The following is a 57033-nucleotide window of genomic DNA, read 5'->3' as shown; positions in this document are numbered from 1 at the left end:
CGAAGTGGCTGCCAGTGGCGAGGGCATCTTGGGGCAGAACCTAGCAAGTTTTATCGTCCTTGAAAGACTTAACGGCGGGCTATTACGCAAGCTCCATGCCTTGACATAGCCCGCATAGCCGCAAACATGGCGCGCATTTGCCGATCGACTCAAACAGGTAGTCCTGAAAGATGCGTTTCCCTCTTCTACTCCCGCTATTTATCTCTCTTGCTCCTCTTTCCGCCGCCGCCGGGACACCCTGTACCGACCTTATCGAGGGCAGTGCCGTCATCCAGCATGCGGACGGCTTCGCTATCTCCGACCTGCATGACGGCTGTGCCGTTGCGAACGGAATTTTCAAATCCGGCAGCAGAATGGGATGGACCTTCGAGCATGCGGAATTCAAGGGAGATGGGCTAACCGATTTCCTCAAGGCCATCGCCAGCAAGCCCGAACACTTGCCGACCTGGGGACTGTTCTCGGTCGAGGGCGTGCGTTTCACGCCGATGCTAGACAATGCCATGGCGAATTACATCACGACGGTCCAGCAGTGGCCGATGGACATGTCGGGCTCCTTCCGTTTCGATCCCAAGGACGGCTATCTGGACATTCAGGAGCTGGAGCTTACCAATCTGCGCCTCGGCAAGGCCTCGCTTTCGGCCGAGTTGAGCCTGCCGAAAGATGCCGGTATGCCGGCTTTAATGCAGGATGGATCGGTTGGCCTTACCCATTTGCGCTTCCGGCTCGACAATCAGGGACTGTTCGAGGGCATGGCCGTACCGTCGCTCGCGGCATTCCTCCAGCAGATGGCTGGCTCCGACGATCCCGCCCAGGGAATCAACCAATTGCGCGATTCGACTGTCGCAGCGCTGCAGGCGCTGCCCGAAGGCCGGATTGATGCTGAATCGAAGGAAGCCCTGCTCCGCTTCGTGAAGGATCTGCCGCATCCGACCGGTTTCTTCACGCTCGATCTTGCCCTCGATCAGCCGCTGAAGATCAGCGCACCCGACTTCGATAGCGCGCAATTGGCACAATCCGCGCTGGCAAACGCCAGGATCTCGGTCAGCTACAAGGCCCGCTGATATGGTCTAAAGATGCCTTCAGGGATCAGTCCGAGACTGCCGACAGACCGCGCCGGCGATCGCAGGCGCGGTTCGGCTCGATATCAACCGAGGAAAGTGCGGATTTCAGCAGCGATCTCGGCCGCATGGGTCTCCAGAGCGAAATGGCCGGTGTCGAGCATTTTGACGATCGCCTCGGGAATGTCACGGCGATAGGCCTCAGCGCCCGGCGGCAGGAAAAAGGGATCGTGCTTGCCCCAAATCGCCAGCAACCGCGGCTTGTGGGTTCTGAAATAGGCCTGGAATGTGGGATAAAGCGCCACATTGCTCTTATAGTCACCGAAGAGATCGAGCTGCACTTTCTCCGCACCAAGGCGCGCCAGATAAAAACTGTCGAGCGAATAGCCGTCCGGAGAGACCTTCGAGGCGTCTGGGACACCATGCGTGTACTGCCACGCCGTCGCATCCGGCTGCAGGAATGCCTTCAGAGCATTGCGGTTTTCCTCGGAGGCGTCACGCCAATAGGCTTGGATCGGATTCCAGCCTTCGCTCAAACCCTCCTCATAGGCATTGCCATTCTGGGAGATGATCGCCGTGATCCGCTCCGGGTGTTTCACGGCCAGCCGGAAACCGGTCGGCGCACCATAGTCGAAGACATATATGGCATAGCGATCGAAACCGACGACTTCCGTGAAGCGGTCGATCGTCTCGGCGATGCTATCGAACGTGTTGCGGCCCTTCGGCGCATCGGATTGCCCGAAGCCCGGAAGATCCGGCGCGATGATGTGGTAGCGATCGGCGAGCGGCGGGATGAGATCGCGGAACATGTGGCTGGAAGTTGGGAAGCCGTGCAGCAGCAGCAGTTTGGCCGCGCCCGGAGAGCCCGCCTCGCGATAGAAGACTTTGACGCCGTCGACATTGACGGTGCGATAGCTGATATGAGTCATGATAAGTCCTTTCATAACCTTCATAATCGATCTTATTAGGTTACTTATCTGGAATGCTGATGGCAGAGGCGGCATCCCGGATGATGGCGATGATGGCGGCCGGCGCCGTAACCATCGGCATATGATCGGCCAGGACCGAGCGCTGCTGCGCCCTCATGCGTGCCGCCATGAACCGCTGGTTTTCGACCCCGATCATCCGGTCTTCCTCGGCGATCAGGAACCAGGTGGGACGATCCGTCCAAAGCGGGCGGCCGACGGGGACGGTGATGCATGCTGGCGAGATCGGCCGCTGCGCGGCCACCAAGACTGCCAGTTCATCGGCCTTCGCGTTCTGGGCAAAGGCCGTGGCAAACGCATCCTGCGGGAGGTAGATCAACCCGTGGCTGTCGGGCGCCAGCTTCGGCGCCCGCGGATGCGGCGCGCCCCGATAGAAGACATCGGCAACCGTCTCGCCTTCACCCGGCGCAAGCGCTGCGACATAGACAACAGCCTTAACCTTTTCGCCGGAGACAGCGGCAATCACCGCGCCGGCATAGGCGTGGCCAACCAGGATCACCGGTCCCATCGTCCGTTCCAGGGCTCGCTCGAGCGCGGCGACATCATCGGCAAATGACGTCAACGGCAGTGGTGCGGCCGTCACTGAAAAGCCATCAGCCGCAAGCGGCGCAATTACTTTTGCCCAGCCGGAGCCATCCGCCCAGGCGCCATGGACAAGAACAATATCTGCATTTTGCGACGACATCAGCTTTCTCCCTGCGGCTCGAAGCTAGTAACCTTTTAAATTGCTTCAATAGGGTTACGCTCGATATACATAACTTGTCAAGAGCCTTTTGGCAGGTTACGTAGACGCTATGTTTTCGAGCGGCCTTTCGGTAACCCTGACGGCCGGAACAGGAGTAGTCGATGGACAATCATTCGCCCGCTATCTTTGTCGGCGACACGCTGGGCCTGGATTTCCTTAATTCGGTTGCAACGCCTGCGGATGTGCCGATCGACTGGGTCGACGATGGAGAGGGTCTGCTTGCCTGGCTGGAACAGGCGCGCCTGGTACCGCCGGAGACGCTCGCAGCCATTCGCGAGCAGGCCCTGCCTGGCGAGCTCGACAAGGTCGCCGATCAGGCACGAAGCCTGCGCGAATGGTTCAGAACCTTCGTATTTGCCCACAAGGGACAGCCGCTGACGGCAGAGGCCTTGAGCGATCTGGAACCGCTGAACCGCCTGCTGGAACGCGATGAAGTTTTTAGCCGGATCGTCGTAGATAAGCCGGGCGAAAGCGGCAAATTCAGCTTTCAGCCCATGCGGAAATGGCGCTCGCCGGAAGCACTGCTATTGCCCATCGGCGAAGCGCTGGGGCGCTTTGTCTGCACGGAGGACTTCTCCGATGTGAAGGCCTGCGAAGGCCACGGATGTACCTTGCTTTTCATTGACCACACGCGCGGCCGCCGCAGACGTTGGTGCAGCATGGCGATGTGCGGCAATCGCGCCAAGCAGGCAGCCCATCGGCACCGACTCAAGCAGAGCTGATGCCATCCAGGTTCAGACCGGATCTTCTCGGTGGAGATCGTGGATGGCCACTGCTTCATCGCTGAAGGGCGGCAGCAGCCATTCGGAGTGGCGCAGCGTTCGCTTGGTATCCTCCAACCCCATGTCCCAATGCTCGCGCATCGAGGTGCCGGAAAACTCGTAGTCCTTGGCGTGGCCTTCGTAGTTCTTGTGCTGATAGATCAGATGGACGATGTTGACGACGCCGGCATCGGAATAGTCGGCGATCAGCTCTTCCTCTTCCGGCGTCAGCTGATCCTTCGGAACACGCTTCAGCGCGCTCAGAAGCTTCATCTTCAGCCCGTGGATACGCTTGAAATTGTCGGTGTTCTGCCGCGTGCGGCTCGAATACATGATGTCCTTGTGGCGCGACAGCACATCCGGCATGCTGCGCGGCAGGACGCCGCGCGCGCTGAAGAGATCCACTTGAAACACCAGCGAGCTGCGGTCCTCTTCCTGATCGAGCAGATATTGCAGCGGCGTGTTGGAGACGATGCCGCCGTCCCAATAATATTCGCCTTCAATACGGATGGACGGCAAGGCAGGCGGCAACGCACCGCTTGCCATGATATGCTCGGGGCCGATGCGGATATTGTCGGTGTCGAAATAGACGAAGTTGCCGGTACGGACGTTGACGGCGCCGACGCTGAAACGCTTTTTGCCGTCATTCAGCACGTCGAAATCGATCAGCATCTCCAGCGTCTTCTTCAGCTCCGAGGAATCGTAGAAGCTGGTCGCCCCTTCGGCACCCGGCAGCTCGAACCAGGGATTGGGAAAGCGCGGCTTGAAAAAGCCGGGCTGGCCCATCGTCATGGTCATCCAGGAGCTGGTACGGTTGCGGATATCGCGGAAGACGTCGCCTTCCGGTGTAAAGGCCCAGATCTTGCGGCCGGAAATGATCTGCCAGAATTGCTCGAGGCGCTGCAGCCGCCGTCCGGGCTCGTTGCCGGCGATGATGGCGGCATTGACCGCGCCGATCGAGACGCCCGAAAGCCAGGTCGGCTCACATCCCGCTTCGGCAAGCGCCTCGTAGACACCGGCCTGATAGGCGCCGAGCGCACCGCCGCCCTGGAATACCAGGGCGACACGATCATATTGAGCGGCAATTTCAGGGATAGTCGGGGCCGCGGCCTTGGTGTTTCGTTCGAGCACGATCCGTCTCCAGCATGAAATGAAATAAGGTTTCGGTTATCTGCGCTCGGCAAGATAATCGTGAACGACTTCGCCGAGGCCGAGCGTCAGATCGGCAGTGAAATGAACGGCGGAAACCACTTCGAGAACGGGCAGCCGCGCGACATCGGCCATGACATGCGGACGAAGATCAAGGGCCGCAGGCGAGGTCCAGGCTTCCTTGATGGTGATATCGGTCAGGTAATAGCGCACCAGCTCGCAAATACGCGGGGTGGCATCGACATGCGGTATGATCTTGATCAGGAAATTGGGCTCCGAAAGAGCGGCCAGAAGAGGTCCCTGGTCGACCGGCCTGTGCTTGTATCCCATAGTGCCCGTGGCGCAGAGGACGCTGCCGTAATGCAGCGTGCCGACGATGACCTCGCCCTCGTTGACGATCTTCGGATTGGCAAGTTTCTTCGGAAAGCCCCAAATCTCGCGGCCGCCGGTGATCGGCGCATCGTCGTCGAGATACATGGAGTGGACATAGCCGCCCTTTTGTCCGCGATAGGTAACCGGGATGACCTGTCCGGTCTCGGTATAATCGCCGAAGCCGGTGGAATCGGGCATGCGGATGAATTCGTATTTCACCAGCGGCTCGTCGATTTCGAGCGGGGCCGGCACGACCGCCTCAAGGGCTTCGCGCGTCGTGCGGTAGGTAATGATGATATATTCGCGATCGAAGAACCGATAGGGTCCCGGAGGATAGGAAGGACTGGTCAGCGGCATCGCATATGCATGCTTGAGAATGTCTTCGACCTTCATCGTATATTCCGTCGTTGGAGGAAATCGCCGGGCATCGGAGCGAAAACTTGCACGGTTGCATGACAGTGAAGTGTCAGGTGCAGAAGGGTTGCGGCGAAAGGCGACACCGCACTGTTATCAAAGCGACATACGAGGCTGGCAGTGTGCGCCCATCTTGGGCATTTTCCATTTGCTCAACCACGTCACAGAGATTGCGGGAGTTGCATCATGGGTTCGTTGACTTCGAAGAATGCGCTGGTCACCGGTTCGACGAGCGGTATCGGGCTTGCGATTGCTCGCGCCTTTGCCGCCGAAGGCGCGAACGTCACGATCAACGGCCTCGGCGATGCAGATGCGATCGAAAAGGAGCGTGCCGCCATCGAGGCCGATTTCGGCGTGAAGTGCCGCTATTCCGGCGCCAACATGATGAATGGCGAGGAAGTTACGGCCATGGTGCGTGAAGCCGAGGAAGCCTTCGGCAGCCTCGATATTCTCGTCAACAATGCCGGCATCCAGTTCGTGGCGCCGATCGAGGAATTCCCCGATGACAAATGGGAGGCGATCATCCGCATCAACCTGCTTGCTGCCTTCTACGCCATCAAAGCCGCGATCCCCGGCATGAAGGCCCGCAAATGGGGCCGGATCATCAACACGTCCTCGGCGCACGCACTGGTCGCTTCGCCGTTCAAGTCGGCCTATGTCTCGGCCAAGCACGGCATTACCGGTCTTACCAAGACCATCGCTCTCGAAGCTGCCCGCGATGGCGTGACCGTCAATTCCATCGCGCCCGGCTACGTCTGGACGCCGCTTGTCGAAAAGCAGATCCCCGAGACCATGAAGGCCCGCAATATGACGGAAGAGCAAGTCAAGCACGATGTGCTGCTGGCCGCCCAGCCGACGAAGGAATTCGTGACCGTCGATGAAGTCGCAGCCATCGCCGTCTTCCTGTGCGGCGACGCCGCCAAGCAGATTACCGGCACGACGCTTTCCGTCGATGGCGGCTGGACCGCCGAATAATACCAAAGCCATAGCCGGCACATGCTTGAGCGGCGCGCCGGCTTTCTGCGGCCACACCGCGGCAGCATCAACATGAGAACAGAGCAGGAGGCGCATAATGACCGAAGAAAACCAGGACCCGCTCAGCCGCATCAAGGATGAGATCGTCGACAGCTTCGACGAAGAGCTGGAGATGCAGCTTGAAGAGGACCGTCTAGACGAGCTGGTTGCCGAAGGTCTGATCAGCGAAGGCGAAGCGACGCTCGACCGCAGGGTCTATTTCCGCGAACTCTTCCGTCTTCAGCATGAACTCGTACGCCTGCAGGACTGGGTGCAGTACAAGAAGCTCAAGGTCGTCGTGCTGTTCGAAGGCCGCGATTCCGCCGGCAAGGGCGGCGCCATCAAGCGCGTCACCCAGCGTCTCAATCCGCGCATCTGCCGCGTCGTCGCGCTGCCGGCACCGACCGAGCGCGAGAAGCACCAGTGGTATTTTCAGCGCTACGCCGCCCATCTGCCGACGGCAGGCGAAATGGTGCTGTTCGACCGCAGCTGGTATAACCGCGCCGGCGTCGAGCGCGTCATGGGCTTCTGCTCGCCGGAGGAGCTGGAAGAGTTCTTCCGTTCGGTGCCGGATTTCGAGCGCATGCTGGTTCGCTCCGGCATCATTCTCCTCAAATACTGGTTCTCGATCACCGACGAGGAACAGGAATTCCGTTTCAACATGCGCATTCAGGACCCGCTGAAGCAGTGGAAGCTTTCGCCGATGGACCTGCAGAGCCGCGTGCACTGGGAGGAATATACCAAGGCCAAGGAAGAGATGCTCGAGCGCACCCATATTCCGGAAGCGCCGTGGTGGGTCGTCCATGCCGTCGACAAGAAGAGGGCACGCCTCAACTGCATCGCGCATCTGCTGACGCAGATCCCTTACGAGGCAGTTCCGAAGTCGGAAATCATCCTGCCGGAGCGCATGCGCAACGCCGACTATCATCGCACACCGGTGCCGCCGGAAATGTACGTGCCGGAAATCTACTGACGATATCGACTAGACGGGCTCGCCTCAGCGAGCCCGACATCCGCCAAAGACTATAGCGAGCGGCACCGCAACTGATGATATGATGCGAATCTGAAATTCGTGTCATCGGCTGAGGAGATCGTCATGACTGCGCCGCATCCGTCGAAAACGCATATCGGCAACCACCCCCTCCATCCCGAAACCCAGATGCTGAATTACGGCTACGACCCGGAACTTTCCGAGGGCGCGGTCAAGCCGCCTGTTTTCCTGACCTCCACCTTCGTCTTCAAATCGGCCGAAGACGGGCGCGATTTCTTCAATTACATATCCGGCCGCACCGATCCACCTACAGGCACAGGCGTCGGCCTCGTCTATTCGCGCTTCAACCATCCCAATAGCGAAATCGTCGAGGATCGCCTGGCCGTCTATGAGCGAACCGAAAGTGGTGCACTTTTTTCCTCCGGCATGTCGGCGATCGCGACCACCCTTCTCACTTTCGTCCGCCCGGGCGATGCGATCCTGCATTCCCAGCCGCTTTATGGCGGCACGGAAACGCTCGTCGCCAAGACATTCCTCAATCTCGGCGTCTCGGCCGTGGGCTTCGCCGACGGGGTCAATGAAGACTCGGTGGAGGCAGCCGCCGACGAGGCCATGGCCAAAGGCCGAGTCTCCATCATTCTCGTGGAAACGCCGGCCAACCCGACGAACAGCCTGGTCGACATCGCCATGATCCGCCGCGTTGCCGATGAAATCGGCAAGAAGCAGGGACACACTCCGATCGTCGCCTGCGACAACACGCTGCTCGGTCCGGTCTTTCAGCGGCCGATCGAGCATGGGGCCGATATCTCACTCTATTCGCTGACCAAATATGTCGGCGGCCATTCCGATCTGATCGCGGGTGCGGCTCTCGGCTCCAAGACCGTCATCAAGCAGGTGAAGGCGCTGCGCGGAGCGATCGGCACCCAGCTCGATCCGCATTCCTGCTGGATGCTCGGCCGTTCGCTGGAAACGCTGCAGATTCGCATGGAGCGGGCAAACAGCAACGCCCGGGCCGTGGCCGATTTCCTGCGGGATCATCCGAAGGTCGAGCAGATCCATTACCTGTCCTATGCAGACCCTTCTTCGGCGACCGGCCGCACCTTCGCCGCCCAGTGCAGCGGCGCGGGCTCCACCTTCTCCTTCGATATCAAGGGCGGCCAGCCGGCATCGTTCAAGTTCCTGAATGCGCTGCAGATCTTCAAGCTCGCCGTCAGCCTCGGCGGTACGGAATCGCTGGCCTCTCATCCGGCAACAACCACACATTCCGGCGTTCCCGTGGATGTGCGCCACCGTATCGGCGTGCTGGAATCGACAATCCGCCTGTCGATCGGGATCGAGCATCCCGATGATCTGATCGCCGATCTCGCCGCCGCCCTTGAAGCCGCATCCTGAAGCCTATGCGACCCAGCAGGTCGAGAGCGGGATGAATCAGCTGCGAACGTTCAGAAGGTTCGCATCCGTGCAAGACGCGAAGCGCCGCCGCGAATATGAGGTGCGTCAACGCGACTTGAGCTGGGCAATCGACAGCATGAGATCGGCGCTCATGCCGATGCCGGTGCCGCGGGTCAGAATAGCCGATGCCGGCGAGCTCGTGCCCGCGCCGTTTGCCGCATCATAAACGGCGGAAAAGCGCTTCAGCAGGTGGTTCACCTTGCTGGCGTCATGCAGATCCTTGATGGGAAAGAGTTTTTCCAGCATCTTCGCCTGGCGGGTCACGTCCATGTTGGACATGGATGCGGGCAGCGAATAGGTCGTCTTGATAACGTTGTAGAGTGCCGGATCCGACATGATGTCATAGACGGAATTGACCTGCGGCGCCTTCCGCTGAAAATAGAGCGCAAGGCGAACACCGTCATTGGAAGCGCCCTGCTGCGTTTCCAAGGTCTGATGAAGATAGAGGTCATTGGTGGCAAGACGCGCACCTTTATTCTGACCCGCTTCGATCTTGGCTGTGGTCAGATTTCCCTTGGTATCGAAGTTGAAGACGTTCACCATCGCCTTGAACTTCTCGCCTGCCGTCGTGTTCAAAAAGCCCTTGGCATCCTCTGGATCGGCCGTGAAGGCTTTCTTCAAGGTGTTCTTGTCGATCGTCTTCGGGTCGATATTGTTTGCAACGAGAATGAAATCCGTCAGCTTCTTGTCTGCCAGGAGCTCGTCGACCGTTTTGACCTTGGCGATCGACTTGCTGAATTCGGTAGCCGCATCTTTCGCATCCTTGACCGCCTTATTGCGCATGTCACCCGTCAAGCCGAAGGTCTTCGACTTCGAGTAGGCGGAGATGAAGCTGTTGATCGAGGTCTGCGACAGCGCCGTAACGGGCTCGTGGAGGTGGCCCTTGCTGTCGAAATTGAATGCTTTGGCAAGCTCGATGAAGCGCTCGTCCTTTAAGGATCCGACATAGCTCTTGCTGTCATAGGGATCGCTTTCGAGAATCTTGCGTAGTTGATCCCTGGAAACCTCGTTCTTCTCGATCCCGAAGGCACGAAGCGCCATCTCCTCCACGGTCGGAAGGTTCTTGCTCTTTGTGTCGTTGGCGGCAAAGAAATCCTCGATCGTCTTTATCTTGCCGACCGCGGTCTTGTAGTGCTTCTCGGCATCGCCGAACAGAGCCTGTTTGGCGTCCTTGGCCCGGGTCAGATACTTCGTGGAAATATCGTCGATGGCCTGAGCCGGCTGCGCGGGTTGGCCGGCCGGCAATGTTCCGTCGGATGCGAAATTGAAATGGGAGACCATATCCGCCATCCCTGTCAAGGCAGCATAGCCGGGATTGGTGAAGGCAAGATTGAACTGGACCGGGGTGAGCTTTGTTTCAAGCCCGAATGCCACCTTTACATAGGAGAACAGCCTGTTGTCTCCGGTGATATCGTTGAGCGACGTCACCTTCGTGATTGCCTGGCGATAATAATCGTCGTTGCTGGTGGCCGCCTCCGGTGTCAGCAGATTTGGAACCATGCTGTCATATCGCGAAATCATGGCCTCCTTCTGCCCGGCCGTTTGCGCCGTTGCCGCGGAAAGCGTCCCGTCGGCATTGAAATTGAACTGGGATGCGATCAGCCTATAGGTCGTCTGCGTCACGGCCGAACGGAAATTGCTCGCCGTATTGACGAAGCTGTTCGGATCGCTGACATCGCTGGTCAGAACCGATTTCAGGAACGTCTTCGATATATTGTCCGGATTGAGCCCGTGAGCCCGGAGGATATAATCGCTCAGCCTGCTGCTGTTGACGATATCGTCGGCATTCGAGACCTTGTCGATCGCGGCATCATAGAACTTGCTCTCCTTCTTCGCCAATGCCGTTTCATTGGCGAAAGATTGCTCATAAAGCCCGATCGTATCGCTTTTCTGAGCATCGCTCTGAGCGGATTGATTTTTGGACTTGGCACCGAAATTGAAGGCTGCAGCAAACTGCCGGTAGCGGTTGTCGGTCAGCTTGTTGGCGAAGCTGTGAGTGTCGCTGAGGTCGCTCGTCAGAACCTTTTTCATGAAGGCTTTGGCATAGGTCATATCTTCCAGACCATAGGCCTTCATCGCATAGCTGAAGAGCTTGTAGTCGCTCAGGAACTCATCGATATTCTTAACTTTGCCGATATGCGTATCGTAATAATGCTGGTCGCTCTTGACGGTCGCCTGCTTGGCGACACGCGCAAGTGTAGATGCCATGTCCTTTGTTGCGGTCACATAGCCGAGATACGTCGAAATCATAGATCGCCCCCACAGCGCATTTCACCGGTATTCGCCCCGCACGCTTTATCGCAACCAGACCTTGCGTGAAACTAAACCACCGATAAACGGGTCATTCCCGCGCAACTTCACGTAGATCGGCCGGCCGGAAGAGATTGTCGGGCTGATGCCGGCATTTACGGCCAGAGCGATGCCGTGGCGAGCTGGATATCGGCATGCTTCGCCACGGCACGAATTGACGCATTGCGCATGCAAAGGGGCTGGCCTAAGACTGCAAACCTTATCCGCGGGATGCGGATGGCGGGGAGAAGGATGCGGAAGACGATTTCGCGGACATGGCAGTGGGGGGCGCGCATCCTTTGCGCCGTGGCGCTGCTGCTTGTCGGCTTCGCCCATCAGCCGATCATGGCCACCCCGGACGAGATATCTCCGATCGAGCTTGCCCAATACCGGCTGCCCGATGGATCGCTGCCCATCCTCTGTATCACTTACAAGGATGCCGACGGCAAGATGCATGGAAAAGCCTATGCGCCTGCATGCGAGGCATGCCGGATCGCTTCAGCTGCGCTCCTGCCCACGCCTCCGACCGAGATTTGCGAACGCCTCGCCTCCCCGCGCGGAGAGACCATTGGCGCGAGACCGGAAGCCTTCCACCGGCAGCTTTATCCACCGAACACCGGCCCAAGAGCGCCACCCGTCCCCGACATCGTTGGCTGAACCGGTGTTGCGGCTTTGCCGCAGCACCTGCAATCAACGGCCGCCGTCAAGCGCGACCTATAGGTCGCAACATCTGAGGATTGGTGCTTTCCGCCGCCGAACTTCGCCGGGCAAGGCGGACCGATTGGCCTAGCTGGCCATGTGAAGCAGGTGCATTCCCGGCGACAAGCAATCGCCGCCCCCTCCTCGGATCGACCGCTTGCGGCAGCCTGCCGATCTTCGGAGGATTTCATGTCTACCTATACCGCTGCAGAGCCTGCGGGCGCAGCAACCCATAATATCTCGCTCTACCGCGCGATCTGGCGCTGGCATTTTTTCGCCGGCCTTCTCGTCGCTCCCTTCATGCTCAACCTGGCGATCACCGGATCGCTGTATCTGTTCAAAGATCAGATTGCCGACACTTTCTATTCGCATCGCTACCTCGTGGCCGCGACGGGGACGATGCAGCCGCCGCAGCGGATCGTCGATGCCGCACTCGCAGCCTTTCCCGGCGCCCGCGCGACCTCCTATCACGAGCCGTCGGCGCCCAACCGCTCAGCCTGGGTAACCGTATCCAAGGACGGCAAATCGACCATCGTCTACGTCAATCCTTACGATCGCAGTATCCTGGGATCTGTCGACTCGAAGCAGGAATTCGGCTGGGTGGTCAAGCGCATCCACAGCCTCGAATATTTTGGGACATGGAGCAACCGCGCCGTCGAGATTGTCGCTGGCTTTGCTCTCGTCCTCGTGGTGACCGGCATCTATCTGTGGTGGCCGCGTCAGCAGAACGGCGGTGTGCTCACCGTTCGCGGCACCCCATCGCGGCGCGTTTTCTGGCGCGATCTGCATGCGGTGACGGGAGCATTTGCCGGCCTTCTCATTTTCTTTCTGGCCTTCAGCGGCATGCCGTGGTCCGGCTACTGGGGTGCCAACGTCAATGCCTGGCTGACCGCACATAATCTTGGAACGCCGGCAGCCGTCTGGGATGATGTCCCGAAATCGACCAAGGTCACACAGGATGTCGTCAGCCGCGCCGGCTGGGTGGTTGAGAATGCACCGGTTCCGCTATCCGATATTGCCGCGGCGCAATCGGCAAAGCCGATCGGTGTCAATAAGGCCGTCGACATCATGCATAGCTTGGGCATGGTCGCGGGCTCCGATCTTGCGATCCCGCCCGATGACACCGGCGTCTACACGGCAAGCCACTATTTCGGCGATCTCGGCAAGGAGAGAACCGTCCATATCGACCAATATTCAGGAAAGCCGCTGGTCGACGTTTCCTACGATCAGTATCCGGCGCTCGGCAAGGCGATCGAATGGGGAATCAATGTCCACCAGGGGCAGGAGTGGGGCCTCTTCAACCAGCTTCTGATGCTGGCCGCGTGCTTTGCCATCGTCCTTTGCTGCGCAACGGCCGCGATCATGTGGTGGAAGCGCCGGCCATCGGGCCGACTCGGCGTGCCGCCGATGCCGCCGCAAAGATCCGTCTATGTTGGCCTATGGCTCATCGCCGTCATTTTCGGCGCGGCCTTTCCGCTGACGGGAGCCGCCATCGTCGTAATGCTGCTCTTGGATCAGCTCGTGGTTCGCTTCGTGCCACCACTCCGGCGCTTCTTCTCCTGACGAGGCGAGACCCTTTCCCTGGATGGCCGGAAGACCATCCGAACCTGTAGTTTCACCGTAGCGCCGCGAACGTTTCGGAGGCCGCCCGCGATCGCGCCGGCGGCCTTGGCTTTCCAAAACTCTTTCTGGTGTTGGCGAAGCAGCAAGCAGCGAAAAACGGTTGCAGCGCCGAGACGTGAGGTGCCGAAGCCGGCTACCTATTCATATCCTCGATCACCCAGCGGAAAAATAGAATTACAAGCGCAGCAAATAGTAATAACTGTACAAACTTGGGTAGATCAAGCATATCATAGCTCTCTAAATTATCGCTGCCTCATGCAGACAGATTACGATATCTCCAAATATATTAATTATCTTCCATTTTGATGCGGCGACAATTATACTCAACACATCGTTAATTTAGTTAATACATACGATATTCATGCAGTTGAATTGACGCAGCATAAAGTATTCGCCACATCAAGATGACCGTGCTGCCATACTCGGAGCGAGCACGCTGGGCAATCCTATTGCAAACTCCATCGTGCGCATAGCGGCGCTTCAGTGCACCGGCGTGCGGCTTTTCTTGCGTCCGTTGAACAGATGAATGAACGTGATGCCTTGCTCCAGCAGGAGTTCGGCCGCCTTCAGATCATGCGGGCCGAGATCGGACGAACAGCCGCGCAGATTGCCTGCCAGGAACAGCGAGTTGGTGGCGGCAAGCACGTCGCCGTCCTCTTCGGCCTCCGCGGCGGTGGCTTGCAGTACATCCGCGACAGCCGCCATAAGGTCGGCACGCTCTTGCAAATTCATTTCATCAAGACTCTTCGTGATGCCATTCATGATGCCTCCTTGGCGCGCACGACCGTTCACGACGTCGGTCGAGATCGGCGCTGCTCGCAACTTGGAAATGATTTGAAATGCGGTTGGTAAGTAAAATATGGCAATGAAAACCGAAACCAACAAGACATGTCTTCCATGCTGGAAACGCATGGCATCGCAGTTGGTTCACCATACGCGATATGGCAACCTCGGTACGCGCGGGATCCGACCCGAAGTCCCGCCTATTCTCACGGAGCTACAGAGCCACGCTATTCTGTCATGATCCGGATGGAGTCTTCCCTGCGAGACGTAAGCCGGCTCTTCCAGAATCGAAAGTCCGAGGGCGAGCGATCGCCCCCGGACGCAAGACATTCCATTGCAAATGCTCAGCGCGGACGGCGTATCGCTCGCAATTTGCCACTTCCGCCGCCGCCGGCGTAAAAGCGATCCTTGCCATCGGATTCAAGGCCGGAGACGCCGGTGCCCTCAGGCATTTCCAGCCGCACAAGCACCTCTCCCGTCACCGGATCGACGCGGCGTACATCACTTTCGTCGCCCTCCCAGGTGCCGTGCCACAACTCGCCATCGACCCATGTGACGCCGGTGACGATACGGTTGGATTCGATGGTCCGCCTGACGGCACCGGTCTCGGGGTCGATCTCATAGATCTTGCGGCCGCGATGCTGCCCGACCCACAGGCTGCCGTCGCTCCAGGCAAGACCTGAATCGCCGCCGTTGCCCGGTGCAGGAATGGTGGAAAGTATCTTGCCGGTTCCCGGATCGACTTTATGGATCTGATCCTCGGCGATCTGATAGAGGTAACGGCCGTCAAAAGCGGTGCCAGCATGTGAAGCGACGTCGATCGTGCGCACCTGCGCGCCGCTCTCCGGATTGAGAGCATGCAGCTTTTCGCCGGAAGCGAACCAGACGTGCTCCCCGTCGAAGGTGACGCCGTTCACGCGCGGTGCGTTCTCGAAGGGACCGTATTCGCGAATGATTTCCGCTTGCGACTTTTTCATATTTCCATCCTCCGGTCGGGACCAGTTGAGTGTCGATGATACGAAAGCTTAGTCGCTCGGCAGCGGTCCGGGGAGTAACAATGCTGTCGGGAAGCCGACGACGGGCGGCATCATCCAGCGGCGTGCCCGGCCGTTGCCGACGCTTTGCACCATGCCTTCCGCTGCAAGTGCGTCAAGCGCGCGCTGCACCGTGCGCGCACTCGTTGCGAGCGCAATCGACAAAGCAGAGCTCGACCAGGATTCGCCATCCGCGAGCAGGGCAAGTACAGAGGCATTTTCGACCTCGACGGGCGGTGCCAGCACCACTATATCGCGCTTTGCACGCGGCGTCAGCGCAAAGCCGTGTGTCGTCGCGCCGATCTCGGCGAGCGGCTCTAACGCTGCGCGAAGCCTCCCGATCTCGACCCTGAGCCTTGCTCTATGAGAGTCGTCGGCGTGACGGGCGCGGAACGCACGGGAGAGCAGCTGCGCGCGCGACGCGTCGCCGGGAGACGCCTCGGCGAGCACACGCGCCAAGGCGAAGAGCACCGGCCGGCTCGCAAGCGATATGATGTCTCCGCCACTGCGCACGACGTTGCGGAAGGCATCTACGACCAGTGTCCCGGACGCCAGCAGGGCCTCGACCTCATCAAGCGACAGCAAGCTTTCGCCTCCCCGCGCGATCAGAAGCGCGGCCGGTACATCGAGAATGTGTGCCGCATCGCGCACCTCGATTGCAAGCGCCGGAATACCGGCCTTGCCGGCCGCCTCCGCCGCGCGCGTCAGGGCGGCGCGTGCCGGTTTGACGCGCAGGCGGCGAATGGCAATGCCGGCAACCGCCAGCTCATGGCTTGCCCTTGCAGCGGGCGGCAAGGCCGATGGGTCAAGTTTGGCCAACAGCCTTTCAGCCTCGTCCAGGCGGCCGACGAGCAGCAGGCGGCGTATCTGCAGATTGCGGGCGTGAGCAGCATTGATGCGGTCGCCATGTTTTTCGAGAACGGCCCGCGCCGTCTCGAGCGCCTTTTCCGGCCAGCCGAGGTCCCGCGAGACAAGCGCGATCTCCGCCTCGGCGACCGTACAGCGAGCACGGGCGACAGCCTCTCGCGAGCTAAAAGCGCGCGCGGCATTTCTCAACAGCATCTTGGCGCGGACAAGGTCCCCGAGCTGGGCCATGGCAATACCGCGAAGCGCCAGCGCCGGCCCATCGTCTCGGAGCGCCACGCGCTTCAGCGCCCCCAGGGCGTCGCCAGCGGCTAGTGCCTGGGCGGCTGCGACAATCAGCGAGTCCATCGAAATCCCGTCACACTTGTAACTCCCACCCCGTGGAGCTTCAGCCGTAAGTTATTGCACATCGGCAGGCAAGACGCAGCGCCGACAGGAACAGAGTCGCTGACAAGAGGAGATCAATCATGACGATGCATGTGACTGGAACACGCAAAGAATGGCTTTCGGCACGGCTTTCCCTGCTCGAGCAGGAAAAGGAGCTGACACGCCGCAGCGACGAGATCGCCGCCCGCCGTCAGGAACTGCCCTGGGTGAAAGTAGAAAAGGATTATCGCCTCGAGACCGATCAGGGTGTCGTTCCGCTCGCGGGGCTCTTCAAGGGGCGCTCGCAGCTTCTCGTCTATCATTTCATGTTCGGGCCGGATTACACCGCCGGCTGCCCATCCTGCTCATCGATCGCAGACGGCTTCAACGGCATCGCGGTGCATCTGGAAAATCACGATGTCGCCTTCTCGGCCATTTCCCGCGCACCGCTCGAAAAGCTGCAGGAATTCAAGCGGCGAATGGGCTGGACCTTCGACTGGGCCTCTTCGGAAAGCAGCGATTTCAACCATGATTTCAATGTCTGGTTCACGCCGGAGGAACAGCGCGGCGGCGGCATCGAATATAATTACCGTCGTGAGCCGCCGATGCCGAACGCTCAGGCGGGCAAGACGATACAGCAATGGGAGCTGCGCGGCAGCGAAGGCCCGGTTGAACTGATGGCGTCAATGACGGGGACGGACGTGGCGACCTATACGCGCGACCGGCCTGGCGTCAGCGCCTTCGCCATGCAGGATGGCGACATCTATCACACCTACTCGTCCTATGCCCGCGGGCTCGATGGTCTTTGGGGCATGTATCAATGGCTCGACCGCGCCCCGTTCGGCCGCAACGAGACCGGCGTTTGGTGGAAGCACCACGATCGGTACGGGGCAAACTGATGTCCGCCTCGTCCGAAATCAATAAAGGGGCCGGCGGGCATGCCGCCGCTCCTGCCCTGCCCGCCATCGCCAGCCGGTGGCTGGCATTGGCGGCAGCGCCGAGCTTTGCCTTCATGGCAATGCTGTCAGCCTATGGTGCGGGCGGGGATATGATCTGCTCGGCGCAAGACAGTTCGATGATCAGCGGGATGGTCCCGATGTATCTGCTCATGAGTCTTTTCCACTGCGGCCCTTGGCTGAGGATGCTTGCAAAGGAAGGACATGGCGCTCGTGTGCCGAGCTAAGGTTCGGCCACGCTAGGTGAGGTTCTTGAGATAGAGCGAAAGCAGCTGGGTCTGGGAGGAAATGCCGAGCTTGCGGTAGACATTACGGCGATGGACCTTCACCGTACCCGTCGAAATATTGAGCTTCAGGCCGATCGATTCCGATGAGTGCCCCTGCAAGACGAGTTCGACGATAGCAGTCTCACGGCTTGTCAGATTAAGGTCACGCCAGACGGTTTCGCCTGGCGGGACAGTCTCGGCCTCACCCTTCCTGCGCCGGCTCCTGTCGCCGGCGGCCAATTGCGCATCGAAGCGCGAGGCGAGGCCGGACCAGTAATGCCGCACCATGCTTGCGACGAGCGGCTCGACGCTCTTCAACATCATGAACTCCGCGGGAGGAAAAGCGCCGGTCTTCTCGCGCCGCATCAATGAGAGGACGATGGTGACGTCCTCGTCGGCATTGACGAAGAAGCCGATTTCCTCCGCAAGCCCGGTCTGCACATAATAGGTCCGGTAATACTCGCTGGAAAAGAAGCGGTCGGGCGCCAGCTCCCTCATCCTGAGCACGCCTTCGCGGCGTTCGCGCGCCGTGTGGTAGAATGGATCGAGCAGATAAGGGCCGGCCTGGTAGAGCGTGACGAAGACGATATGCTCCTCTCGATCGAAGGTACTGTAGAGATCGATCGGCCGTTCCTTGCCGCGATAGGCGAAAACGACGACGTAATCGAACCGCACCAGCGCCGCCATCATCTGACGGAACGTCTCTCCGAATTCGGAATCCGTCATCGCCGATCGGCCGATCGTGGCGTCGAAGGCAGCAAAAAGCCCTTCAAGGTCGGTGCTCATATGACGGGTTCCCTCTGCCGCCTCACGTAATCGAGCGCAGCCCCTATATACACCTTCCACGAAGCTATTAGCACGGAAATACCTCTTTCGGGGTATATACCTTCCAAGAAGCTCGGGCTTACTCTTTCCTTAACGACGGTGGCAATAAGGCAGATCAAAGACTGCCGACCAACCGCAGGGAACAGACGTGGCATCCGCTTCAACGAACGACATCGAATTCCGTTCGGTCACAAAGAGCTATGGCGCAGTGACCGCCGTAACGGACATCAATCTCAATGTGCCCAAGGGCGCATTTTTGGCGCTTCTCGGCCCTTCCGGCTGCGGCAAGACGACGTGCCTGCGCATGATCGGCGGCTTCGAACAGCCGAGCGAAGGCACCGTGCTGATCGACGGGCGTGAGATGAACGGCGTTCCGGCCTACCGGCGTCCGGTCAATATGGTGTTCCAGCACTATGCGCTGTTTCCGCATTTCAACGTCGCGCAGAATGTCGCCTATGGGTTGAAGCAGATGCGGCCCAGGATCGCTGCCGCCGAGATCGACCGCCGCGTTGCCGAAGCGCTCGAGATGGTCCGCCTCGACGGTTTCGCCAAACGGCGCATCCATGAAATGTCGGGCGGGCAACAGCAGCGCGTGGCACTTGCGCGCGCCATCGTCAACCGTCCCTCCGTGCTCCTGCTCGACGAGCCGCTTGCTGCCCTCGACAAGAAGCTGCGCTCGGCCATGCAGATCGAGCTTCAGACGCTGCAGCGCGAACTCGGCATCACCTTCGTTCTCGTCACCCACGACCAGGAGGAAGCGCTGTCGATGGCCGACATCGTCTGTGTCATGAGCGCCGGCCGCATCCGCCAGCTCGGCACACCTCAGGAGGTTTATGACCGCCCGGCCGATCTCTTTGTCGCCGATTTCGTCGGCAAGACGAACCGCATAGAGGCGACGATGGAAGCCGACGGTGAAACGCTTCGCCTTGCAGACGGCTCGGCACTTTCGGCCGGTAAGCGGCTGGCACCGGGAGCGGCGATCGCGGCCCTGCGTCCGGAGGCGATCCGTCTCAGCCGCGACATGGCGGCATCAGGCATGTCCTTCAAGGGTACGGTGACCCATCGCATCTTCCTGGGTTCGTCGGCCGAATACGCGGTCACCGTTCCAGGACTGGGCGATTTCCTGATCACGTCCGATCGCCGCAGCGTGAGCGAGAGCGATCTCGTAGGTCCGGGCGAACCGGTCTTCCTCGGCTTCGACCCCAAGGCCTTACATGTCTTTCCAGCATCGAATGCATAAACCAAAACAAGGGAACAGCATCATGAGCAAGGATTATAAGGACAATCTTCCGATTTCAGCCGAAGGCTTCATGGACGAATTCATGCGCCTGAAGCGCGGTTCCGTCAGCCGCCGTCACTTCCTCGGCGTCACCGGCCTCGGCCTTGCGACGGCGGTGCTGTCGCGCGTCCCGGGCGCGCTTTCGACACCGGCCTACGCCGCCGGCGAACTCGGCACGCAGATGTCGATCGCCACCTGGCCAAACTATCACGATCCGCAGACCTTCGAGAACTTCAAGGCGGCAACCGGCGTCGCCGTCGAGGTCAATGTCTTCGGCTCGAACGAGGAAATGCTCGCAAAGCTCCAGGCCGGCGCCTCCGGCTGGTCGCTCTTCGTGCCGACCAACTACACGATCTCGACCCATCACAAGCTCGGCCTCATCCAGGAACTCGACCTTTCCAAGATCCCGAACTTCAGCCAGGCGACCGAGAGCCCGCGCTTCACCAAGGAAGGGCAGATCGACGGCAAGACCTATGCCGTGCCGAAGAACTGGGGCACGACCGGCTTCTCGGTCAACACCAAGAAGATCAAGACGAAGCTTTCGAGCTGGAAGGATTTCTTCGAGATCGCGCAGACCGAGGCCGACGGCCGCGCCATGGTGCACGACTACCAGCTGACGACCATTGGCAGCGCACTGGTTTCCCTCGGCTATGATTTCAACTCGATCAAGCCCGAAGAACTCGCCAAGGCCGAGGAACTGCTGATCAAGGTCAAGCCGCATCTCTTCGCCATCAACTCCGACTATCAGCCGTCCATGCGTTCGACCGACGCCTGGCTGACGATGTGCTGGACGAATGACGGCGCGCAGCTCAACCGCGACATGCCGGAGCTTGCCTATGTGCTCGGCATGGACGGCGGCGAGATCTGGACTGACTATTATGCGATCCCCAAGGACGCCCCGAACAAGGCGGCCGGCTACGCGCTCCTCAACTATCTCATGGATCCGAAGAATGCGGTGAAGGAGCATATCGCCAACGGCGCGCCGACGACCGACAGCCGCGTCATCGCGCTGCTGCCGAAGGAGATCACGTCGAACAAGATCGTCTATCCGGACGAGGCAGCGCTGACACCCCTGGAATTCGGTGCAGCCGTCACGCTCACCGATCCGAGCCGTGCCGAACTGATGGCCCGCTTCAAGTCGGCCTGATTGCCTCGCTCAGCTCCGGTCCCTCCGTCGTGGCGGCAAGGGACCGGCCCCCATTCCGAATGACGGATAAAGAACCTTTCGATGCCCCTTAATCCCGCCACCAAACGGCGCCTCGTCACCGCTGCCCTTGTCGGCCCGGCAAGCATCTGGCTGTTCGTCTTCCTGGTGCTGCCCTTCATCGCCATCATCGTCTTTGCCTTCGGCGAGCGTGCTCCGGAGGGCGGCTATCAGGCAGCCTTCACCTTCGCGCAATTCGCCAATCTCGGCTCACGCTCGGCTGCCTTCATCAATACGCTGATCCTTGCGCCGATCGGCGCGGCTGCCTGCCTGCTCGTTGCCTATCCGGTCGCCTATTATCTCGCCGTCAAGGCCAGCCCGCAGCGCCGTCTGCTGCTCGTCTCGCTTGTCGTCGTACCCTTTTGGACCAGCCTGCTGGTGCGCACATACGCCTGGATGTATCTGCTCGGCGCGCGCGGCATTCCGCATCTGCTGGAATTCTTCGGCATCGAGAACGTCAGGCTCATCAACACGCCAGGCGCCGTGCTGCTCGGCATCGTTTATGGCTACCTGCCACTGATGATCATGCCGATCTATGTCAGCTTGGAAAAGCTCGACCGCCGCCTCCTTGAGGCTTCTGCCGATCTCGGCGCCAGGCCCTTCTCGACCTTCATTTCCATTACGCTGCCGCTGTCCTTGCCAGGGGTCATGACCGGCGTCGCCCTGGTGACGATCCTGCTGCTTGGGGAATATCTGATCCCGCAGCTGCTCGGCGGCGGCAAGGTCTTCTTCATCGGCAATGCGCTCGTCGATCTCTTCCTGCAGTCGCGCAACTGGCCGTTCGGATCGGCGATCGCGGTGACGCTCGTTGCCGTCGTCGTCATCGTGCTTCTGGTTGCCATGCGGATTGCATGGCGCGTTGCAGGCACCCGCCAGGTGGATCTCGTCTGATGCGCGCGCTCGTTACTTTCGTCTATCTGTTCCTTTATACGCCGATCGCGCTCGTCGTGCTGTTCTCCTTCAACGCAGGCCGCAATGCCAGCGAGTTCACCGGCTTTTCGACACAATGGTACGGACGGGCGCTGTCCAACACCTTCCTCATGGAAGCGCTGCAGAACAGCCTCATCATCGCCTTTACCAGCGCGGCACTTGCCGCAATCTTCGGCACGATGGCAGCAATTGGCCTGGAACGGCTCGGTCCTCGCACCCGCGCCATCTTTGACGGGCTGTTTGCAGCTGCGATCGTCGTGCCGGGGGTCGTCATTGGAATTGCGACGCTGGTGGCACTGGTCGAGGTCTTCGGCATCATAAATCCGCTGATCGCAGCCGTCTGGCCCGGCGACCAGCCGCCGAAATTCGCACTTGGCTACGGCTCGATCATTGCGGCGCACGGCCTCTTTACCATGGCTCTGGTGACGATGATCGTGAAGGCGCGCATTGCGAGCCTCGGCCGCGATATCGTCGAAGCGTCAAGCGATCTCTACGCCACGCCATGGACGACGTTCCGCCAGATCGTCCTGCCGCAGATCATGGCGTCGATCCTCGCCGGCTTTTTGCTCGCCTTCACCTTCTCCTTCGATGATTTCATCATCGCCTTCTTCGTCGCGGGATCGAATACGACGCTGCCTATCTATGTCTTCGCTTCCATCCGCCGCGGCGTCACGCCGGAGATCAATGCGATCGCGACGATGGTGCTGATTGCATCGCTCGTCCTCATTCTCATCGCGCGCTTCCTGATGCGCGAAAAGACAACGACAAACTGACCAGGGAAAAATCATGATACTCAAGGATCGGGTCGCAATCGTCACCGGAGCCGGCTCCGGCATCGGCCGCGCCGGCGCGCTCATCATGGCGCTCGAAGGCGCACATGTGATCGTCGCCGATATCGATTTGGAAAATGCGCGGGAAACCGTGCGTCAGATCGGCGAGGCTGGCGGCAGAGCCGAAAGCCTCATTGTCGACGTGCTGGACGACCAGGCGCTCAAGGCCGGCATCGCAGCAATCGCAGCGCAGCATGGCCGCATCGACATTCTGCACAATCATGCGGGCGCACAGGTCGCAGGCAATCTGGAAGAGGTCGCTGTCTCCGGTTTCGATGCATCCTGGAACTTGAACGTCCGCGCGCATTTCATGGCCACGCGCCTCGTCATGCCGATCATGAAGAAGGCCGGCAAAGGCGTCATTCTCAACACCTCTTCATCGTCGGGCGTGCTCTACGACCGCGAGATGATCGCATACACCACCTCCAAGCATGCCGTCATCGCCATGACCCGGCAGATGGCCGGCGACTACGCCCGCTTCGGCATCCGCGTCAACGCGCTCTGCCCCGGCTGGGTCGATACCCCATTCAACGCACCTTTCATTGCACAGATGGGCGGACGCAGCGCCATCGAAGCCTATATCGCCGAAAAGGTGCCACTCGGACGGTGGGCCGACGTCTCGGAAATCGCCGAGCCGATCCTCTTTCTCGTTTCCGACCGCTCTTCCTACATGACAGGACAGATCCTCGTCGTCGATGGCGGCGAGACGGTCGTCTAATTGCGAGATCGCTCGAGATCGAGGGTATCCGCGCGATCACAGTCGATATTCTTACGGCAGCGAGAGCTATTTCCGCTAAAAACGTTGCGGCGAGAAGGGCGCCAGATCGATCGTCGGCCTTTGTCCCGTCAGCAGGTCGGCAACCAGGCGCGCCGTGCCCGCCGACTGGGTCAGGCCGAGGTGACCGTGGCCGAAGGCATAGATCACATCCGGCGTGCCCCTGGCCCGGCCGATAGCGGGCAGGCTGTCCGGCAGCGACGGCCGGAAGCCCATCCACTGCACCCCGCCCTCCGGTTTGAGACCGGTCAAGAAAGTGCGGGCCTTCTGCAGCATGGCCTGGGAGCGGCGAAAATTCGCAGGCAACTCCAATCCGCCCAGCTCCACCGCACCGCCGACGCGGATGCCGGTGGAAAGTTTGCTGACGACGAAGCCATGACCACCGAAGGTTATCTGCGTGCGCAGATCGAAGGCGTCAGCCGGAAGCGTCGTATTATAACCGCGTTCCGTTTCAAGCGGGATGCGCTCGCCGAGCGTCTTCGCGATCCGATGCGAGAAGGCGCCGGCTGCCAGAACGACCTTGCCGGCCTGACGCAGCTTTCCATCCGCCGCCGCCACCTCGACACCCGCCGGGATCGCGCGGAGTGCGGAGATATCAGCCGTCTCGATGACGCCGCCGCGACCACGAAAATGCTCGGCCAGCGCCAGCGTATAAAGTTTGGGATCGGCGATGGAATACCAGCCGGGCGTGAAGGTGCCGCGTATGAAGCGCGACGCCAGTCCCGGCTGGATCGCTGCCATCTCCTCGGCTTTCAGGTGCTGAAATTCGATGCCGTGATCGCGGCGCGCGTCCCAGCCGGGCAGCGAAGCGCTGAATTCCGCCTCGCTTTCATAGACCTGGAGATTGCCCTCCTTACGCAGCATCGAGAGCGTATCGGTGGCAGCAAGGAAAGGCTCCAGTTCCGCCTTGGACAGATCCATGAGGCTTGTCTGGGCCGCGACGGCATGGGCGACGCGCGACGGCTGGCAGGCGCGCCAGAACCGGAACATCCAGGGCGCGATCTGCAGCGCATAGGCGGGCGGCACCGAGAGCGGCCCAAGCGGATCAAGGAGCCATTTCGGAGCCTTCTTCAGAATGCCGGGAGAGGCAAGCGGCAGGATATCCGTGAAAGCGAAAGCGCCGGCATTGCCGGCGGACGCACCCGCTGCCGGTCCCTCTCGATCGAGGACCACAACACGCAAGCCGCGCGATTGAGTTGCAATCGCAGCGGAAAGGCCGATTACTCCGGCCCCGATGACGATAACGTCCGGTCTTGCCATCAACGCACGCTCACAAGAAATTTCTGGGCGTCGGAACGCACCGGCTTGCCGCTCTCGACCATTATGCCCTGATGGGAATAGACGGCTGGACCCAAAACACTGGGAGCGAATGCCATTTCGTCAGTCACGCAAATCATGGTCATCTTCTCCCCGCCAGCGTCCTCATCCTGTCAAGGACCCTGCAGCCCGAGGACGATGCTTATCTACATGTCGATCCTCTGTATACGTTTTGTATTTACAATTTTCACCTTTATGATGCAAGCAAGCGAAACATGGGAGAATTCAGATGAGCGACGCAATCACGCTGACATCGGACGCACTGCAGGACCGCGTCGTGGCGATCCTTTCGAAGGCAGGTTTCAATGCGCAGCAGGGGGCCGCGATCGCGCGCGTCATCGTTGCCGGAGAGCGTGATGCCTGTAAATCCCATGGCATCTATCGCATCGAAGGCATATTGCGCGCCGTCAAGGCCGGCAAAGCACGGCCGGATGCGGTGCCGGTACTGGAGCAACAAGGCGATGGCTCTGCAATCGTGCGGGTGGACGCCAAGAGCGGCTTTTCCAATGCCGCCTTCGAACTCGGCGTACCCGTGCTTGCCGAGCGGGCTCGCCGCTTCGGCATTGCCGCGCTTGCGATCAACGACTGCACCCATTTCGCCGCCCTCTGGCCTGAGGTGGAGGCTCTGACGGATCGCGGTCTTGCCGCCTTCGCCATGTGCCCGAGCTATTCCACGGTGGCGCCGGCCGGCGGCACCGCGCCGCTGCTCGGGACGAACCCCCTGGCCTTCGGCTGGCCGCGCCTCGACGGCCCGCCTTATGTCTTCGACTTCGCGACTTCGGTGGCCGCCCGCGGCGAGATCGAACTGCATCGCCGCGCCGGCACCCCGCTGCCCGAGGGCTGGGCCATAGACGCCGATGGCCAGCCGACCACGGATCCGGAAGCAGCGCTCGCCGGTGCAATGCTGCCGTTCGGAGGCCACAAGGGATCGGCGATCGGCACGATGATCGAACTTCTGGCCGGCATCATGATCGGCGATTTCACCAGCCGAGAGGCGCTCGATCATCTCGGGACGACGGCATTTGCGCCTCGGCATGGCGAACTCATCGTCGCCTTCTCGCCGGAGGCTTTCGCAGCCGGCCGGCCCGGGAATCCGCTTGTGCGTGCCGAGGCGCTGTTCGAAGCGATCGCCGGTCAAGGCGCCCGCCTGCCTTCGCAGCGCCGCTTTGCCGCCCGTGCTCGCGCGGAAAAGGACGGCATCCAGCTGACATCAGAGGAAATCGGCCAGCTCGACCGCCTGCTGGAACTCGGTCTCGACGCCGTGGCCTGAATGGGGTCCGGTCAAGGCCGTGAACGATATAGCAAAGGAGGCCCTCACGGGCCTCCCGCATTCCAAACATGAACCATGACGGCGGCCTCAGAGCCTTTACGCAATTCCAGACGGGAAACCGCTGCGCACTTTCCCTGGAATTGCTCTAGGCCCTGTATTTTTCCACGGCGCCGGGAAGCTTGCTCCATTCGCCATACCATGTATTGAACAGCTTGAACTGTGCTTCGACATAACCGCGCTGGCTATCGTTCAAGGCGTCGCTTTCATTGAAGTGGAGCTCATATTCTGTGTCTCCCTTCAGGACCATCATGTGCTTGAAGAAGAGAACCAGGTCTGGGCCTTCGTCGAAGGACGAGAGCACGGCGAGCGCCTGCTCAAGTTCAAGCGCGCGCTGGCGCGCATCGGCGTCACCCGCCGCCGCAGCCTTCGCGAGATTGCAGAGATGGATGACTTCCTTGGGCAGAACGTTACCGATGCCGGTAATCGCGCCCGTCGCACCGCAATTGACGAAGCCGTGGAACACAGCCGTATCGACACCGATCATCAGCGATACGCCATCGTCGCGGCTGGTGATGTTTTCAGCGGCGTAGCGCATATCTGCCGGGCCGCCGAACTCCTTGAAGCCGACGAGATTGGCGTGTTCGGCGCGCAACGCGAAAAAAAGATCGGCCCGCGTTGCGAAACCATAATAGGGGCTGTTGTAGATGACCGCCGGAAGATCGGGCGCTGCCGTAAGGATCGCCTTGAAGTGTGCCTTTTGGGCTGAAATCACAGAGCCGCGCGACAGAACGCGCGGGATGACCATCAGACCCTTGGCGCCGACCTTCTGGGCATGCGCCGCATGGGCGACGGCCGATGCCGTATTGACGGCGCCGGTGCCGACGATGACGGGCACGCCCGCCTTGGCCAGCCGCTCGACACCTTCCATGCGCTGTGCATCGGTCAGCAGCGGCCAGTCGCCCATCGAACCGCAATAGACCACCGCCGACATGCCCTCGGCGATCAATTGCTTGCCCTTGCGCACGAGCGCATCGAAATCAGGACTGCGATCGGCCTTGCACGGGGTCATGAGCGCGGGGACTACGCCGGAGAAAATGCTTGCAGTCATCTGTCTATCCTCTTGGGCTTGGTATGGATCGGCAGCCAGTTCAGCCGCATCCGCGGCCGCTCCTTACCGTCCTTGCAGCATTGATACATCTTTGTATTTATCTTGTCGACAAGAAATATGCACACTGGAATCGGATGGTTATAGGTCTATTCGGCCTAAAATCTGAATCCGCTCTAGAATCAAGGAAGTAGAGCGCGATGTCGTCCGAAAGCCGTCTACACTTTTCGGCAGCACACTCTAAAGCCCGATATCAAGACGCTCCCCGCGCACCAGCAATTTCTGTATCTGGCCGACGATCTGTTCCGCGTGTTCGCGCGCCAGGCGCTCGGCAAGCTCCGTATCGCGCGCCTCGATGGCAGCGATGATTTCATCGTGTTCCTCGACGAAACGACGCGGCAGACGATCATTATAGGATTGGTAGTAGAGGCGAAGGATGCGCCGGCCCTCGTTCAAGAGCCGCGAAAAGAGACTGGTGAAATAAGGATTGCGTCCGGCTTCGGCGATGGCAAGATGCAGCGCCGCGTTTGTGGAAATCATCGCGAGCGCATCCTGCGCCTCGACGGCATCGGCAAATTCAGCCTGGAGCGCACGCACGCCCTCAAGATCCTCGGGACGGTGATATTTGGCCGCAAGCTGGGTGGTGACCCGATACATGAGCACGAGCGCATCGAAATAGCTGTGCATGTTGAGGAAGTCGATCTGCGAGACCATGGTCGAGCGGTTGGGCAGCGTATCGATCAGCCCCTCGCCTGCAAGCCGCACCAGCGCCTCGCGGATCGGCGTGCGCGACATGCCGAAACGTTCGGAAAGCTGTACCTCGTCGATGGGGCTGCCCGGCGGCAGTTCCAGGTCCAGAATCTCGTCCCGCAGGATATCATAGACCACCTTCACGCCAGAGCCGCGCTTGCGCTCGTTCCGGAGGTTCGATTCATTGTCCATGGCTAACTGACCCCTTCTTTCAGCGTGAGAAATAAAGGGGTAGGCCGGGTAAATCAACGGCGCTTCCAGGCCTTACCGGTCCATGGCGACGGAGACACAGCTCATAGCCGGCCTCAAGCGCGAAGCCGTCCGCGAACGATGGCGGCATGAAAGCGCGCCATGGATCAGGCTATCGTCGCTGAAATCATGGTTCGGATTATGCAGCCCTTCGAATACCTCACCGGCAGTGGCAAACGCCTCTCCGGCAAGCGCTGCCCCGACCTCGCGAAGACGGCCCAGAAGACGGTTCGCATCGACGGGAAATCTCAGACATATGTCGCTTCATCGAAATTGCGCTTTGCGACCGCTGCCGGAGACAGGCCGACGATCTCTTCGTACATGCCGGGGTCCGTCGCTCCCTCGGTGTTGACAAGGAAAATCCGGGAGCGTTCATCCATCGAAAGCGCCGTTCTTATCTCGGGGTCGGCAGCAGCCTTCAACAGCCCGGCCAAGCCGACGCCGCCGCTCTCGCCTGCGACGATCGCCGGATCACCGGCAGCGGGCCGCGCAAGCCGCCTCATCACCGAGATCGCCTCCTCCTCGCCGACAGTCATGAAGGCATCGGCCGCGCGGGACAAAATACGCCACGCGATGAGCGACGGCGCATAGCATTCCAGCATCGCCATCACGGTCGACTCTCCATGCGGTACGGTCACCGGATGGCCGGCCCGCGCCGTTTCAAACAGGCATGCCGCACGCGCGGGATCGACAACCGTGAAGATCGGCCGCCGTTCGCCAAGCGAAAGTGCCAGATGACCGGCAACCGCAGCGGCAACGCCGCCGACACCGCACTGGATGAAGACATGCGTCGGCGTTTCAGTCATCGCCTCAAGAGCCTCGCGCACGAGAGCCGTATAGCCCTGCATCACCAGGCCGGGGATGCGCTCGTATCCCGGCCACGAGGTATCCGACACGATGGTCCAGCCCTGCCGGTCCGCAACACGGGCGGCTTCCCGCACGGAATCGTCGTAGCTTCCGTCGACCCGGATCATCTCGGCGCCGAAGCGGGCGATGGCTGCAATGCGCTCCCCGCTGACGCCGGAATGGACAAAAATCGCCGCCCGCCCGCCGACAAGCTGCGCACCCTGCGCGACCGAGCGGCCATGATTGCCATCGGTGGCGCAGGCGAAGGTCATCCTTTCCGCGATCTCCCTGACCGCCTGCGAGCGCAGTTCGTCGATATCGACGGGACGGTTCAAGATCCTTGCGGCCTCCTCCAGCACAAGCTCGATGACGGCATAGGCACCGCCCAAAGCCTTGAAGCTGCCAAGTCCGAGACGCTGGCCCTCGTCCTTGATGTGTATGGCTGCAACGCCGATTTCCGCCGCCAGTTTCGGAAGGCTTAACAGCGGTGTGGCGGCATGACGATCGCGATATGTCAGATGCCGCTCCACCTTCGCCGCAGCGGTAGCGCCAAGCAGTTCGGCATGGCACGGTTCGAGTGGCCGTCGATAATCGGAACTGGTGTTGAGGATGAACATGGAAGCTCCCTTTGCGTATTGCCGGAAATATATTGCAAACGACACGAAAAAAGCGCTGATATTGGGCCATGTGTTTGCAAGTTTGTTTCACGGGAGTCGATCTTTGCCGCCTTCAGCACCCCAGCTAGACGCGTTCGACCGGAAGATCCTGGATATTCTTCAACGGGACAACACCACGCCGCAGAGGATGATCGGCGAGATGATCAACCTGTCGGCGCCGGCTGTGCAAAGACGCATCAAGCGCATGACGGAAGAAGGCGTCATCCGCGCGAACGTCGCCGTGATCGATCCGGCCGCCGTCGGCCAGGCGATCACCATCTTCGCCGAGGTCGAGGTGATCAGCGAGACGGCCGAGCAAATCGAGGAAGCAAAAAAAGCATTCCTTGCGGCACCCGAAATCCAGCAGTGCTATTATGTGACAGGAGAGGCGGATTTCGTTCTCGTCATCGTCGTACCCACGATGGCCGATTACGACGCACTGACGCGGCGCCTCTTCTTCGGCAACAACAACGTCAAACGCTTCCGAACCTTTGTCGCCATGGACAGGATCAAGGTCGGGCTGGGCATTCCGACCGGGCCAAACCAGTAAAGGGAAGCGCAGCCGACCGACTTAAAAAATGCGGCTGCGCCCCACGGCATATCGAGTCCGGCCTTCAGTTTGGCATCAGATGTTCAAAAAGGACATGCTGCGGCAAGCGTCGGATCATGATGAAGCCACATCATATCCTGTCCGGCCGGATGCCCACTTTACGGCAAGGACGCTGCCCGGCCCATGTACGGCGGCGAAGAACAGCCCCGCCAGGAAAGTGAAGTGATCGACGAAAAAGCCGAATTCGGCTTGGTTGCCGGCCCAATGCGCCGGACCATGGAACGAGAATGCGAGGAAGATGACATAGACGGCCGCCGCGAGCGCCGCCGGCACGAACAAGGCACCGGTCAAGAAAGCAATGGCAAGCAGCACTTCAAGAATAGCGGCGCACCAAGCCAGGAATAATGGGAACGGGAAGCCGGCGGCGGCGATATAGCCGGCGGTCGCACCCATATCCATGAACTTGAACGAGACGGCCATCACGAAGACGGCGGCGAAGATCAGGCGAGCGACGAGAATGGCGGCAGTCTGCCAAAGCGATTGAGCGTTTTCCATGATATTCCCTCCAGGTTGAAGTAGTTGATGCTCCAAGGACGGCCAAGAGAAGATGAAACCGACAAGAAGGATGGGAAATTATTTGCCGGTGCCGATCGCTTGCAGCATGACGCAAGCGGTGGAAAGCGCTTCCCAAGGTCAGCGGCTTGCGCCCCTCTGCCAACCAGGATCGAACCCTCGATAGGGGCCGACTTGCACAAGGACCTCGCGCTGACGCGCAGAAGGGGGGCCGGAACGGGCCTCGTGGCCCGATGCGCCGGCAATCCGCTGGACACATGATCGCCGCCGGAACCGGCGAAGATGGCCGACGGCCGGTTCCGCGCCATCGGCACAGAGTATGCTCCACTTAACGCGTGGAGGACGGACGGCCCCTGCAGATCAATCAGTCACAGGAAGCGCGCTTCGCCCGAGACGCGGACACTGCTTCCCGGTTGGTCCGGAATCTCGACGATAAGACGACATGGCTGCCCCATGTCTTCGCCTTGGATGATCTCGATGCGTCCATCATGCTCCCAACCGCGATCACGCAGATAGCCGCCGAACGCCGCAGCGGCCGCTCCGGTTGCGGGATCTTCAGCAACCCCTCCCGCGGCGAAGGCGTTGCGGGCATGAAAGCGCCTCGTCGTCTCAGCCTGTACGAGCGCGATTGTCGTAACGCCATGGGCGCGCATGAGATCGGCTCCCGCATCCAGGTCGTAGGCCATCGCGGAAAGACGATCCCGTTGTTTCAGGGCCAGAACCAGATGGCGCGCGCCTGCCTCGATGATCGCGGGCGGCAGACGCGGGTCGAGATCGTCGCATTTGAGTGCGAAAAGCTCCAGTGCCGCGTCGAGAAGATCGCCGGGGCATGCTGCGCTTCGCGTGAGTGGCGACTGAAGGGCGGCGCTCAACGGCTCCCCAGACCGTCCTTCCACCGAGATCGAGCCCCCGTTGAGCTGCAATGCAAAAATCCCGTCGCCTTTGCTCCGGGCGAGGACGGCGCCCAATGCAATGGTCGCATGCCCGCAAAACGGAATTTCCGTTGCCGGTGCGAAGTAGCGGACTCGCCAACCGTCTCGGCTTGGTCCGGCAAAAACCGTTTCAGAATAGCCGAGCTCGCGCGCTATTCGCTGCATGACGTCGGCCGGCGGCAGAACCTCACACAACATGACGCCGGCGGGGTTGCCGCCAATACCCTCGATCGAAAATGCAGCTACGTGTTCGATACTCATTGGTTTCCTTCAGCGATGATGTCCTAATCGGTCCTACGACCTACTTCCCGAAATGTTGTGCCCTCAAGGCATTGCATCGTAGGCGCCGCGCTTGAATGCCGGTCGCGCCCTCAGACGCTCGAAATAATCGACGACCGCCGGCAAAGCGGGACGCTCGATCGGAGTGCCAAGCCAGCGGTTCACCGAAAGGCCGATGACGATATCGGCAAGGCTGAAGTTACGGCCAGCCACGAACGGCCCATCCATCGCGATTTGTTTCTCCAGAATTTCCATCTTGCCATTCCAATCGGTCGTGCTCGCGGCAATGGTTACCGGATCGGCATGGGCGGCCTCCTTGCGAACAAGACCCAGAAACGCACCTCGCCAGGCGCCATTCAATTCCGTTGCCTGCCAATCGATCCATCGCTCGACCAATGCCCGCCTCCACGGATCCGACGGCAAGAGATCGTCACGATCGTACTTGGACGCCAAGTAACGACAGATGGTGTTGGATTCCCACAGCACGCCATCGTCGGTCTTGATGACGGGGACAAGCCCATTCGGATTGAGCGCCAGGAATTCAGACGTCTTTGTTGAAGCAAACCCTGCGCCCCAATCCTCCCGCGCATATGCAATGCCAAGCTCCTCGCAGGTCCAAAGAACCTTGCGAACATTGATGGAAGACACCCTACCGAGAATACGAACGACACTCATTGTTCATTCCACTCCAATCTGCCTGGACATTGGATAACCAAGAGCGCACCGAAGCGCACTGGCGAAACATGTCTCCGCGACAACAAAATCCTGTTTGCTGCTGCCGCGTTTTTCCTGCTGGAAACCGCGCTTCGCCGCGTGAAGACAGCGATTGAACGGCCGCCGCCCGCGCAGCGTTTTCGACGCGGATTCTTGACGATTACCAATTTGAGGAGTGAGGCGCCGCGTACCCAATACCTTTCGCGGCTCGGCGCAAACTATCCGTCCAATCATGAAAATCCCGTTACCAAAACTTGCTGCGAGCGGCGCTACCTCATATATGGTCGTCAACTCGGCTTGAGGGCGAGCGTGAGGGATGGATTTCTTTGCTGTTCCGTCAAAATCACTTCACAATCAATCCGTAATGGATTTGCACGCAGAGGAACGATTTCATGGAAGAACCCTGGACGACCGATCGCGGGCCGATCGTTGCAACCGAACTCGATGTCAGGAAGGCGGCTGCGATCAACACACTCTTGCTTCGCCCCATCGAGATCCTGCCTGCCAAAGCCGGCGATCCGATCCGTCCCTTTGCACTTGGTCTCTGGAATGAAATCCGCCCTCTCCTGAAACCCGATGTGCCTGTGATGTCGCTCCGCCGCGCCACCAGCGCGTTTCTCCATTCCAAGCGCTACTATTACGCCTGCGCGCAACCCGACTCCATGCGCCATGACCTTGCCGGCAATCCAGTCGAACCGCTTTCCGCCGCAGACAGACAGGCAGCGCAGCAGCGCCTGGCCGTACTGAAACAGGCGCAGACCAAGGCAACAGTTCAGCGGGAGGAGCCACCTCCGCCCCCGGCATTGAGCAAAGCGGAACTCATCCGAGCCTCCCTTCTTGGCAGACGCTCCGATCGCGCCGCCCGCTGAGACGCCTTTTCCGGCCTATCGACCGCGCAGCTTTATCACGCACGTTGAGCACGCCTCCGTGCGCATGCCTTGACGTGACTGCCCGCGCACTCTCGGCAGGTCCATTACTCGATTGCCGACGGTCGCATCGCCACTGTTATGGAGATGCCTGTGCGGATATTCTGCGGTACGGTTCCGGCATCTGGTGCGAAGACATTTCCGTCCAGCCCATTCACTATGCCGGCGACCCGAACTGCCGGAGCCGGCTTTTCGGGCGAATGGCACGCTGGATCTGGCTAAGAGGTCGATTGACGCGATGATGCAGGACAGGTTCCAGTTCATTTTCGATGCATGAAGCGCAGGTGCTCGGACCTGTTGGACAGAGGTCCGGTGCGCGTTTATTCATTTCGCTGTTGTCGGGAGTTTCTGATGTCAAATCCTGTCGTGAAGTCGTTTTGGGACAAGCCAACGGGAAGCTGGCAATATGTCTTCCATGATCCGGAAACGATGAAGGGCGCAATCGTCGATCCGGTCCTCGGATACGATCCGCTCGCAGGCGCGATCGACACGGTGCGCGCCGATGAAATCCTCGCCTATGTGAGGCTTGCGGGTATCGAGGTCGTCTGGATATTGGATACGCATCCCCATGCCGATCATTTTTCCGCCGCGCCTTACCTCAAGGAGCGGCTGGGCGCGCCGACGGCAATCGGCGAGCACGTGCCAAAGGTTCAGCGTCTTTGGAAAGGCATCTACAATCTGGGCGACGACTTCCGCACCGACGGGTCGCAATGGGACCGGCTGCTCAAGGACGGCGAAATCTTCCACCTCGGCAACCTTCCGGTCACCGTCTTCTTCTCGCCCGGCCACACCATGGCGTCTATCACCTACGTCGCTCGGGACGCCGCCTTCGTCCATGATACGCTGATGATGCCCGACAGCGGTTCCAGCCGAGCTGATTTTCCGGGAGGAAATTCACGCGAGCTGTATCGAAGCATCCGCCGAATCCTGGAGCTTCCTTCCAACACCCGGCTCTTCGTCGGCCACGACTATGCACCGAACGGGCGGGCGCCATTATGCGAAGCGACGGTCGAGAGCCACATTGCTTCAAACCGGCATTTCGCGGGATTGCCGATGGAAGACGACTTTGTGAAGGTGCGGGACGAACGCGACGCCACGCTGCCGCTGCCGAAACTCATGCTGGCCGCCCTGCAGGTGAATATCCGCGGCGGCCGCTTGCCGGAGCCGGAGAGCAACGGCCTGTCGTATCTGAAGATACCGATCGGCTATTTCGAATCTCGATCCTGCAATGGCTGATACCGCAGGAAGACCGAAACAGCGGCCCAACGACTGGGTTCGATCCTCTTTGGCCGGTTGATCGCCGCCGCGCGTCATACCCGTCCGCATCCGGTCCGCTGTTCCCCCGAATACCGGCATATGATCGGATTGATCAGGAATGCCAGAAACTTAGGGCAGTCGAGAAAAAGTTCGAAGCGGTTTTCCGTCCGGCGTCAGATGGCAGGCCTGGATCGTCATCATAACCTTGGAGGCGTGAGCGCCTTGTCCCGCCATTGGCCGAGCGGCTGTTCGAACGGCAGGTAAGCCCGCCGAGTGCAGGATGCCGGCGCAGGGGTCCGAAAGCCTGCGGATTGCCGCGATCAGAGCCAGTTCAACGAAAGGCAGATGTTGCAGGCAATCGCAAGCCACGCAACAATGATTGCTGCAAACAGGATGAACTCAACCCTCATGCTTCCTTGAGGTTCCTTGAAATCCACGCCGATGCCGGCTGTATTGGCGGAGCTTGCTTTTCTCACGGGCGAGCGCATCCAGGTCAGTATTCTTCCAAACACGCCAACCCTCTTGAAGCTTCTAGAGTCGAATGTCGCCCGAAATCCCCTGACACTTTCGGCATCGCGCTCTAGCAATGACCATGCGTGTCACTGACAAGTCCGTTCAAATGCGCATTTGAAAGCGCTGGAGATTCGGTCTTCAAGACTGAAAAAAGAGCCTCTTGAGCTGCCTTTATCAGGAACACGGCCTGCGGCGTATCGAGCTCGCTGGCGATTTGAGCGGCATATTGCATCATTTTTACAAGCGCCAAGATCTCGCACTGACGCTCATGTCCTTCAAAATCGATCACTCTTAAAGCCTCAACAAATGATTTCCTGAGGCGAGATTGGCATAATTCGAGAGATGACGTGCGTTGCAAAAGCGTTGCACACGCAACGACTGCATTAAAGAATCAATTACATACGGTAAAATTGTGGGAAGAGTCTGCGCCATAGCGGAGTTGCATTGAAGGACCAGTCCGCCATCTGTGCCGGCGATGGCGTCTCGGCAATTGCGCGCATCAGCCCGATGGCATCCCGGCGCTTCTGGTTGGTCCACGCAGTTGCGACGAGTGCCCTCACCTGCCCTATGTCCATATCGGCAGCTTCGGCAACACGCCTCCAGGTCCGATCCTTGAAAAATACACGCCGGGCTGCCTGGGAGAGCCGCAAAGCCTCTTCCTCACCGACAATACCTTGGCCAATCGCTGCCTCGATTGTCGCATCGACATTGACCAGCGGCACCGACAAAGCGGGGTAGCCCAGTTCCGCCGGGCCATGAAGGAGAGCGACGTCCGCATCCTCCACCCGGCGCCCGGAAGCATAGTCATCGAAGATCCGGCCAATGCCGATCATACCGTAAGCCTGGCACTCCACCGCGCGGAGCGCTCCCATGCTGGCTGCTCCAAACACAGAGACACCCTTGGACAGGGCGAAGAGCAGCTCCTTGTGCCAGACCGGCGCGACGAACTCGAAGTGACCGTCGACAAGGCCGATAGCAGTCGCACCATCCTCGACAGCTTTGACGACGTCGCCTTGGCATGCGGGCGGCCGTAGGATCATCGTATCGTCTGCGAAAGCTTTGGCATCGGGCAAACTCGGGCCTGCGAAGATCACTTTCACAGGAAACCCTTTGACAATGCGCGGCTGCCGAAACGAATTCGGCGATCCCCGTCCGGATGCTCGAGCTGCGGCGCGAAGACCTTTGCGACCGACGCCGGCAACCATTCGGGTGCCAGTTCGACTGCATAAAGCTGGTCGATACCGCCTCGCAACAGAGTCTCGACAAGCTGGTCGAGCGCATCTTGCGCGGACCCGGCTGACATCACCGGCAATTCGTTGATGTTCGTCGTGCATCGAGCCCGAAACGACTGCAGGTGTGCGGGATCGGCGCTGCGTGAGAACAGCTCGGGGACAAGATCATCCCTGGCACCGGCGATGAACGTCATCCGAGATTGCACGGCTTCGGAAATTGCCCGGGCCGCAGCCACGTTGGGCGAGAGGGACGCTCCGGCCCCCATGGTCAAGTCGACATATCTCAGCGAGTTGTCATCGCCTTTCGGCCGCAGCAACGCGACGACGGAGGCAACGGCCAGATCGCTCGTCACATCGAAAAGGGCGAGATCGAAGTCCGCCGAGAAAATCTTCTCCAGCATCTCGCGAATATCCTGATCTTCGATGCCGTACGGATCTATCCGGCGTGCATGTCGACACGCCGGGTCTTCAACATCCCAGAGGACACAGGCATCCCGCTCTATCCGTTCCAGCAACCCGTGCAAGACGGCCTCGTGCCAGGTATTGCCTGATGCCAATCCATCCGATGACACCCAAAATCGCGGGCTGACATGCGTCCGGTCAAGATGAATGGCCTCGAAAGGAACGAATATTGGGGCGCTCTTCGCCAGATCGCGGGCCTGACACCATCTGATTTGTTCAGTGGTTCCTACCGGTTGCGCGCCAATCGCCAGCAGATCGTCCAAGCAATCCGTCGCATGACCGCTTGCGGCAAGGTCATCCAGACTTGCCATCAACGCTGAACAATGGGGTTGGGTCGCGACCGATCGCTCAATCGCTTCCATTACCGCGGATGTCTTCGCGGAAATTTCGTCCAAACCCTTGCCCTGGGCTATAACGATCGCCTTGGAGTTCGGGGCGTAGGCGCACCAGACGGGAATGCCTATTCGGTCGAGCTCGGTCTGACGGCCAACGCGGGTTATGCCAAGCCGCCTCAGAGAAGGCGAAACCCTCGACAGGGTTTCGCCGGGGGAACAGGCTCTAAAGCTGTTGGACACCGATCAACCAGCACCTAACCCTCATAGAGGCCCGACGCCACGGAGCTTGCGGACTTCAGCGCCACGGCGAAATCGACATCCTTCTCCACTCTGACCCCTTTGGCTCGCCAGGCTTCGGCTTTCGCCAGGTCACCCGACAGCCGCCGCGTATATCGAACGACCGTCCCCTTTTCGAGGTCAACCAGCCAAAGACCCTCTTCGCCGTGAATGCCAATCAGAACTGCACCCGCCATAATCTCTTCCTTTTCAAAATCCGGCCTTCAGCAGGCCTTCTCTGTAATGCTCTGTCTGCCATTTTTCCTTGTTTGGAATCATGGACAGCCATGCCTCCAGATCGAAATTCGGATTGTCGCGTAAGGCGCGCAGTCGATACGTCTTCGCCTTGGCAAGATTCCCCAGCATCGCCCAGCTTGCCGCCGCGAGTCTGCTTGCCGGTCCCGGGTCTCTCATCCTGTCCAGGTAAGCCAATGCTTCGGTGTATTCTCCAAGGAAATAGCTGGCTCCCGCGGCGGTCCAATAATAGTAGTCCGGGGCAAGCGGATTGAGGTCAAGAGCCATTGCAACCTTCGCCAAAGCTGCTTTCGGATTGGCGCCATGGGTGAGGCAATCGGCGTGGCTGCAGATCACATCCGCATAGTGCGGGCTGAGGTCCTCGGCATTCGACAAGGCCTCCAGGCTGCCGTCGATATTGCCGCGGTAGAGCCGAACGGCACCGATTTCCTTGAAGCCTCCGGCGAACCGGCTGTCATCGCGAATTGCGTCCGCCGCCATTTTCTCCGCTTGAAGCAGCAAATCGCCATCGCCGCGCGCCGTCAGAACCCATTCCATCGTCAGCGTTCTGGCGATGCCCGCAAGCGCCGCCGCAAAGCCCCGTTCGTGCTCGAGAGCTTGCTTGAAATGCTTGCGCGCCCGGCGGACATTCTGAAGACCCAGGCGGGACAGGCATTGTACGCCTTCAAGATAGGCAAAATAGGCCTGAGGCTTGCAGCTGAAATCAGACACGATGCCGTGGAAGGCACCGACACGCTCGATGATGGAGTTCTGGATCGCAGTGGCGATCGCGTTGCGATGCTCCGTTATGGCCGCGTTATCCAGCTGGACGCGCGTTGCCCAGACAATTTCATCGCGCGGCATGAAAATCAGCTGTGCGAAAAGGCTGTCGCCCGTCCTCTTCGTATCCAGCGCGTAGACCACATTATGCTGCCTGAGAAGCCCGGCCTTGTTGTTTGAGGAGCGAATCCTCTCTGCCGTGTAGGGAGCGACCACAGAGACGCTTCGATCGACGCAGAGGCTGATCGTCAAGTCTTCGATGACTGCATTGGCGAGCGAGCCGGCTTGCTCCGATTCCTCCAGTGTCTCGGGAGGAAGCAGGGCGATACGCGGCACTCTGCTGTCGGCGGCAGGCGGAATCGTATCTTCGGCCGGGCGGCTTGAATTCGAATCTTTCGTTTCGCCAATCACCTGGATGTAAGAGGTGATTTTCTCGCCAAGCGCTATCCTGACCTCGTCATCGGAGTGATCCCGGTCCAGCAGAAGCATGGCTGCACGCTTCAATTCCCCGCGATATTGGGGCGAAGAGGATTCGTTCAGCGTCTTGAAGAATTCGGTTCGCAGCTCTCCTGCGAGCCGCGCCCGAACGTCGCGCACCCAGACCGCCACAGCCGCGGAACCGCTGCCGTAAGCCGGTAGAAACTCCTTGGCGACGGCATCGCTCAGCGCGCCGAGCTTGGCAAGGCCGGACGTACTTTCGATGGCATCCAGATCGCATCGCAACGCATCGCGGTCCAAAGCGATGTTCGTGGCGACGCCGCTGATCAGCGGCTTGGGGGAGTTGGACGTCGCAGTCGCCAAACGCAGCAGGGTCGATCTCAGGTTGGCGCCGGCTGCCAGCAGATTGCTGGGCCAGAGAAAAGCTGCCAGATCCTTCCGGGGTATGGATCGTCGGCTGTCATAGAGATAGGCCAGCATGAGCAGCGCCTGTCTAGGCACATTCACACGATCGCCCTTCTCATCATAAAGGGCGCAGCTGCCGAGGGTCGTTAAATGAAATGTCATCTTGCCGGATCAGTGCTCGTTGCCAGTTTCGCTTGATTGCACAAAGGAGAGGATCTTCGCCCGCAACCGCTTGTCCTCGATCCCCGACAAGGCTGTTCGCAAAACGGCCTTATGATGATTCGCAAGCCGAAAATTAGCTAACGCCTCCCTGGAAGGAGAGGCGTCGTCCGAGGCACTTTCGAAGAAGAACATGATCGGAACATCGAGAATTTCTGAAATATGCAGAAGGTGGTCGGCACTGATTTTTTCGAAGCCGTATTCGCATTTCTTGAGCTCTTGAGGACTTATACGAAGTTTCTCGGCCAATACATCCCGCGTAATTGACAATTCCTTCCGGCGCAGACGGATGCGCAATCCAACTTCAGCATCGATTGCATCGGGTCTTTTATCCATAAAGAAACCATCCGAAGAAAAACTGCCTTTATGTTCGCAGGTTTCCCTTGAATTCACAATCTTCCAGCAAGGCACTCAAGATCAATTTTACACGGCGTCGATAGGTTTCCGATCTGCTATATTAGGGACATAGCAAATTATTCCATGCCGCCATTGCTTGCAGTATTTCCGACGTGCTTCTGTTCCCATATGCGTCAAAGAACGATGCGCCTCGCCCCTGCCCAATTCCTTAAATCGGAGTGAGAAGTGTGTCCCGCCAGCGCACTTGCCCCCACGGCCGCGCGCGGCGAGGTCCGTTTTGCGCCAACGCTCTCCGATATGGGAAGAAAAATTCAGCCTGAGCAGCAAAAGATGAACGCAGCCTGCAAAAATCCAGCTTTTGTTAATGGTTTGCGTCAGATCATGCGGCGTTGCCGCTGAGCGTTGTCTTCCAAGAACGATCCAGTGTCGGCAAGCAACCGAAAGCCTATTCGCGCTGCACGAATGATTTGAGGCAGCTTTTCCTCACCATTCCCGCGAAAGCCCGATGACGGTGCCCGCCTCTTTCTTGTCGTTCCCGAAAAAGGCCTCATGCAGAAGCTTATTCCGTTTCCACACCAAGATCGCAATCGATCATATCCCTACGAGCCGGAAACCGGCTCCGGGGCTGCCGAGCGACGCGAACCAATGCAGTTGCCACGGCGCAAATGTCAGGCTCTGGCTGGCGCGGCAAACGACTTGGACGCGCTTTGGGCGCGGCTGAGGCGCAACGATGCGCACCGCATCACCCAGCCCAGTCAACTCGGATACGGAGGGTAACCGTGCCGCTACTTGCTCGTGTTCTGGTTCTCATCCTGTTTCTTCTGCCTACGACCGCATTGGCCGGAAGCGACGACTGGCAGGTCGCAAAGGCCACCAGCCAGGTAAAATATACCATAGACCTCTCGAACTGGATGGATCTGCACGCCGGCGATATCGTTCCAAACCGCGCCTGGATATCGACTGGCCCGCGTGGGCGCGCGCAACTGGCGCGCGGTGTCGAAAGCATCGGGTTCCAGCCAAACACCATGGCTTCCATCACGACGAACTCCAGCCTCTTCTCATCGCGCAAGACCGAGATCCGTCAACAGACCGGCACCCTCGATCTCGAGATAGAAAAGCGTAGCCAGCCACATACGACGGTTCAGACGCCGTATCTCGCCGCTGTCGTCAAAGGGACCATCTTCCACGTCCGCGTCGGAAAAACAGCAGCGTCCGTTTCGGTTGACCGGGGATTGGTTCAAGTGACGTCCTTCGCCAGCGGTCAACAAGCAAATGTGGGGCCGCATCAGACTGCTTCCGTCAACCGCAATACCGGCATGGCGGTCTCCGGGCAAGCGTCGGTGCCGTCGATAACCTCCGTCGCCCCGTCGGTGGCGACAGTGCCGGCATTGGGTGCCACCACGTTGTCCGGACAGCCTGCTGCGAGTAACGGCACCAACACATCGTCCCAAGCAGGCACTGCGGACAACAGTGGCGACAAGGGGAGTGCCGGCGGCGAAAACAATAGCGGCTCCGGAAACAGCAGCGGAAAAAGCTCCAGTGAAGGAAACCACGGCAGTGGCAATGGGAATGCCGGGAACGGTAATGGCAACGGCAACGGAAATTCGAATGGCAATGCCGGAAATGGCGGCGGCAACGGGAATTCGAATGGTAATGCTGGAAATGACGGCGGCAATGGAAAAGGGAACGCCGGAGGCGGCGGGAATGGAAAAGGCAACGCCGGCAACGGCAACGGGAGTGGCAACACCGGAAACGGGAACGGAAACGGGAACGGGAACGGGAACGGGAACGGGAACGGGAACGGGAACGGGAACGGGAACGGGAACGCCAAGAGTAGCGCAAAGTGAAGAACGTCAACCGCTTTCTGTCACGTCTTTGCAGGGGTAATCCTGGAACCGTGCTGCTGAGAGCCTTGCTTGTCCTTGCGATCTTCGCTTTTCCAGTCGTCGCGCCTCAACTTGACCCCGTAGTCCAGCTGAACGATGAGTTGGTGGCCGAACGGTTCGAATGGGCGCCCCGCCAGGCTTCCGGGCGGATCGTATTCATCGCCATAGACAAACACACTCTTGATGAAGTCGGTGTCTGGCCATGGCCGAGGAGCATTTACGGAAAAGTCCTGGACAAATTATACGGCGCTGATGCCGGGGACACCTTTATCGACATCGATTTTTCGACACCCTCCAGCGCATCAGAAGACGCACTTTTCGCTTCAGCTCTGGCAAAGGTCGGCGGCGGCGTTCTGCTGCCGATTTTCCGGCAGCAGAAAACGGCAGCGTCTTCACAGACAGAAATTTCACGGCCGATTCCGCAATTGCTTGCCAATGCCTGGCCTGTCTTTGCCAACGTCGCGGCGGACGCAGACGGCCTGGTTCGGCGGTTCGATTTCGGCAGCGACTTCGATGGGAGGCCAACCCCCTCGGCAGCCTCTGCCCTATCCGGCGGCTCCAGAGTATCTGGCAGCCAATTGATCGATTTCTCGATCCTGCCGAACAGCATACCGACATACTCGTTGGCGGATGTGATCGAAGGGAAAGTCGGCATGAAGCAACTCGCGGGCCGCTCCATCGTCGTTGGAGCATCCGCGGCCGAGCTGAAGGACACTTTCAGCGTACCGGTTTATGGCGGACTGGCGGGTCCGCTGATCCATGTTCTCGCCACCGAGACACAGCTCCAGAAACGCGATCTGCGACAAATCCATCAAATGCCGCTCGATCTTTTATTTGCCGCCGCATTGATTTTCGGCGTGTTTTATTTTCGTTCCATGGGCATGGGCAAGACTACGCTTGCTATTGCCGCCCTGGGATTCGGCTGTGAAGCCGCGGCCTTCATCCTGCAGAAAGACCTTGCAATCGTTAGCGGAACAATCGTTCCCTGGGCACTCCTGGCACTCGCTTGGGTTCTTGCTTTGAACGAGCGGATAGACCTTGGAGAGATGATCGCCGCCATCGCCAGCGTCGACGCTCGAAATTCCCGCCGGCTGATGAGGAGCATCATAGCCGACAGCTCCGATGGCATCATCGCATTCGATGCCGACCTCAGGGTTTCGGAAATCAGCGATTCCGCAAAGTCGATCCTGAAGATCAGCGCGGGCGACAGCCTTGCGACGATCGCGGAAAATCCTGTTTCACAGGCGATCGGGGAGATTGCCGGTCGCTATGATCCGCAGCAGATCGGGATAAAATCCAGGACCGTTGAGTTCCTGAAGCCTATAGGTGAGAAGCTCGCGGCCTATGAAGCGGTCATAACCCTTTCGCCGCTTGAGGCGATCGGCCATCATTCCACAAAGACCTTCGGTGGATGCATCGTCATTCGGGATATCACCGCCAGAAAGCTTTATGAAGACGGGCTAAAGCGGATGTCCGAGCAGGACGAACTGACAGGCCTGCTCAACCGGCGGCAATTTCTCGTTCGAATCGAAGGACGAAACGGCGTCATCGCTCTGCTCGACATCGAACGCTTCACGAGCATTTGCACAACGCTCGGGAGAGAGATTGGCGACGCGCTTCTGAAAGCTGCCGCATCCCGGTTGGCCGGTGCCTTGCCCGATGCGACTCTTGCCCGCATCGACGGTGATCTGTTTGCAGTCCTTTCGGCGGAAGAAGAGGATGAGACGGAAAATCTTGCCGAACGGCTGCTGCAGCTCTTTGAGGAACCTGTTGCGTTTGACGGAATGTCGACGGCAATCGGAATTCGCCTCGGTCTTGCCCGATGTGGGCTTGTCAGTGCTGAAAATTCCTTGCGCGCGGCTGAATCCGCACTGGATATTGCAAAGAGATCATCGGCGCAATGGAAAGCGTTCGATCCGGAAATGGCGTTTCGTCAAGCTCGCACCAGGCGTCTGGAAGCGGAAATGCGCGCCGCGCTCCACGACAATCAATTCTTCCTGGTGTTTCAGCCACAGATAGATTTGGCAACTCAACGCTTTGTGGGAGCTGAAGCGCTCTTGCGATGGGAGCATCCTGAACTTGGCCTGATATCGCCAGCGGAATTTATCCCGATCGCAGAATCGTCCGGCCAGATCTGCGAAATCGGGCGATGGGTACTTATGCAATCCTGCACCGAGGCAGCGCGGTGGTCGCACGGCGTCGTCTCTGTCAACGTATCTGCCATACAGTTCGAGCGTACCGACCTCGAATCGGACGTCCTTCATGCGCTGCACCAGAGCGGTTTGGCCGCTTCCAGACTATGCCTCGAGCTCACGGAATCGGCTTTCATCAACGATGGCCGACGCTCCATCGCCAAGATGGTCGGACTTCGAGCGGCCGGCATCGTCTTGGCTCTCGACGACTTTGGAACCGGCTATTCCTCGATGAGCTACCTGGCCGATCTCCCGCTCGACAAGCTGAAAATCGACCAGTCCTTTGTTCGAAGAATGGCTGACGACCCGAGCGTCCGCGAGATCGTGAAGGCCATCGTGTCGATGGGACACGGCCTGGGCCTGGAAATCGTTGCGGAGGGTATAGAGGGCGAGGCCGAGAAGGAGGCCCTCTGCCGGCTTCAATGCGAAACGGGTCAAGGCTATCTATTTAGTAAGCCGCAACGCGCAGAGGAGATGCTGCAGCAATATAGGCTCCTGGCGCCTGCTGTCATAGGTTCACTTTGAGCGTTTCCACTTTTCTTCGAATCGCGAAAACGCTCTATCCTGTTATTTCCCAACGCATTCCGGACGGAAAACCGCTACGCACTTTTCCTGAAAATGCTCTAAACTGCGGATTTTCTGGCAACGATACGCCGGATCATCTTTCCGGACGAAGCACTCTGACGCCGTTCATCGAGCAGGATTGTCGCGGCATCCAACCCGCCCCGCACCAGCTCGTCATCGACATATGCATAGAGACGCCCATGTTCATCCCGATCGCGCCCGGTCTCGTTAAGGCGCCAGCTAAGATATAGTGTGCCTTCAGGTTCCAGAACAGAAAGCAGCCGGCGCACAGCATCAGGGATCATCGCAGGTGCAAGATGCATGATAACGGTTTCGCAAAGAACATTTGCAAAGGCGCCATTGGCAACGTCCTGCAGCTCGGGGAGAGCGCTGAGCCGGAAAGGGATGGATGGATGGAGGCGGCGCGCTTCCGCCAGCAATCCTTCGGACGGATCATAGCCAATGGCTGAAAACCCATTCTGGCAAAGCCATGCCGTGTCACGACCGCTTCCACAGCCGATGTCCGCCGTGAGCCCCGGCTTGAAAAATCGTCGAATTATATCCTGAAGGTCTTCCGGCGTCGGCTGCCCGTCCCAGTCGGCTGCAAAGAGTGCTGCGTTACGGTCGTAGGCCTCAAGAGTCGATTGGTCCATCGCTTTCACTGCTCAGGCACGAGGAAGACAATGCGATTAGGAAATTCTCAGAGATGTGTCAATCGAGTGCCGAATTCCACGAGACGTCGTGCGGGCGCTGCCGTGAAGAACGCTTCCCATAATGCATCCTTTTCCTGACGGCTCAGGATCGATGATGCACGATCACATACCGGGACTGCATAACCAGTACGCATGTTTCCCATCGGGCGGGCCGTGGGGATATATGCCACAGGCCGCATTCATCGGCATTGCACGGCGCAAAGTCCACGTGCCCGCGTTCGGAAGCATACGGAACATGAGCCCGTCCATCCCAGGTCAGAAACCCCTCCCCCAGGCCTGCTCCCGCAGCAATGAGAGCGCGCGTTCCAGTCGGTCTTGGCTCGCCCTCATTGAGGGTGAGCATCTGGTTCGCGGACAAACCTGCGATTCCGTAGCCATTCGCTTCGAGATCGTTGAGCAAATGGACCTGCTGGATGCCAAGGCTGGCCGAAATTTCAGATCGATCCAGCATCCATGGTGGGTTCGCCATTTGCCTACACTCGCCGCCCTCGGGACCTGGAATCCCAAAGGAGGCGACCGTGATCTTGTCCTCGGCGACAAAGCGGCCGACGATCTGCTCCAGCCCTTGGAATTGCCGGGAGGCAAAACGAGCTTCCCGCATGAGCTTCAGCCTACCATCGAGGAGATCGTAGAGCGCAAGATGCACCTTCGTGCCACCGATATCACCAGCAAGGATCATGGTTCCCTACCTCGCATTCCGTCTGGGTCAGCTTGGTAATGACGTTCACAAAGTCTTTTCCGCACCAGGAAGCTTGCGGGTCGAGGTATCGGAAAACCGCGCGTCCATCGGCGAAAGACCCTGCGGATTGGGCTCCGTCAGGCAACCGTAAAGCTCTGGACGGCGGCCGCGAATCCAGCGCTGTCCGGTACACTTGTCGAGCAAACCAAGATCGATCTCAGCGGTCACCATTGCGTCGGCCGCCTGCCAGGTCTCGACCAGGATCCGGCCGTAAGGATCGAGGATCATGGCATTGCCTGTACGCACTTCATCCTCGTCCTGGCCGACGCCATTACTGAAGATCAGGAACATGCCGTTGTCGTGCGCGCGAGACGGCAGCCAGCGCATGAACCACTCGCGACCGTTGGGGCCGCGAATTTCTGCTTCGATCGCTTCCGGGTCTTGCTGCCGGCGGGTCCATTTCTCGACCGGAATTCGCTTCATTCCATGCGGGCTGACGGAATAGCCGCCACCGGCCTGATGCGGTGCGATTAGTATTTCCGCACCCATCAAGGCGTTTGCTCGCGCATTTTCGATGAGATTGTTGTCCCAGCAGATCAGAATGCCGGCGCGGACGCCCCAAGGCGTGTCGAAGACCGTATAGCTATCGCCGCTGGAAATCAGCTGATGCTCCCAGGCATGAAGCTTGCGATGACAATGAATCCGGCCATCCGGCATGCAGACAGCATAGCTGTTGTACAAGGACTGATCCTCGGCCAGTTCAAGAAAACCCGCGCCGATCGCGATCCCCTTTTCGCGTGCCAAGGAAGCAACATAGGAAATCGACGGACCGGAAAGCGGCTCGGCAAGCGCATATAGGCCGTCCCGATCCATCTTAGGAACGTGCCAATAGCCAGTGATGCACATCTCTGGAAATGCGACGAACTGGCTGCTCTCGAGAGTGGCCACATTGGTGAAATGCGCGATCCGCGCCAAATTGTAGGCCTTGTCGCTGGCCTTGTGCTGAAACTGCACGGAAGAGACTTTGAATGTCATGACCGATGCCTCCGATAACTTGCGGCGACTGATTGCTTGGTCATGATTTGACCGCCAGGGCATCCTTTTGTAAAATGAAACTTTCGATTAAAAATATTCGGAAATGGAATGGAAATTAAACTGCTGCGATCATTCATCGAGCTTGCGGATGCAGGTCACTACGGCAGAGCTGCTGCGAAGTTGAACATCACGCAATCGACCCTGTCGAAGCAGATACAGGCACTGGAAGAGAGCGTGGGAGCAGCGCTCTTCGAGCGCGGACGGCACGGCGCGATCCTGACGCCACTCGGCATGCTGCTGAAGCGGGAGGCGCGGGCACTCCTACGTCTCAGCGGGGATATAGATGTCAAGATCCGGCGCGCCAATGCCGGGCTGACCGGGCAGCTCGACATCGGTTTCGGCATTTCGACGCTCGTCATCGCGCCGAAGCTCATCGCGGGATTTCGCGCGGTCACGCCGGATTGCCAGATCACGCTCAACGACTTGCCATCGCGGGAACAACATCAGCGTCTGTTGAGCGGCAGGCTCGATGTGGGTTTTTGCCGTGCACCGGAGAGAGAAGACGAATTGTCTTTCATGCCGCTGATCGAGGAAAAACTGGCCTTGGTTCTCCCCAAAGAGGTGGAGTTCCCTACTCCTGATCGCATGTCGGCCTTAAACCAACTTGGCTTCGTGGCACTTTCCCCATCTGCCGGGCCGGGATTGGATGAGCAGGTCAGCCGCTGGTGCGCAGCCAACGGCTTCAAACCGCGTATCGTTCAACACGCCGAAGACATTCTGACCGTTCATGCCGTAGTCGCCGCCGGACTAGGAGCGGCGCTTTTACCCTGGCATGGCGTCAATGCACTGGCCGGCCGCACCCGCCAGCGACCTCTTTGGGGGATGGAATCTACCTGGCCGGTTGGACTTTGCTGGAATGGGAAGCAGGCAACGCCTCTTTTGAACCGATTTATGGACTACGTTCGAAACACGACAACAGATCTCGGGAAATAGCCTGACCTTCTACGTTTCCGTCACTAGCCCGCGTACAGTTGCGGCGCGAAATCTCTGGTAAGTCCGTTATCCTTCGTATGGCAAAATTCGATCAATTGCTTCGAGGTCATCGGCCGTGCCAGGGCATAGCCTTGCAATAGATGGCAGCCGAGATCCCTTAGGATTTTGGCGTGCTCCATTGTCTCCACGCCTTCGGCAACAATGTCGATGTTCTGCGATCGGCCGATTTCGATAATGGAAGAGACCAGGCGACGCTGAGACGACGACGTGACAATCGGCTTGATGATTTCCCGATCGATTTTAAGCCTCCTTGGCTCGAATCTGAGCAGGCTGACAATGCTGGCATGCCCGGTTCCGAAATCATCAATCTCGATTTCGATGCCAAGCTCTTTGACAGCCGGGATTACCTTATTGAGGACAGGCTGAAGATCGTCGAAAGAGATCGTTTCAAGCAGTTCGAAACACAAGCGTCCCCTCGCCAGCGGCAGCTCGCACAACTCTGTGAGCAGATTTGCATCGGTCAGTCGTCGTGCAGAAATATTGACCGAGACACGCGGGATGCACAGTCCAAGGCCATCCCATCTTGCAAGCTCGAACAGCGCTTTTTGCAGGATCAGCCGATCCATATCGCCGGAGCGTCCCAACCTTTCCGCGACGTGAAGAAATTGGTTCGGGCCGAGCATACCGTTTCGCGGATGATCCCAGCGAGCAAGCGTCTCGACGCCGACGATATCCAACGTGTTCGCGTCAAATTGCGGCTGGAAGAATGCAACCAGTTCGTCGCGGTCCAGCGCTTGGTTGAATTCGTCCTCCAACTCTTTTGAATGAACTGCAGCGCTGCGAAGCTCTTCGGTGAAAATGGCTGCCCGGCCGCGGCCGGTTCTTTTCGCCTCATAGAGAGCCAAGTCGGCATTCAGAAGCAATTGACCGAAGTCTCGGTCGTTGGCGCATTCGACCTCCCAGGCAACTCCGACGCTTGCACCGACAACACATTCCGAGCCATCAATGGACAAAGGCTCTTCCAATGCCCCGACGATTTGCCGGGCCAATTCGCGTGCTCTGATCTCCGGATTGGTGCTCCAGCTGGCCAAAATGAACTCATCGCCACCGATACGAGCTGCCACATCGTTCGGTCTCGTCAAATTGGCAAGACGCGAAGCCATTGCCTGCAGGACCGCGTCACCCCCGGCGTGCCCTTTCGTGTCGTTGATCTCCTTGAAACGATCCAGGTCGATATGAATGAGTATCAGATGCTCTCCTGGACCCGGTCTGCGCGGCTGGGAGATCATCTGGTCGACAAAACGCCGATTGGGAAGTCCGGTCAGTGCGTCGTGTAACGACAGGTACTCCAATCTTTGCCGTGCTTTCACGAGCTTCTTTTTGTTGAAGCGAAGCTTTTCGATCGTCTTTTGGCGCGACTTGGTGAGGAAGCCGACCCAGATGATCGGAGCAACGACGCACAAAGACAGCAAACTCGCGTAAAGCTCAAAAGCGGCTATGCCCTTGTTTTGGCCCCAGCCATCCCCAGGCACAGCGACAAGGGTCCATCGACCATACATCGTATCAACGGATGCGATGACAGGCTGTTTCGAAAACGTGTCCAAGCGGCCGAAAAAAACCTGTTTGGGCAGGCTCGGCTCCGGGGTGGCGCTGATGGCAATCTCGAGATCCGTCGCTTCAAGCCCACTATCCTGATAAAGCTTTGCCGTGTTTATGACCCCGGAAACAAGTCCCCAAAAGATCTGGCTCGTTCCTTCATCGATATAGACAGGGCACCGGGCTATGAAAGCAGTTCCGCCCTGCACGAGTTCCACGGGACCGGTCAAAACGATGTTGTGGGTGTTGCGCGCCAGCATCGCGCCGTCCCGCTGCTTTTCGTTTGTTCGGTAGTCGAGGCCTATCGCCTTTTGGTTTTCTTTTTCCGGATAGACCCATCGAACCACCATGTCCGGTGCGGCAGCGAAGCTCTTCAATTGTGAATCGGGCTGCAGGATCCGTGCGGCAAGTTTGGAAAAAGCGCTCTGGTCCATTGCCGGATTGATTGCAATACCGGCAGCCAGACCTTGCAGCAATTTCACGTTGCCGTTGAGGTTGGTCTGAAGCCGAGAAGATATTGTGGCAAGCTCACCGGCAACAGCAGAGCGTTCGTCGGCCAGCGAGCGCTCCAGCCGCCAATTCGTTGTGACGCAGACAATGATCACGGCTACTATCGCTGCAAATATTGCGGGCGCAAACGCGCTGATATTACTTACCGCAGAGTTCGCAAAACTACGCAATATATTACGATCTCTTTGAAGCTTCATCAGATTGCCGGTATAGGATACGGAATCGCATCTTTACACCGTTTCTTTAAAGCAACACTAACCCCTCGCCATAGGACTGGCTCAAGCGAAGATTGCGTCAGCATCATGCAGTTCGTGGAACGAGAGCATTTCCAGGAAAATTGGGCAGCGACTTCCATCCGAAATGCATTGGGAAATAAGAAGATAGAGCGTTTTCGCGATTCGAAGAAAAGCGGAAATGCTCTTGCTCACCGTTTGCGATCGACGGCGCTGCCCGCCCACAGATCGACGGTTCGAACAGCTTTATTTTCAGGAATTGCGCGCAGCCGGTTCGCATCACGTTTCCACCGATCGTATTCAGTCTGCAAATTCGGCTCCTTCTCCACCAATTTCGGCAGGAGTAGGCCAGTCGGCGCGACGAAGGCATCGGAGCATTGACAGCGGCTCGGATATGACGGCTGGTAACTGGATCTCCCGCGCGAGCCCGGCGGAAAACGACCGAAACGACGCAAGATTGATTTCCGGAACCCCGATCAGAACGGGCACGGAAAGCTCCATTGCGCGAGCCATCAGCGATCGGAAACCGCCACCTTCGGCTTCGGTTTTGCCAAACTTGCTAAGTACCAGAAGGTCGGTTTTGCTGGAGAGCCCCTCCGCCGCTGCCTCACATGCAAGAAGCAATTGATCGGTATCGAGAACACATCCTCGCGCTTCAGGCCCTCGATCCTCGGATATTCCAAAAAGCTTGCCGGTCGAAAGATCCCTTATATACATGTCGCATTTGACGCGATCTGGCCGCGGCTCGCTGTGCTGGATGAGACCGGCCAATCGCATTCTCTCATCGGTCATCATATTGGTGACCTTCCGCAGAAATTTCTCGAAATCCGCGCCTTTCGAATAGACGACGGCGGTAATGGGATAGCTGGAGCGATCAAGCCGCATCGGTCATTTCCTTCGGATTGGCCTTCATGGGATAGCGGTGCGTTTCGATTGCACTCACTGTTGGAAACGCATCGGGTCGAAAGGAAGGATCTTCAGGCTCGTGCCGACTTCAACCGAGGCACACGTCTCCGGCACGATAGCCACGGCATCAGCCGAAACAAGCGTCATCATTCTATGCGATCCCTCCGGGCCGGCGCGATCCGCAATCAATCTGCCATTCCTGTTTGCAAGTCTGACAGGCAGCAGTTCGGTACGACCCGGCTTATGGCCGAAAGCAAAGGCCATGTCTGCAATGACGGGTCGAGACTCTGTCTGTCCGAGAAAGGCTCTGATCATCGGTCGTATGAAGGCGAGCGCGCCGAAAGCGGCGGCTTGCGGATTTCCCGGCAGCCCGATGAAGCACGCATCGCCAACCTTGCCGAAGCCGACCGGCTTGCCGGGCTTCACGGCGACTCCGACGATATCAAGTCGACCGCCAGCGCCTGCAACAGCGTCACACACATGATCCTCCTCGCCGGCGGACATCCCCGCGGTCGTGATCACGAGATCCGCTTCTTGACTGAGCGCCGTCAAGGCCTTCGTGATTAAAGCCGGATCATCGGGTACGCTCTGAAGGCTGACGGAAGTATTGGGGTGTTCCAGAAGAGCAGCGAGCATTGGGCCGTTGGCGTCACGGATCGCGCCGGGTGTAAGCGGCTCGTGAGCAGCGCGAAGTTCCGACCCTGTCGTGAGAACGGCTATCTGTAAGGTGCGGATAGCCCGCACCGTGGTGATCCCCAGGGCTGCCAGCAAGGCGATCTCGGGCCAGCCGATAACACGCCCTGACTCAAGAACCGTGTCACCTTCCGACACGTCTTCTCCGGCCCTGCGAATATGGCCGCCGGGACGAATGCCGGACCGAAACTGCACGCTACCGCCGCTTCGAGTGACATCCTCCTGGATAACGACCGTATCGGCACCCTGCGGCAAGGCGGCCCCTGTCATGATGCGATGAGCCGTGCCCAGCAAAAGCAGGCCTGGGGCATTCCCCGCCTTCGTAATGCCGGTTACCGGAAGAATGGAAGGCGAACCGTCTCCGCCAATGCAAACGGCATATCCATCCATTGCCGCCTGATCAAAGCGCGGAAGGGCATGCGGCGCCTTGATGGGAACTGCCAGAACGCGGCCCATTGCGCTGGCCACCGAAATTTCTTCCTGTCGATCGATCGGCCGGGCGAGCTTCACGGCTTCATGACATGCCGCTTCGAAAGACACCATTCCGGCAACTGCAGGGAAACACTTTTCATGCGGTGGAGCGAGCGTCATGGCAATCTTCCTCGGGCAAGACCTTGTTCAGAATGGCGCGAACCGCGGCAAGGCCCGGATCCTCGGAACGGTTCATGATGCCGATCAGCTGCACGAAATGATCGTCGGATGCCGTTTCCATGAACGAGCGGACGATCGCCGCAAAGTAGCCTGCCGGCTCCATCGCTTCTGCAGCGGCTGCGTTTTCGAGCCGTTTGGCCAGTCCTTCCACGCCAAGAGCATCGATGATCCTTTCGACGGTTTGGGGATTATCGAGGCTGGCGAGTAGCGTACCGAACACGACTTTTCCTCACTGTACCAGAGGGGTCGCAGCGCCGTTAAGCGTGATGCCCCGGATGTCCGCACGGCCCACGAGCAGCGAGATATATTGCGCCGCCGCCTGCCGATGGACATGTTCCTCGAGATAGGTGGCGATCTGTTCCTTGACTGCTTCGAACGGCAGGAGCGAACCCTCGATCTTGCGAACGAGGCGGATGAGATGAACCCCATAGCGGCTTTCGACCGGCGCCGAGATCTCGCCGACGGCAAGCCCGGTCAATGCTGTTTCGAATTCCGGTGTCGTATCTCCCAGGCTGATCTGGCCGAGACTGCCGCCGACCTCGCGGGAGGGACAATCGGAACAGTCTCTGGCCAATTCGGCAAAGCGCTCCGGCTCACGCTTCAGAAGGCCGGCAAGGGAGGCCACCCGTTGCCGCGCCTCAGCGAATGCGTCGCCATCCTGCCGCCGCGCTGCAATCAGGATGTGATCCGCCTCGAAAAGCGGCGGCGTCACGAAGCGCTTGCGGTTATTGTCATAGAAGCGGCGCAACGCCTCCTCGTCTGCCACAGGCGTCTGCACTTCCCGCTCGATAAGCGCACGCAGCACTGCGTCTTCGCCGGTTTCGATGCGCCCATCAGCATCGGCCTGCGGCTCGATGAAGATGCCCAGACGCTGCGCTTCTTCCAAAAGCAGGTGGCGAACGATAAGTGCCCGCGTTGCAGCATGCCATGCAGCACCTGGATTGTCGGCCGGGAAATTCTGCGTCTCGGCGGCGATGTCCTTGCGGGAGATTGCCACACCATTGACGCTGACCGGCGGCATGATGCCTGCCCCGACCGCCCGGCTTGGCGGGCGATCATGCCGGTGCTCATGCTCATCACGAGGCTGCGCGCCGGTGCGGTCGATGATGATGGAAACCATGGTCACTCTCCCGGATGTCTGTAGGAACGCGACGGATGACGCTCATGATCGAAACGGCTCCGCACCACCTGATAGCCGGGGCGCCCGAGGTACCAGATCGGCGCGCTCCAGACATGGACCAGGCGGGTGAACGGAAACAGCAGGAAGATCGTCATGCCGAGCAGCAGGTGCATCTTGAAGATGGGATGCACGTCGGCAACGTAGGCAGCGGCGGCCGGCTGCAGCGTCAGAATACCCTGCGCCCAGTTCATGAACTTCACCATCTCATGACCGTCCATGTGTTGAAGCGAGACGAAGATGGTGGAGAGACCGAGCGTCAGCTGCAGCCACAAAATGAGCAGGATCGCCATATCCCCGAAGCTCGACGTCGCGCGGATGCGTGGATCGAAGAAACGGCGATGAGCAAGAAGCGTGATGCCTATGAAGCAGGCGATGCCGGCAGCGCCACCGGCGACGATCGCGAGCCCTTGCTTGAAACTGTGCGGGATCCCCAGCGCGTCGAAAATCGCAATCGGCGTCAGCAGCCCGCCGGCATGGCCGATGAAGATCACCAGAATGCCGATATGAAAGAGATTGGAACCCCAACGCAGTTGCTTGCGCCGCAGCAGCTGCGAGGAGCCGGTCTTCCAGGTATATTGCTCGCGGTCGAAGCGGATGAGGCTGCCAAGCAGGAAGACAGTGAGGCAAAAATAGGGATACCAGCCAAAGAGTGCGGAATTGATCGTCTCGGACATGATCTTCCTCCTTCAATGGGCGTTGCTGCGCACATCGCGATGTGCGGCCCGCAGTCGGGTTTGAAGCCTTTCGGTGGAACAGCCATCCATGGCACCGCTTCCCGGACCGAAGGTGACGGCTGTTTCCTCCCATTCCGCATCGAGCGCGGCGAGATCGGCCGCCGCGCTCTCAGAGAGATCCGCTTCGCCGGACGCATCGAGCGGGACGCCCGCAATCGCTCGAATGGCCGTTAGCACGGCCGCATAGGGGGAAGCTCTTGAAACCAGCCGCTCTTCAAGCGCACCCAGGATATGGGCAGTCTCTAAGAGAAGACCGAGCGCCTCGCCGATCGGCTTCGTCGACAGGTATTCGAGGAAGAGCGGCAGATAATCCGGAAGTTCATTGGCATGGAGCTCCAGTCCGTCCTTCTCATAAAGGGCGGCAAGATCGACCATGGCCTGACCGCGGTCGCGGCTTTCCCCATGCACATGCTCAAAGAGGTGCAGCGAAAGGCGCCGACTCCTGTCGAACAGCTCGACATAGCGTTCCTGCAGCTCGAAGAGATCGAGCAAAGCAAGATCGTCAAGAAGCGGGCGAAGCGCCGATGCGACGGAAGGCGGCACGAGTTTCTCCGCGGCGATCGCCTCTGCGATCTCCGCCACAGCGGCACAGAGCTCCTCCGACGGATAGGTCAGGAGTGCGGAGAGCGCGCGCAAGGTAAGAACGGCTTGTCTCTCGGTCATTATGCGATCTCCATCGGGTTCTTGGCTTTCTTCTGCGGCTTCGTGCCAAAGAGGTTGGTCTCGCTTGAGCCGCCGGAACAGCCGTTGCCAAAGGAAAAGCCGCAGGAGCCGCGCAGGTCGTAGGCGTCCTCGCTCCATTCGCGGTGCGCCGTCGGGATGACGAAACGATCCTCGTAATTGGCGATCGCCATGATCCGGTACATGTCCTCGATATCGGCGCCAGTGAGCCCGACATTTTGAGCAATACGCTCGTCGATTCGGCCGTCGATGGATTTGGCGCGCATGTAGCCGCGCATCGCAAGCATTCGCTCCAGCGCCAGCGCCACGGGCTCCTCGTTGCCTGCGGTCAGGAGGTTGGCGAGATATTGCAGCGGAATGCGCAGCGAACGAACGTCCGGCATATCGCCGTTCAGGCCCATCTTGCCGGCGGACGCCGCCGATTGGATGGGCGACAGCGGCGGCACATACCAGACCATCGGCAGGGTGCGATATTCGGGATGCAGCGGAAAGGCGACCTTCCAGTCCATCGCCATCTTCCAGATCGGCGAAACGACGGCAGCCTCGAGCCATGCCTCCGGCACGCCGTCGGCGCGCGCCTGGGCGATTACCTTCGGGTCCTTCGGGTCGAGGAAGAGATCGAGTTGGGCCTGGTAGAGATCCTTCTCGTTCGGCGCGCTTGCGGCCGCCTCGATGCGGTCGGCATCGTAGAGCAGCACACCGAGATAGCGGATGCGCCCGACGCAGGTTTCCGAGCAGACGGTCGGCTGACCGGCTTCGATGCGCGGATAGCAGAAGATGCACTTTTCCGACTTGCCGGACGACCAGTTGTAATAGATCTTCTTATAGGGGCAGCCGGAAACGCACATGCGCCAGCCGCGGCACTTGTCCTGGTCGATGAGCACGATACCGTCCTCTTCGCGCTTGTAGATCGCGCCCGAGGGACAGACGGCAGCACAGGCCGGGTTGAGGCAATGCTCGCACAGCCGCGGCAGGTACATCATGAAGGTGTTTTCGAACTGGCCGTAGATCTCCTTCTCGATCCCCTCGAAGTTCACGTCCTTGGAGCGCTTCTCGAATTCGCCGCCCAGGATTTCCTCCCAGTTCGGACCCCATTCGATCTTCTCGATACGCTCGCCCGAAATCAGCGACCGCGGGCGCGCGGTCGGGAAAGCCTTCGATTCCTTTGCCGTATGCAGATGGTCATAATCGAAGGTGAAGGGTTCATAGTAGTCGTCGATCTCCGGCAGGTCGGGATTGGCGAAGATATTGGCAAGGACACGCCATTTCGCGCCGATCTTCGGCTCGATCTTGCCGTTGCGCTTACGCCGCCAGCCGCCGTTCCATTTCTCCTGATTTTCCCATTCGCGGGGATAGCCGACGCCAGGCTTGGTTTCGACATTGTTGAACCAGGCATATTCGACGCCCTCGCGGCTGGTCCAGACATTCTTGCAGGTCACAGAACAGG

54 protein-coding genes are annotated in these 57033 nt (G+C 59.3%); 21 read left to right on the top strand and 33 right to left on the bottom strand.

The window, feature by feature from the left end:
- The first annotated feature begins 170 nt into the window (after positions 1 to 170).
- Positions 171 to 1061, top strand: coding sequence for a hypothetical protein (locus Q4Q11_RS08615; protein WP_498569227.1), 891 nt, complete (start codon positions 171 to 173; stop codon positions 1059 to 1061).
- An 83-nt stretch (positions 1062 to 1144) separates the two neighbouring features.
- Here Q4Q11_RS08615 and Q4Q11_RS08610 read toward each other — a convergent pair whose 3' ends face one another.
- Positions 1145 to 1987 carry an alpha/beta fold hydrolase gene (locus Q4Q11_RS08610; RefSeq protein WP_498569226.1) on the bottom strand — a complete coding sequence of 281 codons (843 nt, stop codon included), beginning with the start codon at positions 1985 to 1987 and terminating at the stop codon, positions 1145 to 1147.
- A 40-nt stretch (positions 1988 to 2027) separates the two neighbouring features.
- Positions 2028 to 2729, bottom strand: coding sequence for an alpha/beta fold hydrolase (locus Q4Q11_RS08605; protein ID WP_498569225.1), 702 nt, complete (start codon positions 2727 to 2729; stop codon positions 2028 to 2030).
- Between the two features lie 161 nt (positions 2730 to 2890).
- On the opposite strand from Q4Q11_RS08605, the gene Q4Q11_RS08600 reads away from it, so the two are divergent.
- A complete protein-coding gene (locus Q4Q11_RS08600) occupies positions 2891 to 3511 on the top strand; it encodes a CGNR zinc finger domain-containing protein (RefSeq protein WP_498569224.1) in 621 nt (206 codons plus the stop codon).
- A 12-nt stretch (positions 3512 to 3523) separates the two neighbouring features.
- On the opposite strand, the gene Q4Q11_RS08595 is transcribed toward Q4Q11_RS08600, so the two are convergent.
- Together Q4Q11_RS08595 and Q4Q11_RS08590 are read right to left on the bottom strand one after the other, a co-directional pair.
- On the bottom strand, positions 3524 to 4681 hold the full coding sequence (locus Q4Q11_RS08595) for a patatin-like phospholipase family protein (protein WP_498569223.1): 1158 nt from the start codon (positions 4679 to 4681) through the stop codon (positions 3524 to 3526).
- A 36-nt stretch (positions 4682 to 4717) separates the two neighbouring features.
- Positions 4718 to 5464 carry an acetoacetate decarboxylase gene (locus tag Q4Q11_RS08590; RefSeq protein WP_112509904.1) on the bottom strand — a complete coding sequence of 249 codons (747 nt, stop codon included), beginning with the start codon at positions 5462 to 5464 and terminating at the stop codon, positions 4718 to 4720.
- Positions 5465 to 5671: 207 nt separating this feature from the next.
- Here Q4Q11_RS08590 and Q4Q11_RS08585 point away from each other — a divergent pair, with 207 nt between their 5' ends.
- From Q4Q11_RS08585 to Q4Q11_RS08575, 3 genes are all read left to right on the top strand, one after another.
- Positions 5672 to 6460, top strand: coding sequence for a 3-hydroxybutyrate dehydrogenase (locus tag Q4Q11_RS08585; RefSeq protein WP_112509906.1), 789 nt, complete (start codon positions 5672 to 5674; stop codon positions 6458 to 6460).
- 97 nt (positions 6461 to 6557) lie between these two features.
- Positions 6558 to 7472 (top strand): polyphosphate kinase 2, encoded by a 915-nt coding sequence (gene ppk2 / locus Q4Q11_RS08580; protein WP_498569222.1) that lies wholly within the window; start codon positions 6558 to 6560, stop codon positions 7470 to 7472.
- Positions 7473 to 7595: 123 nt separating this feature from the next.
- Positions 7596 to 8882 carry a cystathionine gamma-synthase family protein gene (locus Q4Q11_RS08575; protein WP_498569221.1) on the top strand — a complete coding sequence of 429 codons (1287 nt, stop codon included), beginning with the start codon at positions 7596 to 7598 and terminating at the stop codon, positions 8880 to 8882.
- Between the two features lie 105 nt (positions 8883 to 8987).
- On the opposite strand, the gene Q4Q11_RS08570 is transcribed toward Q4Q11_RS08575, so the two are convergent.
- On the bottom strand, positions 8988 to 11192 hold the full coding sequence (locus tag Q4Q11_RS08570; protein WP_498569220.1) for a DUF1217 domain-containing protein: 2205 nt from the start codon (positions 11190 to 11192) through the stop codon (positions 8988 to 8990).
- 291 nt (positions 11193 to 11483) lie between these two features.
- On the opposite strand from Q4Q11_RS08570, the gene Q4Q11_RS08565 reads away from it, so the two are divergent.
- Both Q4Q11_RS08565 and Q4Q11_RS08560 read left to right on the top strand, forming a co-directional pair.
- On the top strand, positions 11484 to 11888 hold the full coding sequence (locus Q4Q11_RS08565; protein ID WP_498569219.1) for a hypothetical protein: 405 nt from the start codon (positions 11484 to 11486) through the stop codon (positions 11886 to 11888).
- 231 nt (positions 11889 to 12119) lie between these two features.
- Positions 12120 to 13493, top strand: a complete 1374-nt coding sequence (locus Q4Q11_RS08560; protein WP_498569218.1) for a PepSY-associated TM helix domain-containing protein — start codon at positions 12120 to 12122, stop codon at positions 13491 to 13493.
- Between the two features lie 540 nt (positions 13494 to 14033).
- On the opposite strand, the gene Q4Q11_RS08555 is transcribed toward Q4Q11_RS08560, so the two are convergent.
- The 3 genes from Q4Q11_RS08555 to Q4Q11_RS08545 all read right to left on the bottom strand — a co-directional run bounded on the left by Q4Q11_RS08555 (position 14034) and on the right by Q4Q11_RS08545 (position 16582).
- Positions 14034 to 14315, bottom strand: coding sequence for a hypothetical protein (locus Q4Q11_RS08555; protein WP_498569217.1), 282 nt, complete (start codon positions 14313 to 14315; stop codon positions 14034 to 14036).
- A gap of 365 nt (positions 14316 to 14680) precedes the next feature.
- On the bottom strand, positions 14681 to 15313 hold the full coding sequence (locus tag Q4Q11_RS08550) for an NHL repeat-containing protein (RefSeq protein WP_498569216.1): 633 nt from the start codon (positions 15311 to 15313) through the stop codon (positions 14681 to 14683).
- A gap of 48 nt (positions 15314 to 15361) precedes the next feature.
- A complete protein-coding gene (locus Q4Q11_RS08545; RefSeq protein WP_498569215.1) occupies positions 15362 to 16582 on the bottom strand; it encodes a helix-turn-helix domain-containing protein in 1221 nt (406 codons plus the stop codon).
- Positions 16583 to 16701: 119 nt separating this feature from the next.
- Between Q4Q11_RS08545 and Q4Q11_RS08540 the strand changes: the two genes are divergently transcribed.
- Complete coding sequence (locus Q4Q11_RS08540) at positions 16702 to 17499, top strand: DUF899 domain-containing protein (protein ID WP_498569214.1); 798 nt, start codon at positions 16702 to 16704, stop codon at positions 17497 to 17499.
- Positions 17499 to 17783 carry a hypothetical protein gene (locus Q4Q11_RS08535; RefSeq protein ID WP_112509922.1) on the top strand — a complete coding sequence of 95 codons (285 nt, stop codon included), beginning with the start codon at positions 17499 to 17501 and terminating at the stop codon, positions 17781 to 17783. The genes Q4Q11_RS08540 and Q4Q11_RS08535 overlap by 1 nt, the downstream gene beginning before the upstream one ends.
- A 12-nt stretch (positions 17784 to 17795) precedes the next feature.
- Here the strand turns inward: Q4Q11_RS08535 and Q4Q11_RS08530 are convergent, their stop codons facing one another.
- On the bottom strand, positions 17796 to 18608 hold the full coding sequence (locus Q4Q11_RS08530) for a helix-turn-helix transcriptional regulator (RefSeq protein WP_498569213.1): 813 nt from the start codon (positions 18606 to 18608) through the stop codon (positions 17796 to 17798).
- Positions 18609 to 18795: 187 nt separating this feature from the next.
- Between Q4Q11_RS08530 and Q4Q11_RS08525 the strand changes: the two genes are divergently transcribed.
- The 5 genes from Q4Q11_RS08525 to Q4Q11_RS08505 all read left to right on the top strand — a co-directional run bounded on the left by Q4Q11_RS08525 (position 18796) and on the right by Q4Q11_RS08505 (position 23608).
- Entirely contained in the window at positions 18796 to 19887 is a 1092-nt protein-coding gene (locus Q4Q11_RS08525; RefSeq protein ID WP_498569212.1) for an ABC transporter ATP-binding protein, read from the top strand.
- Positions 19888 to 19909: 22 nt separating this feature from the next.
- Entirely contained in the window at positions 19910 to 21073 is a 1164-nt protein-coding gene (locus tag Q4Q11_RS08520) for an ABC transporter substrate-binding protein (RefSeq protein ID WP_498569211.1), read from the top strand.
- An 81-nt stretch (positions 21074 to 21154) separates the two neighbouring features.
- The gene (locus Q4Q11_RS08515; RefSeq protein WP_498569210.1) at positions 21155 to 22021 is read left to right on the top strand and encodes an ABC transporter permease; all 867 of its coding nucleotides are present in this window, start codon (positions 21155 to 21157) and stop codon (positions 22019 to 22021) included.
- On the top strand, positions 22021 to 22833 hold the full coding sequence (locus Q4Q11_RS08510; RefSeq protein WP_498569209.1) for an ABC transporter permease: 813 nt from the start codon (positions 22021 to 22023) through the stop codon (positions 22831 to 22833). Before Q4Q11_RS08515 ends, Q4Q11_RS08510 begins: the two co-directional genes overlap by 1 nt.
- 13 nt (positions 22834 to 22846) lie before the next feature.
- On the top strand, positions 22847 to 23608 hold the full coding sequence (locus Q4Q11_RS08505) for an SDR family NAD(P)-dependent oxidoreductase (RefSeq protein WP_498569208.1): 762 nt from the start codon (positions 22847 to 22849) through the stop codon (positions 23606 to 23608).
- Positions 23609 to 23683: 75 nt separating this feature from the next.
- On the opposite strand, the gene Q4Q11_RS08500 is transcribed toward Q4Q11_RS08505, so the two are convergent.
- Positions 23684 to 24925: an NAD(P)/FAD-dependent oxidoreductase gene (locus Q4Q11_RS08500; RefSeq protein ID WP_498569207.1), complete on the bottom strand. Its 1242-nt coding sequence runs from the start codon at positions 24923 to 24925 to the stop codon at positions 23684 to 23686.
- Positions 24926 to 25211: 286 nt separating this feature from the next.
- Here Q4Q11_RS08500 and Q4Q11_RS08495 point away from each other — a divergent pair, with 286 nt between their 5' ends.
- Complete coding sequence (locus Q4Q11_RS08495) at positions 25212 to 26252, top strand: Ldh family oxidoreductase (protein ID WP_498569206.1); 1041 nt, start codon at positions 25212 to 25214, stop codon at positions 26250 to 26252.
- Between the two features lie 145 nt (positions 26253 to 26397).
- On the opposite strand, the gene Q4Q11_RS08490 is transcribed toward Q4Q11_RS08495, so the two are convergent.
- The 3 genes from Q4Q11_RS08490 to Q4Q11_RS08480 all read right to left on the bottom strand — a co-directional run bounded on the left by Q4Q11_RS08490 (position 26398) and on the right by Q4Q11_RS08480 (position 29819).
- The gene (locus tag Q4Q11_RS08490; protein WP_112513029.1) at positions 26398 to 27360 is read right to left on the bottom strand and encodes a dihydrodipicolinate synthase family protein; all 963 of its coding nucleotides are present in this window, start codon (positions 27358 to 27360) and stop codon (positions 26398 to 26400) included.
- A 237-nt stretch (positions 27361 to 27597) separates the two neighbouring features.
- Positions 27598 to 28299 (bottom strand): GntR family transcriptional regulator, encoded by a 702-nt coding sequence (locus Q4Q11_RS08485; protein ID WP_112513030.1) that lies wholly within the window; start codon positions 28297 to 28299, stop codon positions 27598 to 27600.
- 305 nt (positions 28300 to 28604) lie between these two features.
- Positions 28605 to 29819 carry a diaminopropionate ammonia-lyase gene (locus Q4Q11_RS08480; RefSeq protein WP_498569205.1) on the bottom strand — a complete coding sequence of 405 codons (1215 nt, stop codon included), beginning with the start codon at positions 29817 to 29819 and terminating at the stop codon, positions 28605 to 28607.
- A 103-nt stretch (positions 29820 to 29922) separates the two neighbouring features.
- On the opposite strand from Q4Q11_RS08480, the gene Q4Q11_RS08475 reads away from it, so the two are divergent.
- Positions 29923 to 30408, top strand: coding sequence for an Lrp/AsnC family transcriptional regulator (locus Q4Q11_RS08475; protein WP_498569204.1), 486 nt, complete (start codon positions 29923 to 29925; stop codon positions 30406 to 30408).
- Between the two features lie 114 nt (positions 30409 to 30522).
- On the opposite strand, the gene Q4Q11_RS08470 is transcribed toward Q4Q11_RS08475, so the two are convergent.
- The 3 genes from Q4Q11_RS08470 to Q4Q11_RS08460 form a co-directional block, all read right to left on the bottom strand.
- On the bottom strand, positions 30523 to 30963 hold the full coding sequence (locus tag Q4Q11_RS08470) for a DoxX family protein (protein WP_498569203.1): 441 nt from the start codon (positions 30961 to 30963) through the stop codon (positions 30523 to 30525).
- Between the two features lie 386 nt (positions 30964 to 31349).
- Complete coding sequence (locus tag Q4Q11_RS08465; protein ID WP_498569202.1) at positions 31350 to 32174, bottom strand: PhzF family phenazine biosynthesis protein; 825 nt, start codon at positions 32172 to 32174, stop codon at positions 31350 to 31352.
- Positions 32175 to 32237: 63 nt separating this feature from the next.
- The gene (locus Q4Q11_RS08460; protein WP_498569201.1) at positions 32238 to 32867 is read right to left on the bottom strand and encodes a glutathione S-transferase family protein; all 630 of its coding nucleotides are present in this window, start codon (positions 32865 to 32867) and stop codon (positions 32238 to 32240) included.
- Between the two features lie 431 nt (positions 32868 to 33298).
- Here Q4Q11_RS08460 and Q4Q11_RS08455 point away from each other — a divergent pair, with 431 nt between their 5' ends.
- Together Q4Q11_RS08455 and Q4Q11_RS08450 are read left to right on the top strand one after the other, a co-directional pair.
- On the top strand, positions 33299 to 33775 hold the full coding sequence (locus Q4Q11_RS08455) for a ProQ/FINO family protein (protein ID WP_112513035.1): 477 nt from the start codon (positions 33299 to 33301) through the stop codon (positions 33773 to 33775).
- A 408-nt stretch (positions 33776 to 34183) separates the two neighbouring features.
- On the top strand, positions 34184 to 35068 hold the full coding sequence (locus tag Q4Q11_RS08450; RefSeq protein ID WP_498569200.1) for an MBL fold metallo-hydrolase: 885 nt from the start codon (positions 34184 to 34186) through the stop codon (positions 35066 to 35068).
- A 601-nt stretch (positions 35069 to 35669) separates the two neighbouring features.
- On the opposite strand, the gene Q4Q11_RS08445 is transcribed toward Q4Q11_RS08450, so the two are convergent.
- The 6 genes from Q4Q11_RS08445 to Q4Q11_RS08420 form a co-directional block, all read right to left on the bottom strand.
- Positions 35670 to 35891, bottom strand: coding sequence for a hypothetical protein (locus Q4Q11_RS08445; RefSeq protein WP_113214343.1), 222 nt, complete (start codon positions 35889 to 35891; stop codon positions 35670 to 35672).
- Positions 35892 to 35997: 106 nt separating this feature from the next.
- Positions 35998 to 36702, bottom strand: a complete 705-nt coding sequence (locus Q4Q11_RS08440) for a TfuA-like protein (protein WP_498569199.1) — start codon at positions 36700 to 36702, stop codon at positions 35998 to 36000.
- Positions 36699 to 37871, bottom strand: coding sequence for a YcaO-like family protein (locus Q4Q11_RS08435; protein ID WP_498569198.1), 1173 nt, complete (start codon positions 37869 to 37871; stop codon positions 36699 to 36701). Before Q4Q11_RS08435 ends, Q4Q11_RS08440 begins: the two co-directional genes overlap by 4 nt.
- Before the next feature lie 14 nt (positions 37872 to 37885).
- Positions 37886 to 38104: a hypothetical protein gene (locus Q4Q11_RS08430; RefSeq protein WP_113214340.1), complete on the bottom strand. Its 219-nt coding sequence runs from the start codon at positions 38102 to 38104 to the stop codon at positions 37886 to 37888.
- A 13-nt stretch (positions 38105 to 38117) separates the two neighbouring features.
- Positions 38118 to 39926 (bottom strand): hypothetical protein, encoded by a 1809-nt coding sequence (locus tag Q4Q11_RS08425; RefSeq protein ID WP_498569197.1) that lies wholly within the window; start codon positions 39924 to 39926, stop codon positions 38118 to 38120.
- Positions 39927 to 39935: 9 nt separating this feature from the next.
- On the bottom strand, positions 39936 to 40319 hold the full coding sequence (locus Q4Q11_RS08420) for a helix-turn-helix domain-containing protein (protein ID WP_498569196.1): 384 nt from the start codon (positions 40317 to 40319) through the stop codon (positions 39936 to 39938).
- 800 nt (positions 40320 to 41119) lie between these two features.
- Here Q4Q11_RS08420 and Q4Q11_RS08415 point away from each other — a divergent pair.
- The gene (locus Q4Q11_RS08415) at positions 41120 to 42187 is read left to right on the top strand and encodes a FecR domain-containing protein (RefSeq protein ID WP_498569195.1); all 1068 of its coding nucleotides are present in this window, start codon (positions 41120 to 41122) and stop codon (positions 42185 to 42187) included.
- Positions 42184 to 44943: an EAL domain-containing protein gene (locus Q4Q11_RS08410; RefSeq protein ID WP_498569194.1), complete on the top strand. Its 2760-nt coding sequence runs from the start codon at positions 42184 to 42186 to the stop codon at positions 44941 to 44943. Before Q4Q11_RS08415 ends, Q4Q11_RS08410 begins: the two co-directional genes overlap by 4 nt.
- Before the next feature lie 98 nt (positions 44944 to 45041).
- Here Q4Q11_RS08410 and Q4Q11_RS08405 read toward each other — a convergent pair whose 3' ends face one another.
- The 3 genes from Q4Q11_RS08405 to Q4Q11_RS08395 form a co-directional block, all read right to left on the bottom strand.
- Complete coding sequence (locus tag Q4Q11_RS08405) at positions 45042 to 45635, bottom strand: class I SAM-dependent methyltransferase (protein ID WP_112507565.1); 594 nt, start codon at positions 45633 to 45635, stop codon at positions 45042 to 45044.
- Between the two features lie 142 nt (positions 45636 to 45777).
- On the bottom strand, positions 45778 to 46374 hold the full coding sequence (locus Q4Q11_RS08400; RefSeq protein WP_498569193.1) for a glucokinase: 597 nt from the start codon (positions 46372 to 46374) through the stop codon (positions 45778 to 45780).
- Between the two features lie 45 nt (positions 46375 to 46419).
- Positions 46420 to 47409 carry a nitrilase family protein gene (locus Q4Q11_RS08395; protein WP_498569192.1) on the bottom strand — a complete coding sequence of 330 codons (990 nt, stop codon included), beginning with the start codon at positions 47407 to 47409 and terminating at the stop codon, positions 46420 to 46422.
- 108 nt (positions 47410 to 47517) lie between these two features.
- Here Q4Q11_RS08395 and Q4Q11_RS08390 point away from each other — a divergent pair, with 108 nt between their 5' ends.
- On the top strand, positions 47518 to 48402 hold the full coding sequence (locus Q4Q11_RS08390) for a LysR family transcriptional regulator (RefSeq protein ID WP_498569191.1): 885 nt from the start codon (positions 47518 to 47520) through the stop codon (positions 48400 to 48402).
- Positions 48403 to 48425: 23 nt separating this feature from the next.
- On the opposite strand, the gene Q4Q11_RS08385 is transcribed toward Q4Q11_RS08390, so the two are convergent.
- The 8 genes from Q4Q11_RS08385 to narH form a co-directional block, all read right to left on the bottom strand.
- A complete protein-coding gene (locus Q4Q11_RS08385) occupies positions 48426 to 50705 on the bottom strand; it encodes a bifunctional diguanylate cyclase/phosphodiesterase (RefSeq protein WP_498569190.1) in 2280 nt (759 codons plus the stop codon).
- 336 nt (positions 50706 to 51041) lie between these two features.
- Entirely contained in the window at positions 51042 to 51626 is a 585-nt protein-coding gene (locus Q4Q11_RS08380) for a DUF2478 domain-containing protein (protein WP_498569189.1), read from the bottom strand.
- Between the two features lie 54 nt (positions 51627 to 51680).
- A complete protein-coding gene (locus tag Q4Q11_RS08375) occupies positions 51681 to 52931 on the bottom strand; it encodes a molybdopterin molybdotransferase MoeA (protein ID WP_498569188.1) in 1251 nt (416 codons plus the stop codon).
- The gene (locus tag Q4Q11_RS08370; protein WP_498569187.1) at positions 52909 to 53211 is read right to left on the bottom strand and encodes a hypothetical protein; all 303 of its coding nucleotides are present in this window, start codon (positions 53209 to 53211) and stop codon (positions 52909 to 52911) included. Before Q4Q11_RS08370 ends, Q4Q11_RS08375 begins: the two co-directional genes overlap by 23 nt.
- Positions 53212 to 53220: 9 nt before the next feature.
- Positions 53221 to 54111, bottom strand: a complete 891-nt coding sequence (locus Q4Q11_RS08365; RefSeq protein WP_498569186.1) for a peptidylprolyl isomerase — start codon at positions 54109 to 54111, stop codon at positions 53221 to 53223.
- 2 nt (positions 54112 to 54113) lie between these two features.
- Complete coding sequence (narI, locus tag Q4Q11_RS08360; RefSeq protein WP_498569185.1) at positions 54114 to 54845, bottom strand: respiratory nitrate reductase subunit gamma; 732 nt, start codon at positions 54843 to 54845, stop codon at positions 54114 to 54116.
- Positions 54846 to 54857: 12 nt separating this feature from the next.
- Positions 54858 to 55568: a nitrate reductase molybdenum cofactor assembly chaperone gene (gene narJ, locus Q4Q11_RS08355; RefSeq protein WP_112507581.1), complete on the bottom strand. Its 711-nt coding sequence runs from the start codon at positions 55566 to 55568 to the stop codon at positions 54858 to 54860.
- Positions 55568 to 57033 (bottom strand): nitrate reductase subunit beta (narH, locus tag Q4Q11_RS08350; protein ID WP_498569184.1); only part of this gene is annotated, 1466 nt, incomplete at its 5' end. The genes narJ and narH, both read right to left, overlap by 1 nt.

This window comes from Rhizobium sp. UFLA01-1127 (assembly GCF_059803845.1).
Note: the sequence above shows the minus strand (reverse complement) of the source record. Positions and strands in the feature narration are given on the sequence as shown.

Bases quoted from the DNA above. Each gene is read 5' to 3' on its own strand.
- Q4Q11_RS08395 (WP_498569192.1), bottom strand. From the start codon at position 47,409: ATGACATTCAAAGTCTCTTCCGTGCAGTTTCAGCACAAGGCCAGCGAC.
- Q4Q11_RS08560 (WP_498569218.1), top strand. From the start codon at position 12,120: ATGTCTACCTATACCGCTGCAGAGCCTGCGGGCGCAGCAACCCATAAT.
- Q4Q11_RS08520 (WP_498569211.1), top strand. From the start codon at position 19,910: ATGAGCAAGGATTATAAGGACAATCTTCCGATTTCAGCCGAAGGCTTC.
- Q4Q11_RS08465 (WP_498569202.1), bottom strand. From the start codon at position 32,174: ATGAGTATCGAACACGTAGCTGCATTTTCGATCGAGGGTATTGGCGGC.
- Q4Q11_RS08590 (WP_112509904.1), bottom strand. From the start codon at position 5,464: ATGAAGGTCGAAGACATTCTCAAGCATGCATATGCGATGCCGCTGACC.
- Q4Q11_RS08600 (WP_498569224.1), top strand. From the start codon at position 2,891: ATGGACAATCATTCGCCCGCTATCTTTGTCGGCGACACGCTGGGCCTG.
- Q4Q11_RS08490 (WP_112513029.1), bottom strand. From the start codon at position 27,360: ATGACTGCAAGCATTTTCTCCGGCGTAGTCCCCGCGCTCATGACCCCG.
- Q4Q11_RS08420 (WP_498569196.1), bottom strand. From the start codon at position 40,319: ATGGATAAAAGACCCGATGCAATCGATGCTGAAGTTGGATTGCGCATC.
- Q4Q11_RS08380 (WP_498569189.1), bottom strand. From the start codon at position 51,626: ATGCGGCTTGATCGCTCCAGCTATCCCATTACCGCCGTCGTCTATTCG.
- Q4Q11_RS08375 (WP_498569188.1), bottom strand. From the start codon at position 52,931: ATGACGCTCGCTCCACCGCATGAAAAGTGTTTCCCTGCAGTTGCCGGA.
- Q4Q11_RS08405 (WP_112507565.1), bottom strand. From the start codon at position 45,635: ATGGACCAATCGACTCTTGAGGCCTACGACCGTAACGCAGCACTCTTT.
- Q4Q11_RS08615 (WP_498569227.1), top strand. From the start codon at position 171: ATGCGTTTCCCTCTTCTACTCCCGCTATTTATCTCTCTTGCTCCTCTT.
- Q4Q11_RS08430 (WP_113214340.1), bottom strand. From the start codon at position 38,104: ATGGCGGGTGCAGTTCTGATTGGCATTCACGGCGAAGAGGGTCTTTGG.
- Q4Q11_RS08385 (WP_498569190.1), bottom strand. From the start codon at position 50,705: ATGAAGCTTCAAAGAGATCGTAATATATTGCGTAGTTTTGCGAACTCT.
- ppk2 (WP_498569222.1), top strand. From the start codon at position 6,558: ATGACCGAAGAAAACCAGGACCCGCTCAGCCGCATCAAGGATGAGATC.
- Q4Q11_RS08585 (WP_112509906.1), top strand. From the start codon at position 5,672: ATGGGTTCGTTGACTTCGAAGAATGCGCTGGTCACCGGTTCGACGAGC.
- Q4Q11_RS08500 (WP_498569207.1), bottom strand. From the start codon at position 24,925: ATGGCAAGACCGGACGTTATCGTCATCGGGGCCGGAGTAATCGGCCTT.
- Q4Q11_RS08365 (WP_498569186.1), bottom strand. From the start codon at position 54,111: ATGGTTTCCATCATCATCGACCGCACCGGCGCGCAGCCTCGTGATGAG.
- Q4Q11_RS08460 (WP_498569201.1), bottom strand. From the start codon at position 32,867: ATGAGTGTCGTTCGTATTCTCGGTAGGGTGTCTTCCATCAATGTTCGC.
- Q4Q11_RS08455 (WP_112513035.1), top strand. From the start codon at position 33,299: ATGGAAGAACCCTGGACGACCGATCGCGGGCCGATCGTTGCAACCGAA.
- Q4Q11_RS08535 (WP_112509922.1), top strand. From the start codon at position 17,499: ATGTCCGCCTCGTCCGAAATCAATAAAGGGGCCGGCGGGCATGCCGCC.
- Q4Q11_RS08610 (WP_498569226.1), bottom strand. From the start codon at position 1,987: ATGACTCATATCAGCTATCGCACCGTCAATGTCGACGGCGTCAAAGTC.
- Q4Q11_RS08530 (WP_498569213.1), bottom strand. From the start codon at position 18,608: ATGAGCACCGACCTTGAAGGGCTTTTTGCTGCCTTCGACGCCACGATC.
- Q4Q11_RS08505 (WP_498569208.1), top strand. From the start codon at position 22,847: ATGATACTCAAGGATCGGGTCGCAATCGTCACCGGAGCCGGCTCCGGC.
- Q4Q11_RS08495 (WP_498569206.1), top strand. From the start codon at position 25,212: ATGAGCGACGCAATCACGCTGACATCGGACGCACTGCAGGACCGCGTC.
- Q4Q11_RS08470 (WP_498569203.1), bottom strand. From the start codon at position 30,963: ATGGAAAACGCTCAATCGCTTTGGCAGACTGCCGCCATTCTCGTCGCT.
- Q4Q11_RS08425 (WP_498569197.1), bottom strand. From the start codon at position 39,926: ATGACATTTCATTTAACGACCCTCGGCAGCTGCGCCCTTTATGATGAG.
- Q4Q11_RS08555 (WP_498569217.1), bottom strand. From the start codon at position 14,315: ATGAATGGCATCACGAAGAGTCTTGATGAAATGAATTTGCAAGAGCGT.
- Q4Q11_RS08545 (WP_498569215.1), bottom strand. From the start codon at position 16,582: ATGGACTCGCTGATTGTCGCAGCCGCCCAGGCACTAGCCGCTGGCGAC.
- narI (WP_498569185.1), bottom strand. From the start codon at position 54,845: ATGTCCGAGACGATCAATTCCGCACTCTTTGGCTGGTATCCCTATTTT.
- Q4Q11_RS08550 (WP_498569216.1), bottom strand. From the start codon at position 15,313: ATGAAAAAGTCGCAAGCGGAAATCATTCGCGAATACGGTCCCTTCGAG.
- Q4Q11_RS08540 (WP_498569214.1), top strand. From the start codon at position 16,702: ATGACGATGCATGTGACTGGAACACGCAAAGAATGGCTTTCGGCACGG.
- Q4Q11_RS08605 (WP_498569225.1), bottom strand. From the start codon at position 2,729: ATGTCGTCGCAAAATGCAGATATTGTTCTTGTCCATGGCGCCTGGGCG.
- Q4Q11_RS08390 (WP_498569191.1), top strand. From the start codon at position 47,518: ATGGAAATTAAACTGCTGCGATCATTCATCGAGCTTGCGGATGCAGGT.
- Q4Q11_RS08515 (WP_498569210.1), top strand. From the start codon at position 21,155: ATGCCCCTTAATCCCGCCACCAAACGGCGCCTCGTCACCGCTGCCCTT.
- Q4Q11_RS08450 (WP_498569200.1), top strand. From the start codon at position 34,184: ATGTCAAATCCTGTCGTGAAGTCGTTTTGGGACAAGCCAACGGGAAGC.
- Q4Q11_RS08485 (WP_112513030.1), bottom strand. From the start codon at position 28,299: ATGGACAATGAATCGAACCTCCGGAACGAGCGCAAGCGCGGCTCTGGC.
- Q4Q11_RS08575 (WP_498569221.1), top strand. From the start codon at position 7,596: ATGACTGCGCCGCATCCGTCGAAAACGCATATCGGCAACCACCCCCTC.
- Q4Q11_RS08480 (WP_498569205.1), bottom strand. From the start codon at position 29,819: ATGTTCATCCTCAACACCAGTTCCGATTATCGACGGCCACTCGAACCG.
- Q4Q11_RS08570 (WP_498569220.1), bottom strand. From the start codon at position 11,192: ATGATTTCGACGTATCTCGGCTATGTGACCGCAACAAAGGACATGGCA.
- Q4Q11_RS08565 (WP_498569219.1), top strand. From the start codon at position 11,484: ATGCGGAAGACGATTTCGCGGACATGGCAGTGGGGGGCGCGCATCCTT.
- Q4Q11_RS08400 (WP_498569193.1), bottom strand. From the start codon at position 46,374: ATGATCCTTGCTGGTGATATCGGTGGCACGAAGGTGCATCTTGCGCTC.
- narJ (WP_112507581.1), bottom strand. From the start codon at position 55,568: ATGACCGAGAGACAAGCCGTTCTTACCTTGCGCGCGCTCTCCGCACTC.
- Q4Q11_RS08510 (WP_498569209.1), top strand. From the start codon at position 22,021: ATGCGCGCGCTCGTTACTTTCGTCTATCTGTTCCTTTATACGCCGATC.